Source organism: Pseudomonas sp. AO-1 (assembly GCF_019775695.1).
In the GTDB taxonomy this organism is placed as follows: Bacteria; Pseudomonadota; Gammaproteobacteria; order Pseudomonadales; family Pseudomonadaceae; genus Aquipseudomonas; species Aquipseudomonas parakoreensis.
This window is the reverse complement of record NZ_CP079947.1, coordinates 682,126-739,796: the sequence shown is the minus strand read 5'-3', so window position 1 is coordinate 739,796 and position 57,671 is coordinate 682,126. Positions and strand designations below refer to the sequence as shown.

Sequence of the window (57,671 nt, the reverse complement as noted above, 5' to 3'; positions counted from 1 at the left end):
TTTACGGTTCGATGCCCAATTCGTGTTTGACCAGGCCCAGCAACTTGGCCGTATCAATCGGCTTGAGCAGAAAATCCACCACGCTCAGATGCATCGCGGCAATCGCGTCTTTTACATCGGCATCGCCGGAAACAATGATGATCGGCATCGCTGCCCGCACCGATTCGCGTACCTGGCGGATCAAGTCCAGACCATCGACGTTGCCCATGCGCAGATCCGTGATCACCAGACCAATCGAGGGTTTTTCCGCGAGCATCTTCAGCGCGGTTTCACCGCTGGCGGCGGTCATGCAGTGAATACCGTCCAACGCGAGAATCTCCGACAACAGCTCCCGGGCGTCCTTGTCGTCATCGACGATCAGCACACGCTGCGGCGGCAAGTCGGGTTCGAGCATGACAGCGCTGAGCGCTTCACGCTCGGCGTCGCTCAAAATATCGTGGTCGGACATGGCACTCTCTACGTTTTCAATTCAGTCACCTGGCACAGTCGTCAGACATCGCTAAGCACAGCTTCAATGTGCACTTCGTCGGATTTTTTTCCAAGAGGCTGACGCGAGAATTTCCGACTGTTTTTGTAGGGTTCTTCCCAAATGTGCCGAACGGCAACCCCAACCTAGACTTACGTCCAATGGGCACCCTGCACGCAGGGGCCGACCATGGCTGCAACGATCCGACAACAACAATTCAAAAAAGACTGCGGTAATGGTTATGAGTAAAGCGGACGCCTTCACCCAGGCAGGGAAGACCGCGGTGTTGCAGAACATTCAGGGCACCCTGCAATTCCTCCAGCGCTTCCCGCCTTTCAATCAGATGGAACACGCCCACCTGGCTTTTCTGGTGGAGCAGTGTCAGCTGCGCTTCTATGGCCAGGGCGAAAGCATCATCAAACCTGCCGACGGGCCGGTCGAATATTTCTACATCGTCAAACAAGGCCGCGTGATCGGCGAGCGTCAGCACATCACCCGGCCCGGCACCGAAACCACCTTCGAGATCACCACCGGCGAATGCTTCCCGTTGGCCGCACTGATTGGCGAACGGGCCACCCGTACCGAACACCTGGCTGGCGAAGACACCTTCTGCCTGCAGCTGAACAAACCGGCGTTCATCAAACTGTTCGCCCTGTCCAACAGCTTCCGCGATTTCGCTTTGCGCGGGGTCAGCAGCCTGCTCGATCAGGTCAACCAGCAAGTCCAGCAGAAAGCCGTGGAAACCCTCGGAACCCAGTATTCGCTGAACACCCGCCTCGGCGAATTGGCGATGCGCCATCCGGTGACCTGCAGCCCCGACACGCCACTGCGCGAAGCAGTGAAGCTGATGCACGAGCAACAAGTCGGCAGCATCGTCGCAGTGGATGAACACAAGGCGCCGCTGGGGATCTTCACCCTGCGCGATCTGCGCGAAGTGGTCGCCAATGGCAGCGGTGATTTCAGCGAAGCCATCGAGCGCCACATGACCTGCTCGCCGTTCTTTCTGTCGCCGGATCACAGCGCCTTCGACGCGGCGATCGCCATGACCGAACGGCACATCGCCCACGTCTGTCTGGTCAAGGATCAGCGCTTGTGTGGCGTGGTCTCCGAGCGCGATCTGTTCTCCCTGCAACGGGTCGATCTGGTGCATCTGGCCCGGACCATCCGCAGTGCCCAGCGCATCGAGCAACTGGTGAGTCTGCGCGGCGAGATCGGCCAACTGGTCGAACGCATGTTGGCTCACGGTGCGTCTTCGACGCAGATCACTCACATCATCACCCTGCTCAACGACCACACCGTGTGCCGGGTGATCGAACTGACCCTCGCCGAAAAAGGTGACCCCGGCGTGCCGTTCAGTTGGTTGTGTTTCGGCAGTGAGGGCCGGCGCGAACAGACGCTGCACACCGATCAGGACAACGGCATTCTCTTCGAAGCGAGGGACGCGGCGCAGGCGGCGGAGATTCGCGGCAAGCTGCTGCCGATCGCCCAGCAGATCAACCAGAGTCTGGCGCAGTGCGGCTTCAGCCTGTGCAAGGGCAACATCATGGCCGGCAACCCCGAGCTGTGCCTGTCCCGGGCAGAATGGGCGCGACGCTTTGCAGCGTTCATTCGCGAGGCGACGCCGGAGAACCTGCTCGGTTCGAGTATCTATTTCGACCTGCGGGTGGTCTGGGGTGACGAGAAAGGCTGTGCGCAACTGCGCCGCGGGATTCTCGACCAGGTCGGCGACAACCGTTTGTTCCAGCGCATGATGGCCGAGAACGCCCTGCGCAATCGCCCGCCCGTGGGGCGTTTCCGCGAGTTTGTGCTGGCGCGCAAAAACGGCGAGAAAGCCACCCTAGATCTCAAGGTCCAGGGCCTGACGCCCTTCGTCGATGGCGCGCGCCTGTTGGCGCTGGCGCATGGCATCGAAACCAACAACACCCTCGAACGCTTGCGTCAGCTGGTCGAAAAACAAGTCATCGAACGGCTCGACGGCGCAGCTTATGAAGAGGCTTATCACTTCATCCAACAGACGCGCATGCAGCAGCATCAGATCCAGACCCGTGAAAATCTGCCCTGGTCCAACCGCGTCGACCCGGACAGCCTCAATCATCTGGACCGGCGCATCCTGCGTGAATCGCTGCGCCAGGCGCAGCGCCTGCAAAGCAGCCTGGCCTTGCGGTATCAGTTATGAGCCTGTTTTCGTGGCTGCGGCCGGCCAGCCCACTGCTGTCGGCAGACCTGCAACAGCGCCTGGCAAAACTGCCGACCATTGGCGAACTGAAAGAATGCAGCCTGCGCGAGCAGCGCTGGGTGGTGCTCGATCTGGAAACCACCGGGCTGAACCTGAACAAGGATCGCGTGTTGTCGATCGGTGCAGTGGTCATCGAGGACGGCGCAATCGACTTCAGCCAGCAGTTCGAACGCACCCTGCAATGCCGCGAGCTGAAGCTCAGCCCCAGTGTGTTGATTCATGGCCTGGGGCCGAACGCGGCTGCCGCCGGCAGCGACCCGGCCGAAGCGCTGCTGGAACTCATGGAGTTTATCGGCGACAGCCCGGTGCTGGCGTTTCATGCGCCCTTCGATCAGCACATGCTCGGACGCGCACTGAAGGAACACCTGGGCTACAAGCTGCAGAACGTGTTTCTGGATGTCGCGGACATGGCGCCGCTGTTGTGCCCGCAGGCGAATATTCGCGAGGCCGGGCTGGATGAATGGATCGACTGGTTCAAACTTGAGGTGTTCGAGCGGCACAACGCGAGCGCCGATGCGCTGGCCACAGCGGAGCTGGCGTTGATCCTGTTCTGCCGGGCGCGGCAGCAGCAGATTCATAGTCCATTGAATCTGCAGCAGCGCTTGAGTCAATGGAAACGCCGTCAGCAGGCACCCTCCTTCTAGATTTTCGGCCGAACCACATCCCCTGTAGGAGCTGCCGCAGGCTGCGATCTGTTGATCTTGTTGTTAAAGCAAGATCAACAGATCGCAGCCTGCGGCAGCTCCTACAGGGCTCACCGTTAACTTCACCCGACCAGTGGCCAATTGCTAACCATTCCCACCTCTGCGAGAATCGCGAACAATTCTCGTTGGTTAACATTTCCCAATCGGTGCGTCTGGTGTCGTCAGTCCCAAGCCCTCACAGTGAAATCGTCGGTGCGTTGTATCGCGACCATCGCGGTTGGCTACTGAGCTGGCTGCGGCGCAATGTAGCTTGCCCGCAACGGGCCGAAGACCTGAGCCAAGACACCTTCGTGCGCCTGCTCGGTCGCGATCAACTGCTGACCCCGCGCGAACCCCGGGCGTTTCTGGTGGCGATCGCCAAGGGCCTGTTGTTCGACTACTTCCGTCGCGCCGCGCTGGAACAGGCCTATCTCGCCGAATTGATGCTGATCCCCGAAGGCGAACAACCTTCGGTGGAGGAACAGCAGTTGATCCTGGAAGACCTCAAGGCCATCGACCGTCTGCTCGGCAAACTGTCGACCAAGGCCCGCGCCGCTTTCCTTTATAACCGCCTCGACGGCCTCGGCCACGCCGAAATCGCCGCGAAGCTCGGCGTCTCGGCGCCCCGCGTGCGGCAATACCTCGCGCAAGGCATTCGCCAGTGCTACATCGCCCTCTACGGTGAGCCGACATGAATCCGGCCAGCTCCAAACCGGTCTCGGCCCAGGTGCTGGACGCGGCGATTGCCTGGCAATTGTCGCTGGATTCCGGCAGTCCGCTGGAGCGCGAGGAGTTCGCCAAATGGCATGCGGCCCATGAAGAACACGCCCGCGCCTGGCGCCAACTGGGCATGCTCGATCAGCGCTTCAACGTCGCCAACGGCCCGGCCCGCGCTGCGTTACTGCAATCGCGCGAAGGCATTCGGCGGCGCGTGCGCAAGCTCGGCAGCGGATTGGCCAGCGTGGTGGCGGTGATCGGTCTGGCGCTGTTTGCCGGTGATCGGTATTTGCCGCTGGATTACTGGCTTGCCGATCAACGCACCGCCACCGGCGAACAGCGCACGGTACGCCTGGCCGATGGCACCGTGCTCAATCTCAACACCCACAGCGCGGTGGATGTGCGCTTCGATGCCAGGCAGCGGCTGATCGTATTGCAGGAAGGCGAGATCATGGTCGAGACCGGTCACGGTGATGCGCGGCCGTTCATCGTCGAAACCCGCGAAGGCAGCATGCGCGCATTGGGGACACGGTTTCTGGTCAAGCGTGAAGACCAAGGCACGCGTCTGAGCGTCTTGCAATCGGCGGTGGCGGCGCATCCGCAAAGTCATCCTGACGAGCAGATCCTGCGCGAAGGCCAGCAGGTGTTGATCCGCAATGACGGCCTCGACGCGGTCGCCGCGCTCACGCCCGGCGCCGACGCCTGGACCCGCGGCATGCTGGTGGTGGATAACGCGCGGCTCGAAGATCTGGTGCATGAACTGGGTCGTTATCGCCGAGGGCATCTGGGCGTGGCGCCGGAAGTCGCTGACCTGCGCATCACCGGCAGTTTCCCGCTGCACGACACCGACAAGGCCTTGAGCGCCCTGCTGCCGACCCTGCCGGTGCAGATCGAGCAGCACACGCCGTATTGGGTCACGGTGGCCAAAGCAGATACAAAACCCTGATTTATCTGGTGCCCGAGCGGCCGCCATCGCTGGCAAGCCAGCTCCCACAGAGATCGATGGTGAATACCAATTCTGTGAGCTGCGCTGAACCTGTGGGAGCTGGCTTGCCAGCGATGAGGCCGCCCGCAACTGCACAAAACCAATGTTGCCACGCGAATCGGCTGCCCCACTCCCAGTTAATCGACATTATTTTCATCCAGCCCTATCACTTTTCAATTCTCGTCCGGCACACAGGCAATTGAGAAATATTTCCATTCAGGAGCCTTCGCATGTCCCGTTCGCTAGACACCTTGTTGCGCCCCAGTCTGCTGGCCGTCGCCATTGCCCTCAGCGCGCCGCTGATCAGCAACCCGTTGCTCGCCGCTGAACAGGCGTCCAACGTGCGTACCTACAATCTGCCGGCGGCGCCGCTGTCGACCACGCTGAACCAGATCGCCAGCCAGGGTGGCCTGGCGCTGTCGCTCAATCCGTCGCTGGCGGCGGGCAAGACCTCGGCGCCGGTCAACGGGCAATACGACGCCGCCGGCGCTCTGCGCGCAGCGCTGCAAGGCACCGGTCTGCAACTGGAACAAAGCAGCACGGGCACCTACAGCCTGGTTGCCGTGCCTGAAGGGACACTGGCGCTGCCGGAAACCGCCGTGATCGGCGTGGAAAACCTGGAAACGGCCTGGGGTCCGGTCGAAGGCTACACCGCCACCCGCACCGCCGCCGGCACCAAGACCGACACCGCGCTGGTCGAAGCACCGCGCTCGATCTCGGTCGCCACCCGCCAGCAAATGGACGACCGCAGCGTGCACAGCCTCGATGACGCCGTGCGTTATATGCCGGGCATCACTGCCAGCAGCTACGGCAGTGACACCCGCGCCGACTGGCTGCGCGTGCGTGGCTTCGAGCCGACCCAGTTCCTCGATGGCCTGCCACTGCCAAAAGGCGTGTACGCCAACCCGAAACAGGAAACCTGGAACCTCGATCGCCTCGCCCTGCTGCGCGGCCCGGCCTCCTCCGTCTACGGCCAGACCCCACCGGGCGGCCTGCTGGACATGGTCAGCAGGCGCCCGAGCAGCGACGCCAGCAGCGAAATCCAGCTGCAGTACGGCAGCGACAACCACCGCCAGATCAACTTCGCCAGCACCGGCAAGATCGACGACGCCGGCCAGTTTCTCTACGGCATCAGCGGGGTGGTGCGCGACAGCGACACGCAGATCGATAACATCGAAAACAAGCGCTACAACATCGCGCCAAGCCTGACCTGGAACATCGACGACGACACCAAACTCACCCTGCTGAGCCAGTTCACCCGCGACGATACCGGCATTACCAGCCAGTTCCTGCCGGTGCAGGGCACCAAGATCGACATGCCGTTCGGCAGCGTCTCGCACCACAAAAACCTCGGCGACCCGAATTGGGAATACTACGACCGCACTTACTACGCGCTCGGTTATGCGTTTGAACACCGGCTGAACGATGTCTGGCAGTTCAAGCAGAACCTGCGTTACACCAAGTCGGATCTGTCGTTCCAGGCCTTGACTGTCGGTTCTTACCCGTACACCCAGGTGGACGATCAAGGCAACGTCGGGCGCACCAGCACCAGCGTTGACGAAGACATCAGCCAGTTCGCGGTGGACAACAACTTCCAGGCCGACTTCGCCACCGGTGACATTCGCCACACCGTGCTGTTGGGGCTGGATCACCAGCGCAGCAACACCAACTACCTGTCGATCTACGGTGACGGTCTGAAAACCAACGTGCTGAAGCCGATCTACGGCCAGCCGATCGTTCGTCCGGATCGCTCGACCGCGTATTACGACTACGACCAGAAGACCTACCAGACCGGCCTCTACGTGCAGGACCAGATGGCCCTCGACCAATGGCGCCTGACACTGGGCGGTCGTGAAGACTGGGTCCACACCGGCACCAAATTCTTCAACAAGGCCGACGCGACCAACACCCAGCGCGACAAGAACTTCAGCGGTAACGCAGCCCTCAGCTACGTGTTCGACTCAGGCTTCGTCCCGTACATTTCCTACGCCGAATCCTTCCAGCCCACCACCGGCGCCGACGCCTCCTCCACCGGTTCGCTGAAGCCGACCGAAGGCAAGCAGTGGGAAATGGGCGTCAAGTACCAGCCACCGGGCAGCAAGACCCTGCTGACCGCCGCCGTGTATGACCTGACGCAGAAAAACGTCGCAGTCACCACCACCGTCGGCAACACCCCGATCACCAGCCAAACCGGCGAAGTGAAAGTCAAAGGCCTGGAACTGGAGGCGACCTCGGACGTCACCGATAACCTGAAAGTGATTGCCGCCTACACCCTGGCCAAATCCGAAGTGCAGAAAGGCGACTACAAAGGCAACCGCCTGCAGCTGATGCCGAACCAACAGGCCTCGCTGTGGACCGATTACACCTGGCACAACGGCGTACTCGACGGCTTCGGTATCGGCGGTGGCGTGCGTTACACCGGCAACACCTACGGCGATCAGGGCAACACTTGGCTGGGCAAGGCCAATGCTTACACCGTGTTCGATGCCTCCGTGCATTACGACCTCGGTCGCCTGGACAACAGCCTCAAAGGTGCATCAGTGGCGGTCAATGCCACCAACCTGTTCGACAAGGACTACATCTCCACCTGCGACGGCTTCTATTGCTACTACGGCGACCAGCGCAGCGTCGTCGCCAGCGCCACCTACAAGTGGTAAGCGCGTGAGCTGAAACAGGTCCTGTCACCAGGCCGTCCCCCGTGGACGGCTTCGGTGTTTTTGAAGGTCATGAAATGAAAAGTAAAACAATTCGCCGCTGGTCGTTCATCCACACCTGGACCAGCCTGATCTGCACCGTGTTTTTGCTGCTGTTGGCACTGACCGGTCTGCCGCTGATTTTCCATCACGAGATCGAGCACCTGCTCGGCGATGCCCCGCAAGTGCGCGAAATGCCCGCCGACACCCCGCGCCTGAACCTGGCGCAACTGGTCGAGGCCGCAGAAAAGCATCGCCCCGGCGAAGTGGTGCAGTACTTCGGTTTCGAGGACGACGAGCCCAACGCCGTGCTGACCATCATGGCGAAAACCGCCGGTACCGAGCCGAATTCTTCGCACACGTTCATGCTCGATGCGCGCACCGGTGAAGCGCTGGAAACCCCGTCAGCCAATGGCGGGCTGATGCTGTTCATCCTGCGCCTGCATGTGGACATGTTCGCCGGCCTGCCGGGCAAGTTGCTGCTGGCGTTCATGGGTCTGTTGTTCGTGGTCGCGATCATTTCGGGGACTGTGTTGTACCTGCCGTTCATGCGCCGCTTGCAGTTCGGCACCGTGCGCCAGGACAAGTCCTCCCGGCTGCGCTGGCTCGACCTGCACAACCTGATCGGCGTGGTTACGCTGACCTGGGCGCTGGTGGTCGGTGTCACCGGAGTGATCAGCGCCTGTGCCGATCTGATCATCGCCGCGTGGCGCAATGACTCGCTGACCGCCATGGTCGCGCCCTACCGCGATGCCCCGCCGCTGACCCGACTGGCCCCGGCCACCCGCCTGCTCGACATCGCTCGGGACGTGGCGCCGGGGATGAACCCGGACTTCATCGCCTTCCCCGGTACGCGGTTTTCCAGCGAGCATCATTACGCGGTGTTCATGAAGGGCGGCACGCACCTGACCTCGCACCTGCTGACGCCGGTGCTGATCGACGCCGGCACCCTGCAGGTCACTGCCGTGGCCGAGCGCCCGTGGTACATGGACGCCATGGGCCTGTCGCAGCCATTGCACTTCGGTGACTACGGCGGCATGCCGATGAAAATCCTCTGGGCGACCCTCGACGTGCTGACCATCATCGTCCTTGGCAGTGGCGTGTATCTGTGGGTGGTGCGGCGTAAAGCGGCGAAACCGGTGACGGTGGAGGCGGCCGCATGAAGCCGCGTCAGAGCAATTTCTGGAAGGTCTTCAGCACGCCGCTGGTGATTGCGCTGCTGAGTGCGGCGGGGTTGTTTGCGGCGTTGTTGGGGGATGGGATCTGGGATGCGTTGAGCTGGATCGGGCTGGGCGTTCCGGCGTATCTGGCCATTAGAGGTTTGTTGCAGCGAAACTGAACACCTGTAGGAGCTGCGGCACGCTGCGATCTTTTGCTCGTGATGCTTTTCAAGATCAAGATCAAAAGATCGCAGCGTTCCGCAGCTCCTACGGCTAACCTGCTGTTCTTCGATGACCACCGAGGTTTGCCAATGTCCGCCCCCAGCATGACCCTGTTCCACAACACGCTCTCCCCGTTCGTGCGCAAAGTGATGGTGCTGCTGCATGAGACCGGCCAGCAGGATCGCGTCGCTCTGCAAGACTGCGTGCTCAGCCCGGTCAGCCCGGACGCTGCGCTCAACGCCGACAATCCGCTGGGCAAGATCCCGGCCCTGCGTCTGGCCGACGGCAGCGTCATCCATGACAGCCGCGTGATCCTCGAATACCTCGACCAGCAGCATGTCGGCAACCCGCTGATCCCCCGCGACGGCGCGGCCCGCTGGCGCCGTCTGACCCTGGCCTCGCTGGCCGACGGGATCATGGATGCCTCGGTGATGGTGCGTTACGAACTGGTATTGCGCGCCCCGGAAAAGCACTGGGACGAATGGCTCGATGCCCAGCGCGAGAAGATCCGCCGCGCCCTGGCCTATCTGGAAAGTGACGCCATCGCCGAGCTGACCAGCCATTTCGACGTGGCCGCCATCAGCGTGGCGTGCGCATTGGGTTACATCGATCTGCGTCATCCGGATCTGGACTGGCGCAGCGCCAATCCACAACTGGCCAACTGGTTCTTTGAAATGAGTCAGCGACCGTCCATGGTCGCTACCCTGCCCAAGCCTTAAATCGGCGGAACCTGTTCTGGCCTCATCGCTGGCAAGCCAGCTCCCACAATGGATTTGGGTATGACAGAACCCTCTGTTTCAGCACAAATCCTGTGGGAGCTGGCTTGCCAGCGATGGCACCACCTGGGTTGCGACGGCAGTGCTGCAACAATCAGCGTCACCAAAACCTCCACCTCTCGCTGATCTTCACGCAATCCCAACCCGCTCATTGCATCGCCTCCACATCAAACGCCAGCGGCTTGGCCGGTTTTTGCCCGATCCCGTACCAATCGAGTTTGCGTGTCAGCACCATGAACACCCCGAGCAAGCCGAACAGCAACAGCGAACCCATCAGCAGCGCATAGTCCTCGGCGCTCAGCAGGCCATACAGCAGGCCATACAACGCCGCCAATCCTGCGGAAAAACTCAGGCCGTGGCGCACGCTGTGCAGCACGTGACAGACATAAAATCCGATCAACAACACACAGCCACTGGCCGACAGCAGATAGGCCAAAGCAAAGCCGATGTGCTCCGACAGCGACAGCAACAACAGGTAGAAGAACGCCAGCGCCACCCCGACCAACGCGTATTGCACCGGGTGCACCGCGAGGCTCTTGAGCACTTCGAACAGGAAGAAACCGGCGAAGGTCAGGACAATAAACAACAACGCATATTTGATCGCACGGTCACTCTTCAGGTACTGATCCACCGGGTCGATGAAACTCACGCCAAAACTGCGCCCGTTGAACGCCTCGCAATCATTGCCCATCACACAGCGATTCATCGCTTCTTGCAGGTTGGTGGAGAAAAACGAGGTCTGCCAATCGGCGCTGAAACCCTGATCACTGATCTCGCGTTTGCCCGGCAGGAAGTTGCCGATGAAGCTGGGGTGCGGCCAGTTCGCCGCCAGGCTGACGTGGCTGGTTTTGCCCACCGGCAACACCTGCAGCGAACCGGTGCCCTGCAGGCGCAGGTCGAAACCGAAGGTCAGCTCCGTGGCGTTACGGGTGTCCAGTGTCGGCAACATGACCCGCACGCCTTCGCCGAGCCAGCCCACCTGGGTGCCAGGCACAAAGTCCAGACGCTGGCCGTCGAGTTCCAGTTTCAGCGCGTTTTCAATGCCGCGAATATCACTGATGCCCACCGCCAGAAACGGCGCGTCGAACTGGTAATCGGCAAAGTCTTCTTTGATGCCTAACTGCGCCGGCAAGGAGAAATGCCCGCTGATGCGATTGTCAGCATGGAACAATCGCGCTTGGTAAATGCCCCGGGCGCGCAGCTCGGTCTGCACCTGGCCGTCGAGCTCGAAGCGCTCCGGCAGAAAGTACAAACGACCGCGTTCCTCGCCGAGCTCTTCATAGCGCTGACTGGTTTTCTCGTTGGTCTTCCAGGTGCGTACCACCTTGCGATACGGCACCACCATCACCGGCCCGCTCAGTTGCTGGCTGTAGCTGGAACTGCGGGCGATGTCTTCGAGCACGCCGTCGCGCAGTTGCTGGCGGTCGTCGATGATGCCGTCAATCATCAGCAGCGGGATCAGCAACAGCAGGATCAACAGGGCAATGGCCCCGAGCTTTATGGTCAGATTTTTGTTCATGGGACTCTCCCTGTTTGGATGGGCAGAGTCTGCTGTTGATGTATGAGGGGAATGTGGGGGGAATATGGAGATTGTGTGGAAAGATCAAAAGATCGCAGCCTTCGGCAGCTCCTTGGGATTGCGTTCCCCTGTAGGAGCTGCCGAAGGCTGCGATCTTTTTTACGCTTTCAAGGCAGGCGCAAAATCACTTCCACACCGCTCTCGACATTGCGAATCTGCATCGACCCACCATGCAACTTAACCACCTCTTCAACAAAGTTCAGCCCCAACCCGGTGCTCTTGCGCCCACTGTCCGGACGCGGCAACGAATAAAACCGCTCACTCAAGCGCGGCAAGGCGTAATCGGGAATCGGGGCGGCTTCGTTGAACACGCGCAACTCGACCTGCTCCCCGACACGTTCGGCACTGAAACGCAGCAACCCGGCGATCGGGGTGAAATCCAGTGCATTGTCCAGCAGATTGCCCAGCGCCTGACGCAGCAGAAACGGCTCGCCGATCAGCAGCAAATTCGGCGCAATGGTCTGCTCGACCGTGAGCCGCCGGCCTTCGATCCGCGCTGCCTGCGCGCGCAATAATTCATCGATCAGCGCCGCCAGCGGCACCGCCACGCGCTCCTCGAGACCCTGGCGCTGTTCCACCTGAGCCAGATTCAACAGGCGCTCGATCAACTGCTGCATCCGCGCGCTTTCACTGTCGATGTTGCCGACAAAGCGCAGGCGCTGAATCGCTGGCATTTCATCCTGCAGCAACTCCGCGGCACCGCGAATGGCCGCCAGCGGACTCTTCAATTCATGGGTCAGCGTGTGCACGTAGCGTTCGACGTAAGCCTTGCCTTCCAGTTGGGTGCGCATCTGCTCCACCGCCGTCGCCAGTTGCTCCAGTTCACCGCCACGGTAATGCGGCACCTCCACCCGGCGCCCCTCACTGACCGCTTTGGCGTAACCGGTCAAACGGTGCAGCGCACGGCTCAGCCACCACGACAGCAAGGCACCGAACAGCAGGCCGAGGCCGATCAGCCCGGCCCCGTAAAACAGCAAACGCCGCTCGGTGCGATCGACGTAAGGCTGCAAGGAGCTATTGGGCTTGGCCACGGTGACCACGCCGACGATTTTGCCGTTGTCGCGGATCGGCGCGCCGACGTGCATCACCGACGACGCCGGGTCGTTCGGATCGCTGCGGGTTGAGCGCGCACCGTATGCGCCGCGCAGGGTCAGGTAGACGTCGTTCCAGCGCGAGTAATCCTGCCCGACCGCCACGCCACTGGAATCCAGGACCACGATGCCTTTGGCGTCGGTGACGTAGATGCGATGGTTGACCTGATTTTTCGGCAACCCCCAGATGGTCGCCTGCGGCTGGCGTTCGCCGTAGGCACGCAACAACTCGGGCCAGCGGTTCTCGCTGAGCGTGCCGGCCTTGAAATCATCACGCAAAATCTCCGCCATCAGGTTGGCGGTATCGACCAGGGTTTCTTCGGTGGACTGACGCACACCGGGGCGGATTTCTTCCATCACCGTGTTGAGCACGAAGTAACCGGTCAGGCCGATAAACAGCACATACACCAGAAAAATCCGCAGCCCCAGCGACATCAGCTGTGCCCCGGGCTGTAGCTGTAACCGAGGCCGCGATGGGTCTGGATCGGCTCGGCGTCGGCCCGCACCAGACGCAATTTGGCGCGCACGCTTTTGATGTGGCTGTCGATGCTGCGCTCGTAGCCGGCGTCGGCAGCAACCCCCAGCGCGTCGAGCAGTTGCTCGCGGCTGAACACCCGCTGCGGTTGTTCGAGCAGGCATTGCAACAGGCGAAATTCATGGCGGGTCAGGCTCAACGGCTGTCCCCGATAGACGATCTGTACACGCTCGGCATCGATGCGAAACAGCGTCGAGGACGCTTCAACCGCAGGACGCGGCGCCATGCGCTTGAGAATCGCCCGAACCCGCGCCGCCACCTCACGCGGGCTGAACGGCTTGACCACGTAATCGTCGGCGCCGATCTCCAGCCCCACCACCCGGTCGATCTCGGCGTCCCGGGCGCTGAGGAACAGCACCGGCACTTCACTGAAGCGCCGCAGCTGCTTGCAGGTTTCGAAACCGCTGATGTCCGGCAGGCCGATATCGAGAATGATCAAGTCGGCCGGGGTCTGCCGTTGATGCTCCAGCGCCGCGGCGCCAAGGCTCAGCCACGTGGTCGTGAACCCCTCGCCCTGCAGGGCAAAAATCAGCGTGTCGGCAATCGCCGCTTCGTCTTCGACAATCAGGATATGAGGCATGGCGTCCGAGCCCATGGGTTAAGTGCGCGAACGGTGCCCCAAGCCTGACCTTACGTCAATGAGACCACTTAGCAGTCTGGCTTGTCGGCGGTGAAACGCCGCGCCGGGTTCACTGCGGCGCCAAACTCGCGCAAGGCCTTGGCACCGATCAGCAGCGGGTAGTTGAAGTTGCTGCGGTCGGTCAGGTTGACCTCAACGGTACGCTTGACGTTGCCCAGGCACAGTTCCAGATCGACCACCGGGCGTTTGGCGACTTCAGTGCTGTCGCCCTCGTCCTCTTCGTCCGAGCGGCTCTTGATCTTGCTGATCCGCGCGATCTTGTGCTCGTACACTTTGTTGCTGGCGTCCTTGGTGCCGAGGCGGAAGCGCACCCAGTTTTCACCGTCGCGGGTGAAGGTCTCAATGTCCTTGGCCGACAGCGAGGCGGTCAGCGCGCCGGTGTCCATCTTGGCCTTGAGCACCTCACCACCGATTTCCGGCAGCGCGATGTATTCATAACGCCCGTACAGGGTCGGTTCGGCGGCCATGACCGGCAGGGCGACGAGGGCAAACAGTGCAAGGAGGGATTTCACGTAGAGGGCTTCCTTGGAAAATGAGGGCGTCAGACGCGAGATTTTAGACAGCCATCAAGGAATTCGTTCGCCCTTGATATCGCATCGCTGGCAAGCCAGCTCCCACAGGTTTCTCTGCCATTCACGGAAATCACATGCACTGGAGATCCTTGTGGGAGCTGGCTTGCCAGCGATGGGGCCAGCACAAGCCTCACCAATTGGCTCCAGCATAGCCGCCCAAAAGTGAAACATTCGTCACCGCCGATTTGGCCTGTCGCCCGAAGCCACTTATCATGGCGCGCCCATCCGCCTTCATAGAGTTGCTTATGCGCCGCCTGCTCACCGGCTGTTTCGTCACCCTGCTGCTATTGCTCAACACCCTGATCCTGATCGGGCCGTTGATGGTCTTTGCCCTGCTCAAACTGATTGCGCCAGGGCGCTGGCGCGATTACGCCTCGTGGGCGGTGATGTGGATTGCCGAGACCTGGGCGGAAATCGACAAACTGATCTTTCGTCTGTGCATCCCCACTCAGTGGGACATTCGCGGCGGCGCAGATCTGCGCGGTGACACCTCGTATCTGGTGGTCAGCAACCACCAGTCGTGGGTCGACATTCCGGCGCTGATCCAGACCCTCAACCGGCGCACGCCGTTCTTCAAGTTCTTCCTCAAGAAAGAGCTGATCTGGGTGCCGTTCCTTGGTCTGGCGTGGTGGGCGCTGGATTACCCGTTCATGAAGCGCTACAGCAAGGCGTTTCTGGCGAAGCATCCGGAGCTGGCGGGCAAGGATCTGGAAATCACCAAACAGGCCTGCGAGCTGTTCAAGCGCCAGCCGGTAACGGTCGTGAATTATCTGGAAGGTACTCGCTACACCGCGGCGAAAAGCGCGCAGCAGCAGTCACCGTTCAGGCACCTGCTCAAACCCAAGGCCGGTGGCGTGGCGTTTGTGCTGGCGGCGATGGGGGAGCAGCTGGATGCGCTGCTCGACGTGACCGTGGTTTATCCACAGGAGAACATTCCCGGGTTCTGGGATCTGATCAGCGGCAGCGTGCCGCGGGTGATCGTCGACATCCAGACCCGCGAACTCGACCCGGCGCTGTCGCAGGGCGATTACGAGAACGATCCGCAGTTTCGCCAGCAGGTCCAGAACTGGGTCAACCAGCTCTGGACCGAGAAGGATCAGCGCATCAGCGAACTGCGCGGTGAGCGCGGCTGAATCAGCTGCCGCTGCCGGCGCCCCAGATGTTGCCCAGACTGCTCAACAGCGAACCGCCAACACCCTGTTGACCCAGGTATTGCAGGATCACCGGGGCAAACTGGCCAACCATGCCGCTGTCCATGCCCAGCGCACTGAAAGCGTTGTTCAGGTCGCTGGTGGTCTTGACGTTGCCCAGCGCATTTTCCAACCCGGCTGACTTGCCCGACGAGCCCAGCAACCCGCTCAATGCCGCCAGATTGCCGCTACCGCCCGACAGTTTGTCGATGCCCGGCACTTCTTTGGCCAACTGCGAATAATCGGTGCTGCTCAATTGGTTCTTGGCCAGGCCCAACATCGCACTGGTTCCCCCTACAGCTTGCTGGGGCGTGACGTTCAGCGCACTCAAGGCACTCAGCAATCCAGCGGTTTCCGAAGTCGGTGCAGCGGCGGCAGCCTTTTCACCCCCTTGCATACCCGAGACTGCACCGGCGACATCGTTCAAGCTGAAACCGGCAAACACCGGGCTCGCTGCAAGGGTCATCAGTGAAGCCAAGGCCATACCGCGTGAAATCTTCATTCAGACATCCTCTTGCGCTGTGGTAACCGCCCGCTTATGGGCGGCAAAACTGCCGGTTTGACCGGGTTTGCGCCGGCATGTTCCTCGCTGGCGCATCCATTTTCAGGATAGCCACGTATATAAAACGTGAAACCGTGGATAACCCGAGATGAATGGCACAAGCGCTGTCGCTGAACTAGCCTGTGAACAGCCCGAGCAGCGCCCTCGTCGTCCGCCCATTGCCTGGAGAACCGTCATTTCCACCGCCGACACCGATCAGTTGCGCCAGTTGTTGGCCCAGTGTTCACTGGGCGATCGGCGTGCATTCGAAACCCTCTATCGCAGCGTCGGCCCGCGCTTGCACGGTGTCGCCTTGCGTTTCATGGGCCGGGCAGATCTGGCCGAGGACGTGCTGCAGGAAAGCTTCGTGCGCATCTGGAACAACGCCTCGCGCTACGAAGCCCATTTGTCGGCGCCGCTGACCTGGATGATCAACATCACTCGCCACCAGGCCATCGACCAGTTACGCAAACAGCGTGACCGGCCGCTGACCGACTTCGAACAGGCCACCCTGCCGGACGAAGGCCCTTCGGCCCACGACCTGTTGAACAGCAGCCGCGAAGCCAGCGCGTTGCACCGTTGCCTCGACACCCTCGACGGCATGCAGCGCCAGTCGATCAGCGTCGCCTACTTTCAGGGCCTGTCCTGCTCGGAACTCGCCGAACACCTGGCCGCGCCGCTGGGTTCGGTGAAATCGTGGATTCGCCGTGGCATGGAACGTCTGCGCAGGTGCCTTGAATCATGAACTACCAGACCCCTGCCCTGCGCCGCGCCCTCGCTGCCGATTACGCCATCGGCCTGATGTCGGCGGCGGCGCGTCGGCGCTTTGAACAATTGCTGCTGGACGATGCAGCACTGCGCACAGAACTCGCTCACTGGCAGGAAAGCCTTGCCAGCCTGACCGACGCGGTTCCAGAGCAACCGGTGCCGGATCGGGTGTGGCAAGGCATCACTGCGCGCATCGAACCGCAAGTACTGCACGTCCCGGAAAAACGTCCGTTCTGGAACTGGCTGCGGGTCACTGCCGCGCTGTGTTCGATCGTGGTGCTGGTGTTCCTCGGTTCCCTGTACAACCGCGACGACGCCCGCTACCGCGCCACCCTGCTGAGCGCCGACGCGCAACCGGCGCTGAAGGTCGAGGCGCATGCGGACTATCTGCAGGTCGAACCGCTGACATTGGCGGCAGTCGGGCCAGATCGCAGCCTGGAACTGTGGGCGATACCCGCCGATGGCAAGCCGATTTCGCTGGGGGTGATTCCTGCAGGCGGCAAAGGCAAGGTTGAACTGAGCGCGGCGCAGAAAGCCTTGATCGGCCAGCCGATTGCGCTGGCGGTGAGTCTGGAGCCGAAAGGTGGTTCGCCGAGCGGACAGCCGACCGGGCCGGTGCTTTACCAAGGCGCTTTGGCAGCCCTCTGATTGCAAAAATCAAAAAATCGCAGCCTTCGGCAGCTCCTACATCGATCCCTGTAGGAGCTGGCGAAGGCTGCGATCTTTTAGGCCCGTTGGTTGCGCGTCAGGCTAATCGATATTTCAAAACGATCCATGAACCTGTCAGATCTGACAGTAGGCGTTACTAATCATGCACGCGATCATTGCGGCTCCCATTTATGTAACGGAGTACAAATGATGAAGCTGACAATTGCCACGGGCATCGTAATCAGCCTGGCCATGATGAGCACCGCTTACGCAGCCACTTGCCCGACGGTGTCGATCACTCACTCTCAAGACGCTGAAGATCTCACCTTTACCTCAGCACGCCTTAAAGACAAAGACACAGCCGATTCGGTTGTCATCTGCCGATATGAAGGCAAGAACGATATGGGTGCGTCTTCGGGCCTGCGGCTCGGCGTTCCGGTAAAAGCCACCGGAAGCAATTGGAAAGGTGAAGATTGTGCAACCGCTGACGGCGATGCCAGCAAGTGCGCATTTAAATAGTTTGGTTACTCAAAAAAGGCAACCCATCGGGTTGCCTATTCCTATGCGTAAAACTTACGCCGCACTGAACAACCGATGCGGATCGATCACAAACTTCTTCGGCACACCGGCATCGAACTCGCCGTAACCTTCCGGCGCCTGGTCGAGGCTGATGACTTGCACACCCACCACTTCGGCGATGTTGATGCGGTCCCACATGATCGCCTGCATCAGCTGGCGGTTGTATTTCATCACCGGGGTCTGGCCGGTGTGGAAGCTGTGGGATTTGGCCCAGCCCAGACCGAAGCGGATGCTCAGGCTGCCCATTTTTGCGGCGGCGTCCACGGCACCCGGATCTTCGGTCACGTACAGGCCCGGAATACCGATCTTGCCCGCCACGCGCACCACGCCCATCAGCGAGTTGAGCACGGTGGCCGGCGCTTCGGCTTTCACCCCGTCATGCCCGTGGCCGCGCGCTTCGAAGCCCACGCAGTCCACCGCGCAATCGACTTCCGGTTCGCCCAGCAGTGCGGCGATCTGCTCGTGCAGCGGCGTGTCCTTGGACAGGTCGACCACTTCAAAACCCTGAGCCTTGGCGTGCGCCAGGCGGATGGTGTTGACGTCGCCGATGATCACCACCGCCGCGCCCAGCAAGCGCGCCGAGGCCGCAGCGGCCAGACCGACCGGGCCGGCGCCCGCGATGTACACGGTGCTGCCCGGGCCAACGCCCGCCGTCACCGCACCGTGATAGCCGGTCGGCAGAATGTCGGAGAGACAGGTCAGGTCGCGGATTTTCTCCATGGCCTTGTCGCGATCCGGCAGTTTCAGCAGGTTGAAGTCGGCGTACGGCACCAGCACGTATTCAGCCTGGCCGCCGGTCCAGTCGCCCATGTCGACATAACCGTAAGCACCGCCGGCGCGGGCCGGGTTGACGGTCAGGCAGACGCCGGTGTGTTGCTCCTTGCAGGAACGGCAGCGCCCGCAAGCCACGTTGAACGGTACGGAGACCAGGTCGCCGATTTTCAGGTTCTCGACGTCGGAACCCTTCTCGATCACTTCGCCAGTGATTTCATGGCCCAGCACCAGACCGGTCTGCGCCGTGGTCCGGCCGCGCACCATGTGCTGGTCGGAGCCACAAATGTTGGTGGACACCACACGCAGGATCACCCCGTGCTCGATCTTCCTGCCACGCGGGTCCTGCATTTTCGGATAGTCGATTTTCTGTACTTCGACCTTGCCAGCGCCGAGATACACCACACCACGATTGCCAGACATGCTTTCACCTCGCTGTTGTTTTTATGGAACCGCGTTGCCCAGGCAGGCAGCGCGTTAAGTGCTCGGGTACAGATGCTGATTGTTGTGTTGCCTGTTATGGCCTCATCGCTGGCAAGCCAGCTCCCATAGGTTTCGGGTGGAACTCAAAAATTGTGTACGACACAAATCCCTGTGGGAGCTGGCTTGCCAGCGATGGCGATCTAAAGAACAACGGTTCTGTTGGCGTTCAAAAACACCCTTCTTTCGATGTGATAACCCACGGCCCGGGCCAAAGTCAGGCCCTCGATATCACGCCCCTTGGCGATCAAATCTTCCGGGTAATGACTGTGATCCACCGCCTCGACACCCTGGGCGATGATCGGCCCTTCATCGAGGTCGTTGTTGATGTAGTGCGCCGTGGCGCCGACCAGTTTCACGCCCTTGTTGTAGGCCTGGTGATAGGGTTTGGCACCCTTGAACCCCGGCAGCAACGAGTGATGGATGTTGATCGCCTTGCCATCGAGCTTGCGGCACAACTCCGGTGACAGCACCTGCATGTAGCGGGCGAGGATCACCAGTTCGGCGCCGGACTCTTCGATCACCTGCCACACCTGACGCTCCTGCGACGGCTTGTCGTTGGGGTCGAGGGGGAAATGGTAGTAGGGAATCTGGTGCCAGTCGGCCAGCGGCTTGAGATCCGGGTGGTTGGACACCACCGCCGCCACGTCCATCGACAACTGGCCGATGCGCTGGCGGTAGAGCAAATCGTTGAGGCAGTGATCGGCCTTGGAGACCATGATCACCACTTTCGGCCGGTAGTTCGGCGCGGTCAGCTCGAAGACCATGCCGAATGCCTCTCCGCGCTCGGCGAGGCCGGCGCGGAAGGACTGCTCGTCGAAACCGTCGGGCTGACGGAATTCCACGCGAATGAAGAAACGGCCCGAGAGCCGGTCATCGAACGAATGGTGCTCGGTGACGTAGCAACCCTGCTCGAACAGAAAACGCGTCACCGCGTCCACCGTGCCGAGCACGCTGGGGCAGTCGGCGGTCAGAATCCATGTGTCTGGTGCGCGGCTCATGGTGCGGTGACTCCTGTTTCAACATCTGTGAGCAGAGTGAACTCTGTACTGGGCTGACCTACACTGAACTGCTTTTGTGGTGAGGGGATTTATCCCCGATCGGCTGCGAAGCAGTCGCAAAACCTATGTATACGATCTACCTGATAAACGCGGTGGCTGGTCTGGGGCGGCTTCGCCGCCCATCGGGGATGAATCCCGTCACCACAAAGCAGTCACAACAGGTCAGGCCTGAACGCTCAGGCCGTACTCGGCCGAAGCATCCTGCAACCACAACCACCAGTAATCCGAGAAGCTGCGGCGGATCAGCAGTTCCCAGGTGTCTTCGGCGGTGTGGCGAATCATCAGCTGCGACTTGGCGAACACCGTGCCCACGGCTTTGCCGACCGGGAAGTTGTTCGGGTGCACGTCGTAGCTGGTGGATTTCATCAGCACCTGACGCACGTTCGGCCCGCTCAGTTCGAGCACTTGCTGGCCGCCGCTGACGTTGACGATTGCGATGTGCAGGTCGCCCAGCGCTTCGCGCAGTTTCTGTTCGGCGGCGAATTCTTCACCGCCTGGCACGATCAGCAGCCACTCGTCCGGGCCCATCCATTGCAGGCTGGTTTCGCCTTTGACGATCACGCTCAGGGCGCCGGGCAACTCAATGCCGAGGGCCTTGTGCACGCCGGCGGCGAACGCGGCATCGTGGCCATCGCCACGAATGGTCAGGTGACCGAGGAGTTTCTTTTCACGCACGATGACGCCGGCGTTCTTGCGACCCTTGCCGACCAAGCTGGCGAGGTCGGCATGGTGCAGCGACGACTCGGCACGGGCACCGGTGGTCGGGCGTTGTTGGTACACGTTGGCTGTGGTCATAAAGCACCTATCTCAATTCTGTTGGTCCGGTCCTTGTGGTGGCTGCACTGCCGCCTTCGCGAGCAAGCTCGCTCCCACAGGGGACTGATGCCTGACACAAATTCCATTAACAACCCGAAACCTGTGGGAGCGAGCTTGCTCGCGAAGGCGATATCCGCCACACCACAGGGTTCGAAGCTGTCAGATGTTCTGCCGATCCCCCTTCGGATCGAAGAACACCGAAGAAACGATCTCTGCCTCGATCACGCTGCCATCGGCCAGCGGTGCAAACACCCGCTCGCCCATGCGCTTCAGACCGCCCTTGACCACACCCATGGCAAACGAATAGCCGAGGGAGTTGTGCGCGTAGCTGGAGGTCACGTGGCCGACCATGGTCATCGGGATCGCCTGCTTGGTGTTGAACACCAGTTGCGCACCTTCCGGCAGCCAGACGTTCGGGTCGATCGGCTTCAGACCCACCAGTTGTTTGCGCTGATCACGCACGCAGTCTTCGCGATTCATGCCGCGCTGGCCGATCCACGAGAACGGTTTGGTGCGACCGACGCACCAGCCCATGTTCAGGTCGTCCGGGGTCATCGAGCCGTCGGTGTCCTGACCGACGATGATGAAACCCTTCTCGGCGCGCAGGACGTGCATGGTTTCAGTGCCGTACGGGGTCAGGTTGTACTGTTTGCCGGCCTCGACGATTTTCTCCAGCACGCCCATCGCGTAGTCGGCCTGGACGTTGACTTCGTACGACAGCTCACCGGTGAACGAGATACGGAACACCCGCGCCGGCACACCGCCGACCAGACCCTCTTTCCAGGTCATGAACGGGAACGCTTCGTTGGCCAGGTCGATGTCGGTCACGGCACTGAGCAGCTTGCGGCTGTTCGGGCCGGACAGGGTCATGGTCGCCCAGTGGTCGGTGACCGAGGTGAAGTACACCTTCATCTCCGGCCATTCGGTCTGGTGGTACAGCTCCAGCCATTGCAGCACGCGCGCGGCGCCGCCCGTGGTGGTGGTCATGACGAAATGGTTGTCGGCCAGGCAGGCCGTGACGCCGTCGTCGAAGACCATGCCGTCTTCTTTGCACATCAGGCCGTAACGCGCCTTGCCCACGTCGAGCTTGGTCCAGGCGTTGGTGTACACGCGGTTGAGGAACTCACGGGCATCCGGGCCTTGAATGTCGATCTTGCCGAGGGTCGAAGCGTCGAGCAGGCCGACGCTGTCGCGCACGGCTTTGCATTCGCGCTTCACCGCCGCGTGCATGTCTTCGCCGTTCTTCGGGAAATACCATGGACGCTTCCACTGGCCGACGTCTTCAAACTCGGCGCCGTTTTTCAGGTGCCATTGATGCAGCGCGGTGTAGCGCACCGGCTCGAAGATGTGCCCACAGTGACGACCGGCCACGGCGCCGAAGGTTACCGGCGTGTAGTTGGGGCGGAACATCGTGGTGCCCATCTGCGGGATGGTCACGTTCAGCGAACGGGCGGCGATGGCCAGGCCGTTGACGTTGCCGAGTTTGCCCTGATCGGTGCCGAAGCCCAGCGCGGTGTAGCGTTTGACGTGTTCGACCGACTCGAAACCTTCGCGGGTCGCCAGTTCGATGGCGGCGGCGGTGACGTCGTTCTGCAGGTCGACGAATTGCTTCGGCGCCCGCGAAGTACCCTTCTCGTGCGGCACCTGGAACAGCGCCAGGGTCGCTTCTTCGAGACGGCTCAGCGCTTTTGGCAGCGTGCCTTCGACCACCGCAAAACCGGCTTCACTGGCAGCGCGTGCGCCACCTTCGAAACCATCGGCCAGCGAATCTCCGAGGCCGTAAACACCGTTGATGCCGCCGACACACACACGTTTCTGCGGTGCTTCGCCCGGTACGAAACCGAGGATGTCTTCGCGCCAGATCGGCTTGCCACCGAGGTGCGAAGCCAGGTGCACCACCGGGCTGTAACCGCCGGAACTGGCGATCACGTCGCAGTCGAGCCATTCGCCCGGGCTGGTCACGGTGTGCGCTTTGACGTCAATTGCGGCAACGCGGGCTGCGGTGACGCGCTTGCTGCCACGGGCCTCGATCACGGCGCTGCCGGTGAGGATGCGAATGCCTTTGGCACGGGCTTCTTCTACCAGTGCACCACGCGGATTGCTCCGTGCATCGGCGATGGCCACCACTTGCAGGCTGGCGTCGAGCCAATCCAGCGCAACGCGATAGGCGTGATCGTTGTTGGTGGTCAGCACCAGCTTCTTGCCCGGTGCCACACCGTAACGGCGCACGTAAGTCGAGACCGCACCGGCGAGCATGTTGCCCGGCACGTCGTTGTTGCCGTAGACCAGCGGACGCTCGTGGGCGCCGGTCGCCAGCACCACACGCTTGGCGCGAACCCGGTGGATGCGCTGACGCACCTGACCGATTGGCGCGCGGTCGCCGAGGTGATCGGTGAGGCGTTCGTGAATGGTCAGGAAATTGTGGTCGTGGTAACCGTTGACCGTGGCGCGCGGCAACAGCAGCACGTCCGGAGTGTTTTTCAATTCAGCGATAACGCTGGCCACCCACTCGATCGCCGGTTTGCCATCGAGGCTTTCGCGAGAATCGAGCAGGCTGCCGCCGAACTCTTCCTGCTCATCGGCGAGAATCACCCGCGCCCCACTGCGCGCAGCCGCCAGGGCCGCGGCGAGACCGGCAGGGCCGGCGCCGACGATCAGCACGTCGCAGTGCTGGTTCATGTAGTCGTAGGTGTCCGGATCGACTTCGGTCGGCGAACGGCCAAGCCCTGCAGCCTTGCGAATGTACTTCTCGTAGGTCATCCAGAACGATTGCGGGTACATGAAAGTTTTGTAGTAGAAACCCGGCGGCATCAGCTTGCCGCCGACCTTGCCGAGAATCCCCATCATGTCGTTGTTGACGCTCGGCCAGCCGTTGGTGCTGGTGGCGACCAGGCCTTGATACAGCGCCTGTTGCGTGGCGCGCACGTTGGGAATCTGCGTGGCTTCGGTGGCCCCGATCTGCAGCACCGCGTTCGGCTCTTCGGCACCGGCGGCGAAGATCCCGCGAGGACGCGAATACTTGAAGCTGCGGCCGATGATGTCGACGCCGTTGGCGATCAGTGCCGAGGCCAGGGAGTCGCCCTCGAAGCCTTTGTAGCTCTGACCGTTGAAGGTGAAGCTCAGCACTTTATTGCGGTCGATCCGTCCACCGTTGGACAGGCGATTGGTCTGGCTCATACCTTCTCTCCCAGCGCCGTCGTGGCTGTTTTTGCCGTATCAGCCTTGTCGGTGAATTGCGGCTTGGTGCCGATCTTGTAGGTTTCGAGAATCTCGTAGGTCACGGTGTCGCGGGTGACGTTGAAGTACTGGCGGCAGCCGGCGACGTGATCCCACAGCTCGTGGTGCAGACCACGCGGGTTGTCGCGGAAGAACATGTAGTCGCCCCACTCTTCATCGGTGCAGGCGTTCGGATCCAGCGGACGCGGGATGTGCGCCTGACCGGATGCATGGAATTCCTCTTCGGAGCGCAGTTCGCCGCAGTGAGGACAGAAGATATGCAACATGGGAATTTCTCCTGTTAGTGGGCGACGGCAGCAGCGCCGTGTTCGTCGATGAGTGCGCCGTTGTGGAAACGGTCGATGGAGAACGGTGCCGCCAACGGGTGCATTTCACCCTTGGCCAGACTCGCGGCAAACACGTTGCCCGAGCCAGGTGTGGCTTTGAAGCCGCCGGTGCCCCAACCGCAGTTGAAGAACATGTTCGGTACCGGGGTTTTCGAAATGATCGGGCAAGCGTCCGGCGTGGTGTCGACGATGCCGCCCCACTGGCGGTTCATGCGCACCCGCGACAGCACCGGGAACATCTCGACGATCGCCTGGATGGTGTGCTCGATCACCGGGTACGAACCGCGCTGGCCATAGCCGTTGTAGCCGTCGATACCGGCGCCGATCACCAGGTCGCCCTTGTCGGACTGGCTGATGTAACCGTGCACGGCGTTGGACATGATCACGCTGTCGATAATCGGTTTGATCGGCTCGGACACCAGCGCTTGCAGCGGGTGAGATTCGATCGGCAGACGGAAACCGGCGAGCTTGGCCATGTGTCCGGAGTTACCGGCGGTGACCACGCCGACGCGTTTGGCGCCGATGAAACCCTTATTGGTTTCAACGCCGATGCACACGCCGTTTTCCTTGCGGAAACCGATCACTTCAGTCTGCTGGATCAAGTCCACGCCCAAGGCGTCGGCGGCACGGGCAAAGCCCCAGGCCACGGCGTCGTGACGAGCGACGCCACCACGACGCTGCACGGTCGCGCCCATCACCGGGTAGCGGGTGTTTTTCGAGCAGTCGAGGTACGGGATCTCGTCCGCCACCTGCTTGGCGTTGAGCAGTTCGCCGTCGACGCCATTGAGGCGGTTGGCGCTGACCCGACGCTCGGAATCACGGATGTCCTGCAGGGTGTGGCACAGGTTGTAGACGCCACGCTGGGAGAACATCACGTTGTAGTTCAGATCCTGCGACAGACCTTCCCACAATTTCATCGCGTGTTCGTACAGGTGTGCCGACTCGTCCCACAGGTAGTTGGAACGCACGATGGTGGTGTTGCGCGCGGTGTTGCCGCCGCCCAGCCAGCCCTTCTCGACCACGGCCACGTTGGTGATGCCGTGCTCTTTCGCCAGGTAGTAGGCGGTCGCCAGACCGTGCCCGCCACCGCCGACGATGACCACGTCGTAGACCTTCTTCGGCGTCGGCGTGCGCCACATGCGCTGCCAGTTCTCGTGGTGGCTGAGGGAGTGTTTGAAGAGGCCGAAGCCCGAATAGCGTTGCATAGTCATTTACTCCAAACCGCTCAGCGATAAACCGGGTAGTCGGCGCACAGTGCCGCGACGTTCTTGGCCACATTCGCTTCAACGTCGGCGTCACCGAGGTTGTCGAGGATGTCGCAGATCCAGCCGGCCAGCGCTTCGCACTGGGCGACCTTGAAGCCACGCGTGGTGACGGCCGGGGTGCCGATGCGCAGGCCCGAGGTCACGAACGGCGACTGTGGGTCGTTCGGTACGGCGTTCTTGTTGACGGTGATGTGCGCGCGGCCAAGGGCGGCGTCAGCATCTTTGCCGGTCAGGCCCTGACGGATCAGGCTGACCAGGAACAGGTGGTTGTCGGTACCGCCGGACACTACATCGTAGCCACGTTTGATAAACACGCTGGCCATGGCCTTGGCGTTATCAATCACTTGTTGCTGATAGGCCTTGAAGCCGGGCTCCAGCGCTTCCTTGAAGCACACCGCTTTACCGGCGATGACGTGCATCAGCGGGCCGCCCTGGGCGCCGGGGAATACCGCGGCGTTGAGCTTTTTCTCGATTTCTTCGTTGGACTTGGCCAGGATCAGACCGCCACGTGGACCGCGCAGGGTCTTGTGGGTAGTGGTGGTGACCACGTCGGCGTACGGCAGCGGGTTCGGGTACAGGCCAGCAGCGACCAGACCGGCGACGTGGGCCATGTCGACGAACAGCAGCGCACCGACCTTGTCGGCGATCTGGCGGAAGCGCGGGAAGTCCAGCGTCTTCGAATAAGCAGAGAAACCGGCAACGATCATCTTCGGCTTGCACTCGACGGCCAGACGCTCGACTTCGTCGTAATCGATCAGCCCGGTGTCGGTGTTGATCCCGTACTGCACCGCGTTGTACAGCTTGCCCGAGGACGAGACTTTCGCGCCGTGGGTCAGGTGACCGCCATGAGCGAGGCTCATACCGAGAATGGTGTCGCCCGGCTGGATCAGTGCCAGATACACGGCGCTGTTGGCCGAGGAACCGGAGTGCGGCTGGACGTTGGCGTAATCGGCACCGAACAGTTGCTTGGCGCGTTCGATGGCCAGCGCTTCGACTTTATCCACATGCTCGCAGCCACCGTAGTAGCGCTTGCCCGGATAACCTTCGGCGTATTTGTTGGTCAGGCCGCTGCCCTGCGCTTGCATCACGCGTTTGCTGGTGTAGTTCTCCGACGCGATCAGCTCGATGTGATCTTCCTGACGTTGCTCCTCGGCATTCATCGCCGCCAGCAGTGCATCGTCGTAACCCTGGATCTGGTCTTGCTTGCTGAACATCGCGTCTCTCCCAGCGGCGTCGGTGCGCCATTTCGTCTTGGTCAGGCACGCGGCTTGCGGAGGTGCCCTTTGATGCGATGGTATGGCCGGCGCAGACAGCCCAGATGCCTACGGACGCCACACAAAGGTGCGTTTACGACATGACTCGAAATGGTCTTGCCAGACTCGATCTCGAAAACACTGAAGAACCCTGTGGGAGCTGGCTTGCCAGCGATGGCGATAGCACATCTGGTATTGATGACGGCTGACCCACCGCTATCGCTGGCAAGCCAGCTCCCACACGGTTATGCGGCGACTTCGCGGATAAGTAGCAGCAAGAGGAAATGTGCAGGATAGAGGGCGTAGCCCCAGCGCCGCATCGGTGGCGGCTGGAGATGTCGCGCGTGTCGCAACAGGAACACCCCGAGCATTGGCGCAAACAGACACGCCGCGATACCAAACACCGCCACGTAGTTGCCGAACTCCGCCGCCTCATACAGCACCCGCCACTGATTGCCCGCCAGACACACCAGCCCCGGCAGCAGGCCGAAATACCACGGGCGACGGATCACCCACAGCAGCGCCAGCGGCAACAGCACGCCAAACACGCCGAACATCAGCCACTGCGAAAACAGCGCCGCCAGCAGCAAGGCGCCCACGCCCAAAAGCCGCGACAACGACGTACGATCCTGCCAGCCCCGCGCCACCAGCAACCCCAGCGCCAGGGTGGGCATCACGTTCAAGGTGTCGGGATCAGGAATGTACAAACGATAAGGAATTTCACTGACCACGCTGAACAGCAGCAACCAGCCCAGATAGCGCCACTCGGTCTTCTGCGCACCGGCACGGGCCAGGTTCGCCGCCATCGCCAGACAGAACCACGGGAATGCCATGCGCCCCGGCACATACAGCCAATCGGCGCTGATCCCGACATATCGCAGGTGATCGAGCAGCATGCTCAGCAGCGCCAGCCACTTGAGCAGATCGAGTGCGCCGTCGCGTTTAGTCACGTGCATAATCGGGTAACAAACTGGTAATTTCCTGACAGTGACATCCCGTGTGCTCCCCGGAAGATCTTCGGTAAAGTGCGCACCCTCATTGACCACGAGCCTTCACAAGAGTCTCGACCACGGAAGCCGGCCATGACCGACAAGAGCCAACAATTCGCCAGCGACAACTACTCCGGTATCTGCCCCGAAGCTTGGGCCGCCATGGAACAGGCCAACCACGGCCACCAACGCGCTTATGGCGACGATGAATGGACCGCACGCGCGGCCGACCATTTCCGCAAGCTGTTCGAAACCGACTGCGAGGTGTTCTTCGCGTTCAACGGCACCGCCGCCAACTCGCTGGCGCTGTCGTCGCTGTGCCAGAGTTACCACAGCGTGATCTGCTCGGAAACCGCCCACGTCGAAACCGATGAATGCGGCGCCCCGGAATTCTTCTCCAACGGCTCGAAACTGCTGATCGCCGGCACCGAAAACGGCAAGATCACCCCGCAGTCGATCCGCGAAGTCGCGCTCAAGCGCCAGGACATCCACTACCCGAAACCACGGGTCGTGACCCTGACCCAGGCCACTGAAGTCGGCAGCGTCTATACCCCGGAAGAAGTCCGCGCCATCAGCGCCACCTGCAAGGAACTGGGCCTGCACCTGCACATGGACGGCGCGCGCTTCTCCAACGCCTGCGCGTTCCTCGGCTGCTCGCCAGCCGACCTGACCTGGAAAGCCGGCGTCGATGTGTTGTGCTTCGGCGGCACCAAAAACGGCATGGCGGTGGGTGAGGCAATCCTGTTCTTCAACCACAAACTGGCCGAAGACTTCGATTACCGCTGCAAACAGGCCGGGCAACTGGCGTCGAAAATGCGCTTCCTGTCGGCACCGTGGGTCGGCATCCTCGAAAACGATGCGTGGCTCAAATACGCCCGCCACGCCAACCACTGCGCGCAACTGCTGGCCGAGCTGGTCAGCGACATCCCGGGTGTGGAACTGATGTTCCCGGTGCAGGCCAACGGCGTGTTCCTGCAACTCTCGGAACCGGCCATCGCCGCGCTGACCGCCAAGAACTGGCGCTTCTACACCTTCATCGGCAAGGGCGGCGCGCGTTTCATGTGCTCGTGGGACACCGAAGAAGAACGCGTGCGCGAACTGGCGCGCGACATCCGCGAAGTCATGTCCGCCTGATTTCTTGGCAAATGATCTTCTGGGTGAGGGGATCTCCGGTAATGAGTTGATCCCCTGTGGCGAGGGGATTCATCCCCGATCGGCTGCGCAGCAGTCGTGAATCCTGAGATAGCGGTCTTACTGGTAGATCGCGTTCATAGGTTTTGGGGCTGCTGCGCAACCCATCGGGGATGAATCCCCTCACCACAAGTCATCACCGCCCATCCCTATCGCGACAGCTGCTTGGTCTACATTGTCTGTCGAGCCCTCCGCTCACATAACAACAAGCAGGAGCATCGGCATGTCGCTACAAGGCAAAACCCTGTTCATCACCGGCGCCAGCCGTGGCATCGGGCGTGAGATTGCGCTGCGGGCCGCGAAGGACGGGGCCAATATCGTGATTGCGGCCAAGAGCGCCGAAGCCCATCCGAAATTGCCGGGCACCATCCACAGCGTCGCCGCAGAAGTCGAAGCGGCCGGCGGCAACGCCTTGGCGCTGCAACTGGACGTCCGCGATGAAGATGCGGTGCGCCGTGCACTGGCCCAGGCCAACGCGCATTTCGGTGGCATCGATGCGCTGGTGAACAATGCCGGGGCGATCAAATTGACCGGTGTGCAACACATCGAACTCAAGCGATTCGACCTGATGCACCAGATCAACACCCGTGCGGTGCTGCTATGCAGCCAGGCCGCCCTGCCCTATCTGAAGAAATCCGCCGGACACATCCTCAACCTGTCGCCGCCGCTGAACCTGGCGAGCAAATGGTTCGCCCAGTACAGCCCCTACACCGTGACCAAATACGGCATGAGCATGCTGACGGTGGGCATGAGCGAGGAATTCGCCAGTTACGGCATCAGCGTCAATTCGCTGTGGCCGCAGACGATGATTGCCACGGCGGCGATCGAGTTTCAGCTGGGGAACCGCGAGTCGTTCAAGCATGCGCGCCTGCCTTCGATCATGGCGGATGCGGCGCATGTGATTCTGAATAGCAGCCAGCGGCAGATCACTGGACGACTGCTGATTGATGAGGAGATTTTGCGCGAGAACGGCGTGACCGAATTCGATCACTACCGATTTGATCCGGACAGTAATGCAACCCTGATGCCTGACTTGTTCGTGGATTGAATCCCCCCTGTAGGAGCTGCCGAAGGCTGCGATCTTTTGATCTTGCTTTTAAGATCAAAAGATCGCAGCCTTCGGCAGCTCCTACAGGGATCCGGCTCAGAATTCGATTCTGACGTCGCCTTTAGGCACGCTGCAGCACGACAGAATGTACCCTTCCGCCTCGTCGTCCTCGGTAATCCCGCCGTTGTGCTCCATCTCCACTTCGCCGCCCAGTTTCATCACCTTGCACGTGCCGCAAATGCCCATGCCGCAAGCTTTCGGAATCATCAGGCCCAGCTTGGCCGCCGCCGCATGCACGGTTTCGCCCGGGGCCACGCGAATGCTCTTGCCGGAAGCCGTGAACTCGACCTGATGCAGATCCGCCGCATCGATTTCCGGTGCCTCGGCGGCCTGTTCGGCTTGCTCCACCGCGTCGGCGCGAGCTTCCGGTGGCGTGGCGCCGAAGGATTCCTCGTGATAACGCGACATGTCGTAGCCGGCGGCTTCGAGCAGGCGCTTGACGGCGGTCATGTACGGCGTCGGGCCGCAGCAGAACACTTCGCGCTCAAGGAAGTCGGGAACCATCAGCTCCAGCATCTTGTGATTGAGGTAGCCGCGATAGCCGGCCCACGGCTCGCCCAGCCCGTGTTTCTCGCAGATCAGGTGCAAGCTGAAGTTGTCGATCCGCGACGCCATGTGCTCCAGCTCGCGGTGGTAAATGATGTCTTTCGGCGAACGGGCGCTGTGGATAAAGGTCATGTCGACATTGGCGTTGGTGTCGTAGAACCAGCGCGCCATCGACATGCACGGGGTGATCCCCACGCCGCCGCTGAGATACAGCACTTTCGGGCTCGGGAAGTCGATGGCATTGAACAGCCCGACCGGCCCGTGCACCGCCAGCTCCTGACCTTCATGCAGGGTGTCGTGCAACCAGTTGGAAACCTTGCCGCCCGGCACGCGCTTGATGGTCACCGAGAAGCTGTACGGCACCGACGGCGAACTGGAAATGGTGTACGAACGCATGATCGGCTGACCGTCGATTTCCAGCTCCAGGGTTACAAACTGCCCAGGCTTGAAGAAGAACAGGATCGGCTGGTCGGCCATGAAGCAGAAGGTGCGTACGTCCCAGGTTTCCTGGATGACTTTGACGCAACGGACGATGTGTCGGCCATTGGCCCAGGTCTGGGTGGTGACCGGATTCAGGAAGCTGTTGGACATGCTGTTCTCCACGGCCGACTGTCGGCCTTCATGTGGCGATTCTGCGTATAGCGTGAACCGCCCGTTTACCTATCCGCGACATCGGCATACTTATCGCGACCAGCCCCCAACCGCCGGGGGTTGCGCGTCGGGAACAGATTGCACCATGTCGCCCATGGATAAGGTTCCGGGCAGCGCCGGCCCCACACTCGCCACACACCAAGACGAATTCTTTACACCTTGCGTAGCAACCCTGATCAGCCACTTTCGCGGCCACGCAGATGGCCTTGAGGAATACATCGATGGACGTCACCGCAAAAATCAGCCTGGGCGATCCGCTGGAACCCGCACGCAAGGCCACCGCACAGATGCTGCAGGAGCGCGAACGCACGTTCTCGCTGCCACAACCGTTCTACAGCGACGAGCGCCTGTTCGATATCGATATGCAGGAGATCTTCCAGAAAGAATGGTTGATCGCCGGCATGACTTGCGAGATCCCGGCCAAGGGCAACTACATCACCCTGCAGATCGGCAAGAACCCGATCATCGTCATTCGTGGCGCCGAGGGTGTGGTGCATGCGTTCCACAACGTCTGTCGCCACCGAGGCTCGCGCCTGTGCACCAGCGACAAGGGCAAGGTTGCCAAACTGGTCTGCCACTACCACCAATGGACCTACGAGCTGGACGGTCGCCTGCTGTTCGCCGGTACCGAGATGGGCGCCGACTTCGACATGAAGCAGTACGGCCTCAAACCGGTGAACGTGAAGACGGCCGGCGGCTACATCTTCATCAGCCTGGCGGAAAACCCGCCGGCCATCGATGACTTCCTGTCGACGCTGAACCACTACATGGAACCGTACGACATGGAGAACACCAAGGTGGCGGTACAAACCACCTTGATGGAAAAGGCCAACTGGAAACTGGTGCTGGAAAACAACCGCGAGTGCTACCACTGCGGCGGCTCGCACCCTGAATTGCTGAAAACCCTGCTGGAATGGGACGACGTCACCGACCCGCGCGCCGATCAGGCGTTCAAGGATCACGTTGCCGCGTCTGCTGCTGCCTGGGAAGCCGAGAAAATCCCTTACGCCCACGCCAGTTTCGGCCTGCGCAACCGCATCGTGCGCATGCCGCTGCTCAAGGGCACCGTGTCGATGACCCTGGACGGCAAACAGGGCTGCGCCAAGCTGATGGGCCGGATCAAGAATCCGGACCTGGGTTCGATGCGCATTCTGCACCTGCCGCACTCGTGGAACCACTGCATGGGCGACCACATCATCGTGTTCACCGTGTGGCCGATCAGCGCCCAGGAAACCATGGTCACCACCAAATGGCTGGTGCACAAGGACGCCGTCGAAGGCGTGGATTACGACGTCGAACGCATGCGCCAGGTGTGGGACGCGACCAACGACCAGGACCGGCGTCTGGCCGAAGAAAACCAGCGCGGGATCAACTCCACGGCTTATCAGCCGGGGCCGTACTCGAAGACCTATGAGTTTGGCGTGGTCAACTTCGTGGACTGGTACAGCGAGCGGATGCTGAACAACCTCGGGGCCGAGCCGGCGCCGTACCTCAAAGGCGTGCCTGTCCAGGGCTAAAAGCATCGCTGGCAAGCCAGCTCCCACAGTGGTCGATGGTGTTTACAGATACCGTGTACACCGCAAAACCTGTGGGAGCTGGCTTGCCAGCGATAGCGTCATCACTGTCATCGCATCACTTCGATGACCACCTCAAACTGCCATCCTCCCCAATAAACTCCTCAAAAATCTCCTCCCCCACCAGCCGGATTTTCGCGTACCCATTCAGCACCCGCAGCGGATAGTCCGGATCGTTCGCGTCCTGCGTCTCCGAAAACAGCACCCGCGAATGGCCGTTCAGCTCGCTGGTGGTGCCATAGGGAATGGCTCCGTGGCCGGCACAACGCGCATGCAGTCCGCCCTGGGCGGCGTAAACGATGCCGTTGTGCAGATGCCCCCAATACCAGTAATCCGGCTCGCGCCCCAGCGCATCGCACACCGGTTGATACAGCGCGGTCTTGTGGTGCCCGGTGATGTCGAAGCCCTGATGGTGGCTGAGCACCATGAGTTTCTTGCGTTTCGGCAAGCCCTTCATCCACTCGATCTGCGGTTTGTTGAGGGTGCCGTCCATGTACAGGTTCATGACATCCGAAGCGTACGCGGTGTCCAGCCCGACAATCAGCCAGTCGTCGTTGATCAGGGCAAAGTAGCTGGTGCCCTGCTGCCCCGGAAAACGCGCGGCCAGTTCCTTGAAGTAACCGTGGGCGCCGCTGTACATCTCGTGGTTGGAATTGAGGGTGAACGAGCCGTGGGTGCCCATCGGCCAGCCGGCCATGTCGGTGTCTTCCTGGGAGTGGCTGCCGGCGTAATAAACGTCCCCCAAATGAATGGTGAAATCAGCGTTCGCCAGTTGCATCTGATTGGCCACCGACACCGCCGGCGCGTGGCTGTTGAACGGCCCGGTGCCCCAGTCACCGGCAATCGCCAGCGTCACTTCGCGATCCATGGTCACCATCGCCGGGTCAGTGCCGAAGGTCGCGTGATGGCGCAGGTTTTCGATCCACTTGAGCAGCGCCTCGCTCCACAGCAGATCCAGCAGTTCCCATTTGCGACATCCCAGCAGCGTGCCGTCCTTGAGCACCTTGGTCTGCAATTGATCGGGCGATTGCGGCAACGGCGTGGCATTGCCGATGCGCAGGATCGACAGACCATGGGACAACTCCCACGGCACCGCCGGTTCGTCGTCCGGCAGCTCGCCATTTTTCAGCACGTATTGCGCCTGATCGTGGCCGCGCTGGAGCAACTTGATGATGGCCTGGAACTCCTCGGGTTCCAGTTCGCTGATGAGCTTCATCCAGGCCATTTCCACTCGCGTGAACAGGCCGTGCAGACGCACCTTTACCTTGTCGTATTCATGCTTCAGATGACCGACCGCTGACATGGCGTAATCCTCTATCCGTAAGGGTTCACAGGGTTTTCATGAATTCGATCAACGCACGCTTGTCGGCGTCCGACAGCGTGGTGCCATACAGGTGACCGCTGTTGTGGTTGCCCTCCAGGCGGGTGTCGTATTTGAAATCCGCCGAGGCTTTGGCCTGGGCACCCGTGGTGACGAAACCGACGTTGACCGGGTCGTAGACGTCGGAACCGGTGATGAACACCACCGGGCGTTTTTCCGGCGGTTGCAGCAGGTCCCACAGGGTTGGCACCGAACCGTTGTGCAGGTACGGCGCGCGCAGCCAGATGCCGTCGGTCGGCGTGTTGCTGTAGCTCTGGGTCTTGCGATACGCGCCGAAGTCGAACGGCGGTTTCTTGAAGGTGTGGAACGCCGTCACCAGACCGGTGGTGAACGAGTCCAGCCGATGTGGATCGGTGCCAAGCTGATCGATGTTGGTGGTCACTTGCCCGGTGTCGGCGCGACCGAAGTCGTGGCACGCGGCGCAATTGGCGTCCCAGATGGGTTTGCCCTGGGCGACCTTGGCCTGATCCAGTGCCCAAGGCCACGCCGGCGCCTTGTGCCCGAGCAGCCAGTTGGTCACCCGGTTGAAGCTCGGCGGCAGCACCGATTCCGGGGTCGCGCCCACGGCCATTGCCGCGGCGTAGTTGCGCTCGTGGATCTTGTTGTTATTGCCGTCCCAGTGCAGGTACATCGATTCCCGCGGCTTCTGGTTCCAGACTTGCGGCAGATCGACGGTGCCGATGGTCGAGTCATCCGGGAAGCCGAACACCACCATTTTCGTCGGGTTGAAGGTGTCGGTGCGGCCCGGGCCCTGTTGCGGACGCAGCTTTTGCCAGGCGTAGGCCTGCTTCTGTTTGAGCAAAGCGCTTTTCGCCATCGGGATGATCAGGTAGCGGTTGTAGAGCTTCTCGAAAAAGCCCAGCTGGAATTTGCTGTTGATCGCCGCCATCACCGCGTCGGTGGTGAATGTCGGATCGCTGGCGCAATCGTAGGCGAACCACTGGAAGGCCTGCAGTTGCAGGGTGTTGGCCGGCGCGCTGGGCACGTTGACCGCGACGTCGCTGGCATTGGCCCGATAGGATCCTGTGTGACACAGCGCGCAGTTCGGTTCCACGGTCGGGTAGCCGATCTGCCGTTTGGCCATGCCGATCGGCAGGTCCTTGCCGTTCTCATAGAGAAAGCCGAAGACCTCCCAGCCGCCGGGCTTGGGCAGTTTTTCCGGGCACATCTGCGGCAGTACGGCGAACAGGTAATACGGGATCCGCGCTTCGATACCCAGGCCAATCGCGGCGTATTTGTAGTGATCTTCGTCGGAGGCGTATTCCTGCTCCGGCACAACCCGCAGCATCTGGTACCAGGTCTCGTAACCGATAAACCCCAATACCGCGACAACCACCAGCGTGCCGACCTTGAAGGCGTGGCTCTGCCATTGCCGCGCCCAGGCAGCACGCCACTCGCGACAGCCATCGCACAGCAGCGCCCATGGCCGGTTCGCGGGCGTGGTGCCGAGGTACAGCAGAATGCCGAGGATCAGGAAAAAGCTCAGATCGCCCAGCAGCATCGGCACGAACACCGAGCCTTGGCTGCTGGTGTTGATCAGGTAAATCCAGAACACCACGGCGATCAGCCGCGTCAGCACGCACAGCCAGGAATGCACCACATAGCGCGGCGCGTTGAAGCCCGACGGCATGTAAAACACGCTGATGCCCACCAGCAGCATCCCGGCGTTTTCCAGCCACGGGTCGGAGAGTTGCGGCGGCAGACCGACCACCGATGTCAGCAACCCCGGCGCGAACAGCGCGGGGATCGCGAACACCATGTTCATCGCAATGCCGAGCCAGATGAAGCGTTGAAACCAGCGGATGTAGCTGTCCATATCATCCATTTCCTTCTGACCACCAACCTGCAATGTCCCTTGTGGTGAGGGGATTTATCCCCGAAGGGTCGCGAAGCGGCCCCAAACCCTGCCAGCGCGGTTTGTCAGGATCACCGCGCGCTCAGGTTTTACGGCTGCTGCGCAGCCGATCGGGGATGAATCCCCTCGCCACAGAGAATCTCCTCCACACAGAAATCAGTAATCGATCTCAACCGAGGGCAGTTTTCTCCAGGTGCTCAAGGATGAGCGGGTACACATCCACCACCGCGTTCTTGCCGAACATGCAGTCGATGTGGCCGTAACCCGGCACCACATGCCGGCTGTAGCGCTCCGGCCCGTGGACTGCGCAGACGCGCTGGTAGGTCTTGAGGGTGCTTTCCGGCAGATAACACTGGTTCTCCGCGCCGCTGATAAAGCAGATCGGCATCGTCAGCCGCTCGAAGTGCGGCATGTACACATCGTTGCCCTTGAAATCCACCAAATGCCCTTTGCGCACGATCAGCGCCAAATGCTCGAAGGTCTCGATGTTCGACTCGCCGAACAGTTCATGCAGGTTGTCGTGCAGGGTTTCGTTAAGGGTGTCGTGGCGGTACAGCGAGGCGTACATGAAGGTGATGCGGTGGCACACCGGGTTGGTGCAATAACCCTGCGCTTCGATCCGCGCGTAGCCGTTGAGGGCTTTGTCGTAGAGGCGGTTGAACCAGTTCTCCTTGCTGTCGGCGTAAGCGGTCATCGATTTGATACCGATGGCGTCGAGCATCCCCGGCAAGTGCAGGCCGGCCTTCAACCCGGTGGCCGTGGCGACCACGGTGTCAGCGGCAATCTGCGAGCAGACCACCGAACGCACTCCTTGCAACCCCGCCAACAGCGACATGAAGAACGTCGTCGCACCGTAGCAATGCACCACGCATTGCACGTCTTTGGCCTGGGTCTCTTGCTGAATTTGCGCAATGGCAGCCTTGAAGTCGTACTCGGCGATCTGGTCGCCATTCCACTCTTTCTTGCTCGCCGGCAGCAGAATGCTCACCCGGAAATCCAGCAGCCACACGTCATAGTCGTGCTTGCACAGGTACTCCAGCAGGTTGGTCTGGATGGTGTCGGTGGAAAAGATATTCGAGCCGACGCCCAAGCCATGCACCAGCATCACCGGGCCTTTGTTGCCGGCCTGATAACGGGTCAGGCGCAGTTCGACGCCGTCCTCGGTGGGGAAGAAATGCACCGCCGGGGTTGGCGCATCCAGCGGCCGTTTCAAGCGTGGCGGCGCGTCGGGGTTGAAGTATTTGTCACCGGCAAACACCCCGCCGTAACTCTCCCAGAGAATCCCGGCGAAGAACTTGCCGAAGCGCGCCAGGCCTTCGATGCGCTCACGCTCGTTACGCGCGTTGAGCACTTTCATGGTGGTCATCTGCTTGGCGAAATCGGTCGGATGAATGTGCATCACCCCGGAGCCGATCACCTCGCCCGACTTGTCCGACCCGCGGTACAGCGTCACGTACAGGGTGCTGGTGTCGTGCCAGATGTTCAGCACGCCGTTGTCTTCCGGTACGGTTTTGAAGGCGCTGAAGTAATAGTCGGTGCCGTCCTCGGCGGTCAGTTTCATGTCGTATTTCATGTGCCGCGTGTCGACCTGCTGCTCGAATTGCTCGAACAGGTTGAACACGCCATTGCTGGCGGTCAGCGGTTGCGGCGACAGCGCCGGGGCGTTGACCGTGCCGACGATGGTCGCGGCATGTTGCGGCTCCTTGATCATCCGGTTGAGGTCGTTGGCGGTGATGGTCAGGGTGAAGTCGATGGGCGAGTTGTCCGCCTCGCCGCGTTTGGCCGCCGCTTCGTAGACTTTCAGATCGGTGCTTTGTGCGGCGGTGAAAGCGCGGGAGAAATAGCCCTTCATGGTTTCGGTGAACTGCACGCCGAGGGTCGGCGGGGCCACCTGTTTGCGCGGTGCCGAGGGCAGTGTGTAGTCGATGTGCCAACCCCGGTCAGCGGCGAGCAGGCCCATGTTGCGCTCGCTCACGGCGGAGATGGTCAGCAGCGGATTGACCGCCAGCGAGGTCGGGATCACCGCGCCGTCCGTCACGTAAAGACTGGCGTAGACATCGGTGCCGGCCGCGCCGCTGAACACCTGGCCCTTGTGATTGACCACGCCTTGCGCCGCGTCTTCACCCATCACGCAACCGCCCAGCGGATGCACCGAGACGATGCTGTGCTTGAGCAGCTGGGTCCAGATCGGATTCTCGACCCAGACCCCACCCAGTGCCTTGGTGCTCTGGTACAGCCGTTCGTTGCCGAGCTTGAAGTTTTCCTGCTCGCCGACGCCCGGCCAGTCGATGCGCAACTGGTCCTTGTTGTCGAGCAGCATCCGGCCCTGGCCACTGTCGTGGCTCATGATCAGGTAGGTCTGCATGTTATGCAGCGCGCCGTAATACGGGCCGCGCAGAAAGCTTTCGGCCTCGCGCTCCTTGTAGCCAAGCTTGCCACTGAAACTGTCGTCGGTGGCCTTGCCGATCATCTCGGCAAACCCGGCCATCGCCGGCACCATTGGCCGGCCTAGCGCGCCGGGGATTGAACCTTCCTCGATGACCATGCGGCTGCGCCAGTCACCTTCGGTGCGCATGTCGATGACCGAGGTGATGCACGGGCCAACCGGTTGCAGCTCCTTGGCCGAATGCGCGCCGAAACCGATGCCGTTGATGGTCTGCTCGCAGTTGTGGCCGAAACCGAGGATGTCACCGTTGCCGCTCATGTTCTCGCCGAGCTGACCGGACATCACCAGGCCCTTGTCCCGTGAGCGCAACAGGATCTCGGTAGAACCGAGAGTGCCGGCGGAGACCACGACGATATCGGCCTTCACGAACAGCGTCGGCGCGTCGAATTTCTCGCGACCGCTGTCGAGGTACTGGAAGTGCACGATCCAGCCATCGCCGTCGCGCTCCAGATGGCGCACCTCAGCCTGGCAGAAAATCTCCGCGCCGTGGTTCCAGGCATCCGGCAGATAGTTCATCAGCGTGGTGTTCTTGGCCTTGTTGTTACAGCCCGATACACAGTCGCCGCACTGGTTGCACGGCAGTTGTTCGACGCCGACGTGGTTGAGATTGTTCGGCAGTTTGTCGAAGGTCACGTTGATCGGTGGCTTGTAGAAGTGCGCGCCTTGCTTGAGGTAGTCCGCCGACTTTTTGTTGGCGTCGAGCTTGGGCAAGTTCGGTGCGCTGTTCGGGTACGGATTCGGTTTGAGCATTTCCCGGGCGCGGGCGTAACCGTCCTTGAGCAAGGTATCGCGGTGTTCGCGTACCGCTTGCGGCCAGCGCGGGTCGTCGAACACCCCGGGCTCTGGCTCCAGTGCCACGTTGGCGTTGATCAACGACGTACCGCCGAGGCCACAACCGACCACCACATTCTGCTGGGCATTCACGTGCAGATCGAACAGGCCGGTGCGCGAGCCAATGTGGCCGTCCGGGTCGTGGATCTGCAACTCTTCAGTCGCGGCAATCATGGTGTTGGGGTATTCACCGGGCTGAATTTCCCGCCCGCGTTCAAGCAGGCACACCTGCTTGCCGGCCCGGGACAGCCGCGACGCAGCAATGCCGCCGCCATAGCCGGAGCCGATAACGATCACGTCATAGTGTTCCTTGATTTCACTGATGGGCGTTGCGATGCGTGTCATGAGGGTGTTCCTCTCTCAGGCAGATGGGGGGCAACTCTGCGGTTGCCTGCAATCAATGGGCGAACGGGCACCTGGCCTCCGGGGCGAGCCCGGCGACAGCACAACGGTTGGAGCAGCAGGTCGCTACAGGCGAGCGTGTTGATAGGCCGCACGACGTAACGTGCGCTTGCGGGGCGTGGGGGGATGGCGGTGTGGGCGGCTATCCATCATGCGTTCTCCCAGAACCTGATGTGGATAAGTGACGGCTGTCCTTGTGCCATTGCAGTGAAGACAGCGCAGGAATCGAAGTCAAGGCAACGATTTAGAACTGTATGAAATCTGATCAATTGCGGTTTGGACTAAGCCGGCCGGGGCCTGTGCAGTTCAGCGAACAAGTTATCCACATAGCCATGCACAGCAAATGGGGGTAACTGTGGATGAATGGAAAAATAACTGCCTGATTTGTGAAGAAAAATCGTGACTTATCCAGAAGGATAGTTTGCAGGAGTGATTGACTATTTTTTGATCAAATATCTACACGTCACGTTTCACATGGGCTGCAGAGGATGGCAAACACGTTATCCACAGAAGCGCCAACAGAGTTCGGGGGTAACTTTGTGGCTGCTGTGGAAAAGTGCTGAGGGCTGTGGGAAATCGGGCGTTGCGCAGGGATTATCAGCCTGAAACGCTTAATCGATCATTTATTGATCAAATCCCTGAAAGCCACGGTTTATATACCTTGCAGCGGACAGCGAACATCTTGTCCACAGAAGCGCCAACAGAGATTGGGGGCAACTCTTGAAGTTATTCAGGAGAAAAAGCCCGGTAAAACCGTGACTTAGGCTGGTTGTTTTTTGAGCTGGGGCCTGGAGGGCTTGATTGGCGTGGGGTACAGGGATGGGCGAACACGTTATCCACAGATCCGCCAACAGGGATTGTGGGTAAACAATACCATATTGGCGATCTGCAAACTCCTGTAGGAGCTGCGGCACGCTGCGATCTTTTGATCTTGATCTTAGAGATCAAAAGATCGCAGCCTCGTTTCACTCGACAGCTCCTACAGGGGTCAGCGGACGACGCCTTCTTCGATCAGGAGTTTGAGGATCGCTTCAGCGCCGGCCTGCGCGGTGACGCCTTTGAGCACTTGCCCCCCACCGCCACTGGCCTTGGCCGTCGCCGCTTTCATCCGGTCCGCCCCGCTCTTGGCCTTGATCACCTTCAGACGTTTCGGCCGTGGCTTGGCCGGTTGCAACGTAGCAACCGCCAGCAGTTCATCGTCCAGCACTTCCACGTCTTCGGCATTGAGCACACCGCGCCGCGCCGGGCCGTAGGCGCTCTGCCGTGGCTTGGGTGCGGCGTTATCCACAGTCGCCAGAAACGGCAGCTTCACCTTCAACCGCCGTCGCTGCCCACGGGGCAAGGCTTGCAGCACCAGCGCCGAGCCGTCGCTGATCGATTCGACCTGCGCCAGTCCTACCACCAGCGGCCAGCCCAGTCCTTCGGCGAGCAGGAACGGCAACATGCCCGAGCCTTCGCCGGTTTCCGCCTGCGTACCGGTCAGCACCACCTGGGCGCCGGCATCGCGCAGATACGCAGTCAGCGCCGGCAAGGCGTCGGCGCCAGCGGGTTGCTCCAGCACGTGCATCTGCGCGAGTCCCATGCCCAGATAGGCGCGCAGCGCCGGTTCGGCAACGTCCCCGGCGTGCAGCACTTGCAGGTTATCCCCAGCCAGCTGCAGGCCCAGTTCCACGGCGCGCGCGTCCTGTTCGGCACGGCGTGGCCGGCCCGAGGTCGGGTGGGCGCCGATGGAGACCAGGCTGATGACATTGGTGTTCATAACTGTGTCCTTCCCTTAAGCCGCATCGCGCTTGGCGTCGTTGCGGTAAGCCGCTACCGCCGCGATCAAGGCTTGAAGAATCTCCGCGCTCTCGCCGATCACCGACAGGTCGGCGCGTTTGATCATGTCGCATCCCGGGTCGAGGTTGATCGCCACCACCTTGTCGCAGGCACCGATACCCTGCAGGTGCTGGATCGCCCCGGAGATACCCACAGCCACATAAACCCGTGCAGTGACCCAGGTACCGGACGCGCCGACCTGCCGGTCACGGGCCATGAAGCCGTCGTCCACCGCCACCCGCGAGGCGCCTTCGGTGGCGCCGAGCGCCGCCGCCGTCTCGTGAAACAGCGCCCAGTCCTTGACCCCGTTGCCGCCGGAGAAAATGAACTCGGCTTCGGCCATCGGAATGGCCGCCGGGTCCACCGCCACCGCGCCCAGATCTTCGATCCGCGACAGGCTGCGCGCCACAGGTGTGGATAACTCCACCGGCAGCGCTTCGTGACGGGTTTCGCTGACCGGTTCCGCGCATTCGGCTGCGGCCAGAATCAAGCGTGCGACCGGTCGCGCCAGGTCTTGCAGGCCTGCGCCAGCGCGACCGATACACTCCTGATCCTTGACCTGCCAGACCCGCGTTGCCGGGCGTTCGCCCAGTGCCGCGGCAAAACGCCGACCGAGTTCACCACCACCACTGCGGCTGTCCGGCAGCAGCCAGTGGCGCGGATTGAACTGGTTATCCACAGCCCGCAGGCCCTGAATTCGTTGTTCCGGTGCATAACCGCTGAATTGGTCGCCCTCCAGTACCAGCAAGCGATCGACGCCGGCCGTGGCGAAGGCGCTCTCTTTGTGTTCGCCAAACACCACCGCCAGCACCGCACCGTCGTTGCCGGCCAGTTGATGAGCCAGGCCCAACAGGTCACGGTCGTGGCTGCTCAGGCGGCCGCCGACCATGTCCGGCACCACGCTGATATAGAACGCCGGGGCTGGCACCTGATGCAGCGGCAATTGCACTTCAACCGTGGCCGAGCGCTTGACCGCCCCGCCCTGTTGCGCGCCGCTGCGGTCGATACGCTTGATGCCGTTGGGGCCGATGAAACCGATGCCGTGCAGGTTCTTGCGGATGATCCCGTTGGGGCCCATCCAGCTGTGTTGCGCCGGTTGCATGGCCGCGTGCAGCGGGTGCAAACGGTTACGCGCAATCCATTCGGCGCGTGGGTCGCGGCGGATAATGTCGCTCATCAGTGGGCCTCCGCAGGTTCACGTTTGGCCGGCGTGGCAGGCTTGTCTGGCGCGGCATCTTCAAGCAGCGCGTCGGCCACCAGTTCAGCGATGTCCTTGATCAGCGGACGCGGTTCGACCACGCCTTCGAGCATCGCCGTGCACTGTGGACAACCCACGGCCACCAGCTCGGCGCCGGTCTCGCGGATGTCTTCCATGCGCATGTCAGGAATCCGCTGCTTGCCCGGAATGTCAGTGATCGGCGCACCGCCACCACCGCCGCAGCAGCGCGAGCGGAAGCCGGAACGTTGCATCTCTTTGACCTCAATGCCGAGGGCGCGCAGCACTTCACGCGGCGCCTCGTATTCGCCGTTGTAGCGACCGAGGTAGCACGGGTCGTGGTAGGTCACGCTGTTGCCTTTGTGCTGACCGAGGCTCAGCGCACCGGCCTGAATGATTTCCGCCATGTAGGTGCTGTGGTGCTGCACCAGGTAGTTGCCGTCGAACGCGCCGTACTCGTTTTTCAGCACATGGAAACTGTGCGGATCGCAGGTGACGATGCGGTTGAAGCGGTATTTGGCCAGGGTCTGGATATTGCGTTTGGCGAGCAACTGGAACGTCGCTTCGTCACCGAGACGTCGGGCCACGTCGCCGCTGTCGCGCTCTTCGAGGCCGAGCACTGCGAAGTCGATTTTCGCGGCTTTCAGCACTTTGACGAACGCGCGCAAGGTGCGCTGGTTGCGCATGTCGAAGGCACCGTCGCCGACCCAGAACAGCACGTCGGTGGACTTCTTCTCGCTGAGCAGAGTGAGGTTCAGATCCGCCGCCCAGTTCATCCGCCCGCCCGGGGCGAAACCGCCGGGGTTGTCGGTGGCGATCAGGTTTTCCAGGACTTCGGCGCCCTTGTTCGGGGTCGCGCCTTTTTCCAGCGTCAGGTGGCGGCGCATGTCGACGATGGCGTCGACGTGCTCGATCATCATCGGGCACTCCTCGACGCAGGCGCGGCAGGTGGTGCACGACCACAAGGTTTCGGCATCGACCAGACCGTTGACGATCGGTTGATGCGGATTGCCGCTGTGTTCACCGATTGGCTTGCCCGGATAAGGGCTACCGGCAAACTTCGCGTCAGTGCCGCCAGCCAGGCCGACGACCATATCCTGAATCAGCTTTTTCGGGTTCAGCGGCTGGCCGGCAGCGAAGGCCGGGCACGCCGCTTCACACTTGCCGCACTGCACGCAGGCGTCAAAACCGAGCAACTGGTTCCAAGTGAAATCCTTGGGCTTTTCCACGCCGAGCGGCGCGCTTGGATCATTCAGATCCAGCGGTTTCAAACCAGTGGACCGACCGCCGCCAAAGCGCTCGGCGCGGCGGTGCCAGGCCAGGTGCAGGGCGCCGGCGAAGGCGTGCTTCATCGGCCCGCCCCAGGTCATGCCGAAGAACAATTCCGACACGCCCCACAAAACGCCGATCCCGAGAATCGCCGCCAGCAGCCAGCCGCCGAAGTTCTCCGGGAGGATCCCGGCCACCGGCAAGGTCACCAGAAAGAACGACGCCGAGAACGCCAGCAGACTTTTCGGCAGACGCATCCACGGGCCTTTCGACAGCCGCGACGGCGGGTTGAGCCGACGCCGATAAACGAAGATTGCCCCGACGAACATCACTGCCGTCATCAACAGCAGCGCATAGCCGAGGATGCGGTTATGCAGGCCGAAACCGTGCACCAGAATCGCCAGCACGATTGACGCCACCGCACCACCGGCCGTGGCCACGTGGGTGTTGGCGATGTATTTGTCCCGCGCCACCACGTGGTGCAGGTCGACCATGTAACGCTTGGGCATGGCGAACAGGCCGCCGATCAGATCGACCTTCGAGGCCCGGCCCCGACGCCACATGGCCACCCGCCGCAAAGCACCCAGCACCGCAAGGGCCAGGGCTGCGAACAACAGGATTGGAAGAAGGGTGTTCAACATGGTGAAGCTCCCACCAGTACAGCCTGGAGAAACACGGTCTATGTGTAGGAGCTGCCGCAGGCTGCGATCTTTTGATCTTGCTTTGAACAACAAAAGTCAAAAGATCGCAGCCTTCGGCAGCTCCTACAGGGTCATGTGCAAGCCCTTAGAAGTCTTTGCACAACCGCAACGCGTCGTAGATCGCAGCGTGGGTATTACGCTGCGCCACGCAGTCGCCGATGCGGAACAGCAAGTAGCCGTCACCGGTGCTGCTCAGCGAAGGTTGTGGCTGGATCGCGAACAACGCTTCGACGTCAATCTGACCCTTGTTGCGCGAGCCTTCCTTGAGCGCGTAGTAGATTTCCTCATCCGGCCGCACGCCGTTCTCCACCACCACCTGATCGACCACCCGCTCCTCTTTGGCGCCGGTGTATTCGTTCTCCAGCACCGCCACCAGCTTGTCGCCTTCGCGGTAGACCTTTTCCAGCATCATGTCGCCGGTCATGATCACTTCTTTCGGGTACATGCTGCGGTAGTAGGTCGGGAACGACGTACCGCCGATGGCCACGCCCGGTTTGATGTCGTCGGTGACGATCTCGACCTGGCTGCCCTTGTCGGCGAGGAAGTCGGCGACCGACATGCCGGTAAACTCGCAAATGGTGTCGTAGACCAGCACGTTCTTGCCCGGCGCAACCTTGCCGTCGAGCACGTCCCAGCTGCTGACCACCAAGCCTTCGGCGGCCCCCCAGTGTTCGTTCTGCTCAAGGTATGGATGACCACCGACGGCCAGCACCACGATGTCCGGACGCAGATCCATGAGGGTGTCGGCATCCGCCGCCGTACCCAGACGCAGGTCGACTTTCAATCGCGCCAGTTCCAGTTGGAACCAGCGGGTGATCCCGGCGATCTGGTCACGCTGCGGCGCTTTCGACGCCGTGGTGATCTGCCCGCCGATGAATTCTTTCTTCTCGAACAGGGTCACGTCGTGGCCACGTTCGGCCGCCACACGCGCAGCTTCCATCCCGGCTGGGCCGGCACCGACGATGACCACCTTGCGTTTCGGCCCGGTGGACTTCTCGATGATGTGCGGCACGCCCATGTATTCACGGGACGTCGCGGCGTTCTGGATGCACAGCACGTCCAGACCCTGGTACTGACGGTCGATGCAGTAGTTGGCGCCGACGCACTGTTTGATCTGGTCGATCTGGCCCATCTTGATCTTGGCGATCAGGTGCGGATCGGCGATGTGCGCGCGGGTCATGCCGACCATGTCGACGTAACCGCCTTCAAGGATGCGCGTGGCCTGGTTCGGGTCCTTGATGTTCTGCGCATGCAGCACCGGAACCTTGACCACTTCCTTGATTCCGGCCGCCAGGTGCAGGAACGGCTCCGGCGGATAGCTCATGTTCGGAATCACGTTGGCCAGGGTGTTGTGGGTGTCGCAACCCGAGCCGACGACGCCGATGAAATCGAGCATGCCGGTATCGTCGTAATACTTGGCGATCTGCTTCATGTCTTCGTGGGACAGACCGTCCGGGTGGAACTCGTCACCACAGATGCGCATGCCGACGCAGAAATCGTCACCGACCTCGGCGCGCACGGCTTTCAACACTTCCAGACCGAACTTCATCCGGCCTTCGAAGCTGCCACCCCATTCATCGGTACGCTTGTTGACGCGCGGGCTCCAGAACTGGTCGATCATGTGCTGGTGCACGGCCGACAGTTCGACACCGTCCAGACCACCGGCCTTGGCGCGGCGCGCGGCTTGCGCGTAGTTGCCGATCACCCGCCAGATTTCTTCCGGCTCAATGGTCTTGCAGGTCGCACGGTGCACCGGTTCACGGATGCCCGACGGCGACATCAGGGTCGGCCAGTGAAAACCGTCCCAACGGGAGCGACGGCCCATGTGGGTAATCTGGATCATGATCTTGGCGCCGTGCTTGTGCATGGCGTCGGCCAGATTCTGGAAGTGCGGAATGATCCGGTCGGTGGACAGGTTCACCGAACTCCACCATTGCTGCGGGCTGTCGATGGCGACCACCGACGAACCGCCGCAGATCGCCAGGCCAATGCCGCCCTTGGCTTTCTCTTCGTAGTATTTGACGTAGCGCTCGGTGGTCATGCCACCGTCAGTCGCGTAGACCTCGGCGTGCGCGGTGCTGAGCACGCGGTTGCGGATGGTCAGTTTGCCAATTTGAATTGGCTGGAACATTGCTTCGAAAGCCATGGCGGGTTCCTCGACTTACAACGGCTTGACGGTGAACAGGCCGTCGTCGTGGCCTTCTTCGGAGCCACCGTAGACTTGCTCGGCAACCGTACGAATCTTGCTGCCGCGTGCGGCGAGGATCTGGTCCATGGCGCCGGCAAACCAGCCGGTGAACATGTAGTCGACCTTGCGCCCGACCTTGCCGTAGACGTAGACGAACGCCGAGTGTTCGAGCTTGACGCTGGCGGTGCCTTTGTCGAGGTCGATGTCCTGAATCTTGAACAGGCCCCAGCCGCGTTGCGACAGGCGCTTCATGTAGTGCTCGAACACTGCGACGCCTTCCAGGCCGTGGCATTCAGCTTCTTTTTCGCACCAGTGCCAGGCGGACTTGTAGCCAGCCTTGTAGAGGATTTCGGCATAGGCGTCGGCGCCCAGCACTTCCTCGATGCCCATGTGGTTATTGACGAAAAAGTGGCGTGGCACGTAGAGCATCGGCAGGGCGTCGGAGGTCCAGACACCGGTTTCGCTGTCGACTTCGATTGGCAATTGCGGGGCGATCTTGGCCATGGAAACTTAACTCCAGAAAATTCGGTTTGTTGCCCCCGGCGCGGACGACCGGGGGAAAGGATTCAGAAGTGCGGCGGCTTATTCGCCCCAGACATCCTTGAGAACGTTGACCCAGTTCTCGCCCATGATCTTGCGCACGACGCGCTCGGAGTGGCCGCGCTTGAGCAGGGTTTCGGTCAGGTTCGGGAACTCGCCGACGGTGCGGATGCCCAGCGGGTTGATGATCTTGCCGAAGCTGGTCAGACGACGGGCGTAGCCCTTGTCGTGGGTCAGGTATTCGAAGAAGTCCTGGCCGTGACCCTGGGTGAAGTCGGTGCCGATGCCGATGGCGTCTTCGCCGACGATGTTCATGGTGTATTCGATGGCTTCGGCGTAATCGTCGATGGTCGAATCGATGCCCTTGGCAAGGAACGGCGCAAACATGGTCACGCCGACAAAACCGCCGTGGTCAGCGATGAACTTCAGTTCAGCATCGGACTTGTTGCGCGGGTGATCTTTCAGACCCGACGGCAGGCAGTGGGAATAGCAGACCGGTTTTTTCGATTCGAGGATGACTTCCTCGGACGTCTTGGAACCGACGTGGGACAGGTCGCACATGACGCCGACGCGGTTCATCTCGGCGACGATTTCGCGGCCGAAGCCCGACAGGCCGCCGTCACGCTCGTAACAACCGGTGCCGACCAGGTTCTGGGTGTTGTAGCACATCTGCACGATGCCGACGCCAAGTTGCTTGAACACCTCGACATAGCCGATCTGGTCTTCGAAGGCGTGGGCATTCTGGAAGCCGAAGAGGATGCCGGTCTTGCCCTGCTCCTTGGCGCGACGGATGTCGGCGGTGGTGCGCACCGGCATTACCAGATCGCTGTTTTCGCGGATCAGCTTCTGGCTGGCGGCGATATTGTTCACAGTCGCCTGAAAGCCTTCCCACACCGACACGGTGCAGTTGGCCGCCGTCAGACCGCCCTTGCGCATGTCTTCGAACAGCTCGCGGTTCCATTTGGCAATGATCAGACCGTCGATAACGATGCTGTCGGCGTGTAATTCGGCTGGGCTCATCAGGCGTCCCCTTATTGGCGATTCATGCGCCGAATCGTCTGCCGGCGCTTTGGGGCCAGCATATGCCTCGGTGCCGGGGCGACCGGGTGCAAAAACGACAGGGGAATTGCCGAAAGCGTCAATCCGCGACAAAGGGTCGCCAGGCGCTCCGATCAGCTACCTGTTCAAGCCCGCCAGCTTGAGCCAGAATCTGGCGCATCTTGGATACACCACTGGATTAGAGCGGCGACAACCATGAAATCGATCTTCCTGGCCTTGGCACTGATTGCGACCGGCGTACACGCCGCCGAAGAGACCGACAACAACCCGTGCGACGCGGTGGAAAACGACGTCCAGACCCTGGAATGCTCGACCTACAGCCGCAGCACCGCCGAAGACCTGCTCAAAGACAACTACGCCAGCCTCAACGAGCGCATGCAGGCCACCTACGGCAAAAACGCCGCGCAACTGGCCGACATCACCGCCAAACTGAAAACCGCCCAGCAACAATGGCTGAAAACCCGCGACGCCGATTGCGCCGTGGAAGCGTTCCCCGCCACCGAAGGCAGCAAGGCGTTCAAGATTGCGCAGAATGACTGTGTGGCACGGATGAGTGATGAGCGGTCGGAGTTTTTGGAGTCGATTGGGCAGGAGTGAGGAGCTGCGCTGTAAGCTGCACCTCATATAGCCAATCAAGGGACACTCATGAACATCTGCGGCATCGAAATCAAAGGCAGCGAAGCGATCATCGCCGTGGCCTCCCTTGACGGGGCAACGCTGAGCCACGTGGCGCTCAACACCAAGAAAATCGCCCTCGACGATGATGACGAGGCGGCCAACGTCAAACGCTTCGCGACGCAGGTTGCCTCGTTTGTGCGCGAACACTCGATTGAACGGATTGCGATCAAGAAGCGCAGCAAGAAAGGTGAATTTGCCGGTGGGCCGACCACGTTCAAGATCGAAGGTGTGTTTCAGTTGCTCGATGGGTGTGAGGTGACGCTTTTGTCGCCGCAGACGATCAATGCGCAAGCCAAGAAGCATAATTTCGAGCTGCCGGGGACGTTGAACAAGTATCAGCATGAGGCTTATAAAGCGGCGTGTTCGGCGTTGGTGAAGAAGTAAGATCAAAGGATCGCAGCCTTCGGCAGCTCCTACAGGGAAATGAATTCCAATGTAGGAGCTGCCGAAGGCTGCGATCTTTTGATTTCAGGCCTGAGCGGTACGCCGGTCTTCCCGGGGGCAACGGGCGAAGCGTGCGCGGTAGCTGCGGGTGAAATACGACGGCGACTCAAACCCGCAGGCGATGCTGACTTCGAGCACGCTCATATCAGTCTGGCGCAACAGCTGCCGGGCTTTTTCCAATCGCAGGCGCAGATAGAAATTGCTCGGTGTGTCGTTCAGATGCAGCCGAAACAGGCGCTCCAGCTGCCGCCGCGTGACTTTGATCGATTCCGCCAGTTGCAGCGTGGTCAGCGGTGGTTCGCTGTGCTGCTCCATCTCACCAATCACCTGCACCAGCTTTTTGTTGCTGATGCCGTAGCGCGTGGCGACTTCCATGCGCTGGTGGTCTTTGCGCGGACGAATCCGCCCCAGCACGAACTGCTCGCTGACCTGAATCGCCAGTTGCGGGCCGTGGGCCTGGGCGATCAGATCGAGCATCAGGTCGATAGACGCGGTGCCGCCCGCCGAGGTGATGCGCCGCCGGTCAATCTCGAACAGCTCCTGGGTCACGCTCAGCTGTGGATAAGATTCCTTGAACGCATCGATCGCCTCCCAGTGCAGGGTCAAGCGATGGCCGTCGAGCAGGCCGGCTTCAGCGAGAACGAAACTGCCGGTATCGATGGCGCCGAGGGTCACGCCTTCGTTGTCCAGCCGGCGCAGCCAATGCTCAAGGGTTGGCGTGGCGAACTTCAGCGGTTCGAACCCGGCCACCACCAGCAGCGTCGCGCCTTTCTTCAACGGCTCCAGCGCCGCGTCGGCGTTGACCGACATGCCATTGCTCGCCAGCACCGCCCCGCCATCGGCGCTGAGCACGTGCCAGCGGTACAACTCGCCGCGAAAGCGGTTGGCCACCCGCAGCGGTTCGATCGCCGAGATGAAACCGATGGCGGAAAAACCGGGCATCAGCAGAAAGTAGAAATCCTGGGACATGTGCGCACTCGGTTAGCGGGTAGCGTGGATCGTTGATACGCCGATTGTCGTCAGCGTTCAAGAGCACAGGTCGCTACAGTGCAAGAGCCAGTCGCCGCAGTGCGCTTTCAAAGGCCTACAGCTGCGTAACTTTGCATCACCGGCACGCCAGATGCCGGAACTCACAATAAACGACCTGCCGAGGAACCCGACATGAAACGACTGATCAGCAGCTGTGTTCTTGCACTCAGCGGTACCGCTTTCTTGAGCGCCAGCGTCATGGCGGCCGAACCTGCGTCGTGCCAGAACGTGCGCATGGGCGTCGTCAACTGGACTGACGTGATCGCCACCAGTGCCATGACCCAAGTGCTGCTCGACGGCCTCGGCTACAGCACCAAACAAACCAGCGCGTCCCAGCAGATCATCTTCGCCGGGATTCGTGATCAGCGGCTGGATCTGTTCCTCGGCTACTGGAACCCGCTGATGACCCAGACCATCACCCCGTTCGTCGACGCCAACCAGGTCAAAGTCCTGGAAGCACCAAGCCTGAAAGACGCCCGCGCGACCCTCGCCGTGCCGACTTATCTGGCGGACAAGGGCCTGAAAACCTTCGCCGACATCGCCAAATTCGAGAAGGAACTGGGCGGCAAGATCTACGGCATCGAACCGGGCTCGGGCGCCAATACGCAGATCAAGGCAATGATCGCCAAGAACCAGTTCGGCCTCGGCAAATTCCAGCTGGTCGAATCCAGCGAAGCCGGGATGCTCGCCGCCGTGGACCGCGCCGTACGCCGCAAGGAAGCCGTGGTGTTCTTCGGCTGGGCGCCGCACCCGATGAACGTGAACGTCAAGATGACTTACCTGACCGGCAGCGAGGACGCCCTCGGTCCGAACGAAGGCATGGCCACGGTATGGACGGTCACCGCGCCGAAATACGCCGAGCAGTGCCCGAACATCGGTCGCCTGCTGAGCAACCTGACATTCACCGCCGAAGACGAGAGCCGGATGATGCAGCCGCTGCTCGATCACAAGGACGCGTTCGAATCGGCCAGGCAATGGCTCAAGGATCACCCCGAAGACAAGCAGCGCTGGCTGGAAGGTGTAACCACCTTCGATGGCAAACCGGCCGCTGAAAACCTGCAACTGACCAGCAAATAAATCACCGGAAATCAACGCTTCGCAGCCCCGAACAGGGCTGCGAACAGACCCATTACGCCTGAAGGAAACCGCACCATGAACCACGACGTCATCATCACCTGCGCACTCACCGGTGCTGGCGACACGACCGCCAAGAGCCCGCATGTGCCGGTCACCCCGAAACAGATCGCCGCTGCCGCAGTAGAGGCGGCCAAGGCCGGCGCCACGGTGGTGCACTGCCATGTGCGCGACCCACAGACCGGCAAGTTCAGCCGTGACGTGGCGCTGTACCGCGAAGTGATGGAGCGCATCCGCGAGGCTGACGTCGACATCATCGTCAACCTCACCGCCGGCATGGGCGGTGACCTCGAAATCGGTGCTGGCGAGCACCCGATGGAGTTCGGCCCGAACACCGATCTGGTCGGCCCGCTGACCCGTCTGGCCCACGTTGAAGAACTGCTGCCGGAAATCTGCACCCTCGATTGCGGCACGCTGAACTTCGGCGACGGCGACACCATTTACGTCTCGACGCCAGCGCAACTGCGCGCCGGCGCCAAGCGCATCACCGAGCTGGGGGTGAAGGCCGAACTGGAAATTTTCGACACCGGCCACCTGTGGTTCGCCAAACAGATGATCAAGGAAGGCCTGCTCGACAACCCGTTGTTCCAGCTGTGCCTGGGCATCCCGTGGGGCGCTCCGGCGGACACCACCACCATGAAAGCCATGGTCGACAACCTGCCGGCGGACGCGGTGTGGGCCGGGTTCGGCATCGGCCGCATGCAGATGCCGATGGCCGCGCAAGCGGTGCTGCTCGGCGGCAACGTGCGGGTCGGCCTGGAAGACAACCTGTGGCTGGACAAGGGTGTGCTGGCCACCAACGGCCAACTGGTCGAACGCGCCACCGAGATCCTCAGCCGCCTCGGCGCCCGGGTGCTGACCCCGGCTGAGGGGCGCAAGAAGATGGGCCTGACCCAGCGCGGCTGACCCAACCACCCATTTCCCTCTGTGAAATGAATTCTGTGGTGAGGGGATTTATCCCCGATGGGTGGCGAAGCCGCCCCAAGACCTGACAACCCGGGGCATCAGATAGACCGAGAGTGCTGGTTTTACGACTGCTTCGCAGTTGATCGGGGCGGTGCGACGTTTCGCTAAATCCCCTCGCCACAAGACAGAGTTTCCACAGGACCACCGAACTCTCTCAGGAAATCACCATGAGCTTTATCACCGACATCAAAACCTTCGCCGCCCTCGGCAGCGGTGTCATCGGCAGCGGCTGGGTCGCGCGTGCCCTCGCCCACGGCCTCGACGTGGTGGCCTGGGACCCGGCGCCCGGCGCTGAAGCTGCGCTGCGCAAACGCGTGGCGAATGCCTGGGGTGCGCTGGAGAAAAACGGTCTGGCACCCGGCGCCTCGCAGGATCGTTTGCGCTTTGTCGCGACCATCGAGGAATGCGTGCGCGATGCTGATTTCATTCAGGAAAGTGCCCCGGAACGCCTCGAGCTGAAACTCGATCTGCATAGCAAAATCAGCGCGGCGGCCAAGCCCAATGCCTTGATCGGATCGAGCACTTCCGGCCTGTTGCCGAGCGAGTTCTACGAGAGCTCGACCCGCCCTGAACGCTGCGTGGTCGGTCACCCGTTCAATCCGGTTTACCTGCTGCCGCTGGTGGAAGTGGTCGGTGGCAAGCACACCGCGCCCGAGGCCGTGCAAGCCGCGATGAAGGTTTACGAATCCCTCGGCATGCGCCCGCTGCATGTGCGCAAGGAAGTGCCAGGGTTCATCGCCGACCGTTTGCTCGAAGCGCTGTGGCGTGAGGCGCTGCACCTGGTCAACGACGGCGTGGCGACGACTGGCGAGATCGACGACGCGATCCGTTTTGGCGCCGGTCTGCGCTGGTCGTTCATGGGCACGTTCCTGACCTACACGCTGGCCGGTGGCGACGCGGGGATGCGTCACTTCATGTCGCAGTTCGGCCCGGCGTTGCAGTTGCCGTGGACGTATCTGCCGGCACCGGAGCTGACTGACAAGCTGATTGACGATGTGGTCGGTGGCACCAGTGATCAGCTCGGCCGCCACAGCATTTCAGCGCTGGAGCGCTATCGTGATGACTGCCTGCTGGCGGTGCTGGAGGCGGTGAAGACCACCAAGGAAAAGCACGGGATGAGTTTCAGCGAGTAATCGCCTTCCCCTGTGGCGAGGGAGCTTGCTCCCGCTCGGCCGCGAAGCGGTCGTAAAACCAGCGAATGCTGTCTGACCGACGCACCGCGATCAGAGGTTTTGGGGCTGATGCGCAGCCCAGCGGGAGCAAGCTCCCTCGCCACAATGTGTATTGCGCCAGCGATCTATGGAGTTCAACCATGCCCACCCTCACCACCTACCAAACCACCATCATCCCCGACTGGGTCGACTACAACGGCCATCTGCGCGACGCCTTCTACTTGCTGATCTTCAGCTACGCCACCGACGCCCTGATGGACCGTCTCGGCATGGACAGCAACAACCGCGAGGCCAGCGGCCACTCACTGTTTACTCTCGAACTGCACCTGAATTATCTGCACGAAGTGAAGCTCGGCGCCGAGGTCGAGGTGCGCACGCAAATCATCGGCCACGACAGCAAACGCCTGCACCTCTATCACAGCCTGCACCTGGCCGGCGACGACAAGGAACTGGCCGGTAACGAGCAGATGCTGTTGCACGTCGATCTCGCCGGCCCACGTTCCGCGCCGTTCACCCCGGACACCTTGAGCCGCCTGCAAGCCATCGCCGCCGAGCAAGTCGATCTGCCCGCCCCGGCTTACATCGGCCGTGTCATCGCTCTGCCACCCGCCCGTTAATCCCTCCCACGCAAGGAGCCGCCATGCACACCGCTGCCGCTGTTGCCGATTTCCGTACTTATCCGTTGATCAGCGCGCTGAGCGGCGTGCAGAACCTGGCGGATCGCGTTTCGCTTGCCTGGGCCGACGGCCGCGTCAGCCCGTTCCATCACGTCTGGTTGCGAGATAACTGCCCGTGCGAGCAGTGCGTCTACAACGTCACCCGTGAGCAGGTATTCGAGATCGTCGATGCCGCGCCGGATCTGGCTCCCGTCAACGCGCACATCGACAGCGACGGCTGTCTGCAGATCGACTGGCAGGACGGCCACCACAGTCGCTTCGATCCGGGCTGGCTGCGCGCCCACGCCTATGACGACGAGTCCCGCGCCGAACGTCTGGCGGCTAAACCCCAGCCCTATCTGTGGCGCAGCAATTTGCAGCTACCGGCATTCGACTATTCAGCGCTGATGAACGATAACGGTGCGCTGCTGCAATGGTTGATCGCGGTGCGCGACATCGGCCTGACTCAGGTGCGCGGCGTGCCCACCGAACCGGGTTCACTGAAGCTGATCGCCCAGCGCATTTCGTTCATCCGCGAGAGCAATTTCGGCGTGCTGTTCAACGTGCAATCGAAGGCCGATGCCGACAGCAACGCCTACACCGCTTTCAACCTGCCGTTGCACACCGATTTGCCGACCCGGGAGTTGCAACCGGGCCTGCAGTTTCTGCATTGCCTGGTGAATGACGCCGAAGGTGGCGAGAGTATTTTTGTCGACGGTTATGCGATTGCCGACGCGTTGCGTCAGGAAGCACCGGAGCTGTTTCAGGCACTGTGCGAAATCCCCGTGGAGTTTCGCAACAAGGACCGCCACAGCGACTATCGTTGCCTGGCGCCGATCATTGCGCTGGATGCGCTGGGCCGGGTCGCGGAGGTGCGCATGGCGAACTTTCTGCGCGGAGCGTTCGATACGTCGGTGGAGCAGATGCCGCTGCTGTATCGCGCCTATCGGCGCTTGATTGCGATGACCCGCGAGCCACGATTTCGGCTGATGCAGCGACTCAATCCGGGGGAGCTGTGGTGTTTCGATAATCGCCGTACGCTGCATGCGCGCAATGCGTTTGACCCGGCCACCGGGGCGCGGCATTTCCAGGGTTGCTACATCGATCGGGATGAGTTGTTGTCGCGGATTCTGGTGTTGCAACGCTAGACCGCTAAAAGCAAAAGATCGCAGCCTCCGGCAGCTCCTACAGGAGATCGCATTTCAACTGTAGGAGCTGCCGGAGGCTGCGATCTTTTGACTTTCATAAAATTAAAAAAAACCCCGATACAAGCCGTGACAGGATCGGGGCAGAGGGTACTGTTGAGGAGCTGCCAGTCGAGGGTGACCAAACCGTCTGTAGCGAGCTGAGGCCAGTGTGCCCACTCCCCTTGGCACTGAGTTAGCCGAAAACGACCTGTTCATAGCCGTCGCGGCCACTGCGACAAATCACCCTTGCCGTGCCTGCGCATGCCCACCAGAATCGAGCCACGACCTCCATTGCCGAAGAAGGAAGCGCGCCATGATGTATGCCGATTTGATCGATCAGGAAGACTTGTTGGGCCAGCTCAAGGCATTGGGGTTTCAGGTGCCGAGCGGCTCCACAGCGGAGCAGGCCTGCGAGTGTGCGGTGCGTGGTCTGGACAATGTTCGCGCGTTTGAATTGCGCAAGATGGTCAAGGACATGTACACCAGCGGCGCCAGTATCCAGCCTGCGGTGCGCCAGGCGATCGACAAGCAGTTGTTGCCGGCATTGGCGGATTACCAGCAAAGCCATAGCGCCTGACAGAAGATCAAAAGATCGCAGCCTGCGGCAGCTCCTACAGTTGAAATGCGATCCCCTGTAGGAGCTGCCGCAGGCTGCGATCTTTTGCTTTACAGCCTTACGCTGGCAAACGTCGACTCATTACGCGCCTGACTCAATGCCGACATCGGCCCCGACAGCGGCGACATCACGATGGCCTGCGGCAGCGGCAGCATCGCCACTTGCTGCGTGGTGTTGGAGCCTACGCGTTCGTCACGCGGCGGAATGCCGAAGTATTCGCGGTAGCATTTGGAGAAGTGCGGCGTCGACACGAAACCGCACACCGAGGCCACTTCGATGATCGACATCGGCGTTTGCTTGAGCAACTGCCGCGCGCGGATCAGGCGCAGCTTCAAGTAGTAACGCGACGGAGAGCAGTGCAGGTATTTCTGGAACAGGCGCTCCAGCTGTCGACGCGACACGGCGACGTACACCGCCAGTTCGTCGAGGTCGATCGGCTCTTCGAGGTTGGCCTCCATCAGCGCGACAATTTCCTGCAGCTTCGGCTGGTTGGTGCCGAGCATGTGCTTGAGCGGCACGCGCTGGTGATCCTGCTCGTTGCGGATGCGCTCGTAGACGAACATTTCCGAGATCGCAGCAGACAGTTCGCGACCGTGATCGCGGCTGATCAGGTGCAGCATCATGTCCAGTGGCGCGGTACCACCGGAACTGGTGAAACGGTTACGGTCGAGGGTGAACAAGCGAGTGCTCATGGCCACACGCGGGAAAGCTTCCTGCATCGCTGCCAGACATTC

At 61.3% G+C, this 57,671-nt stretch carries 49 protein-coding genes (1 of these 49 running past the window's edge); 23 read left to right on the top strand and 26 right to left on the bottom strand.

Annotated elements, in window-relative coordinates:
* Position 1: 1 nt before the first annotated feature.
* Positions 2–448, bottom strand: coding sequence for a response regulator (locus KVQ82_RS03430; protein WP_041069952.1), 447 nt, complete (start codon positions 446–448; stop codon positions 2–4).
* 259 nt (positions 449–707) lie between these two features.
* On the opposite strand from KVQ82_RS03430, the gene KVQ82_RS03425 reads away from it, so the two are divergent.
* The 8 genes from KVQ82_RS03425 to KVQ82_RS03390 all read left to right on the top strand — a co-directional run bounded on the left by KVQ82_RS03425 (position 708) and on the right by KVQ82_RS03390 (position 9,881).
* The gene (locus tag KVQ82_RS03425; RefSeq protein WP_313902818.1) at positions 708–2,642 is read left to right on the top strand and encodes a putative nucleotidyltransferase substrate binding domain-containing protein; all 1,935 of its coding nucleotides are present in this window, start codon (positions 708–710) and stop codon (positions 2,640–2,642) included.
* Positions 2,639–3,346 (top strand): PolC-type DNA polymerase III, encoded by a 708-nt coding sequence (locus KVQ82_RS03420; protein WP_222018024.1) that lies wholly within the window; start codon positions 2,639–2,641, stop codon positions 3,344–3,346. Before KVQ82_RS03425 ends, KVQ82_RS03420 begins: the two co-directional genes overlap by 4 nt.
* 215 nt (positions 3,347–3,561) lie before the next feature.
* Entirely contained in the window at positions 3,562–4,080 is a 519-nt protein-coding gene (locus KVQ82_RS03415; protein WP_222018023.1) for an RNA polymerase sigma factor, read from the top strand.
* Complete coding sequence (locus tag KVQ82_RS03410; RefSeq protein ID WP_222018022.1) at positions 4,077–5,048, top strand: FecR domain-containing protein; 972 nt, start codon at positions 4,077–4,079, stop codon at positions 5,046–5,048. The genes KVQ82_RS03415 and KVQ82_RS03410 overlap by 4 nt, the downstream gene beginning before the upstream one ends.
* Positions 5,049–5,317: 269 nt before the next feature.
* Entirely contained in the window at positions 5,318–7,744 is a 2,427-nt protein-coding gene (locus KVQ82_RS03405) for a TonB-dependent siderophore receptor (RefSeq protein WP_222018020.1), read from the top strand.
* Positions 7,745–7,818: 74 nt separating this feature from the next.
* The gene (locus KVQ82_RS03400; RefSeq protein ID WP_145593532.1) at positions 7,819–8,943 is read left to right on the top strand and encodes a PepSY domain-containing protein; all 1,125 of its coding nucleotides are present in this window, start codon (positions 7,819–7,821) and stop codon (positions 8,941–8,943) included.
* Positions 8,940–9,119 carry a hypothetical protein gene (locus tag KVQ82_RS03395; RefSeq protein ID WP_222018018.1) on the top strand — a complete coding sequence of 60 codons (180 nt, stop codon included), beginning with the start codon at positions 8,940–8,942 and terminating at the stop codon, positions 9,117–9,119. Before KVQ82_RS03400 ends, KVQ82_RS03395 begins: the two co-directional genes overlap by 4 nt.
* Positions 9,120–9,251: 132 nt before the next feature.
* Entirely contained in the window at positions 9,252–9,881 is a 630-nt protein-coding gene (locus tag KVQ82_RS03390; RefSeq protein ID WP_222018016.1) for a glutathione S-transferase, read from the top strand.
* A gap of 205 nt (positions 9,882–10,086) precedes the next feature.
* Here the strand turns inward: KVQ82_RS03390 and creD are convergent, their stop codons facing one another.
* The 4 genes from creD to KVQ82_RS03370 form a co-directional block, all read right to left on the bottom strand.
* On the bottom strand, positions 10,087–11,457 hold the full coding sequence (gene creD, locus KVQ82_RS03385; RefSeq protein ID WP_222018014.1) for a cell envelope integrity protein CreD: 1,371 nt from the start codon (positions 11,455–11,457) through the stop codon (positions 10,087–10,089).
* A 167-nt stretch (positions 11,458–11,624) separates the two neighbouring features.
* On the bottom strand, positions 11,625–13,043 hold the full coding sequence (creC, locus tag KVQ82_RS03380) for a two-component system sensor histidine kinase CreC (RefSeq protein ID WP_222018012.1): 1,419 nt from the start codon (positions 13,041–13,043) through the stop codon (positions 11,625–11,627).
* Positions 13,043–13,723 (bottom strand): two-component system response regulator CreB, encoded by a 681-nt coding sequence (creB, locus tag KVQ82_RS03375; RefSeq protein ID WP_041070160.1) that lies wholly within the window; start codon positions 13,721–13,723, stop codon positions 13,043–13,045. The genes creC and creB overlap by 1 nt, the downstream gene beginning before the upstream one ends.
* A 68-nt stretch (positions 13,724–13,791) precedes the next feature.
* Complete coding sequence (locus KVQ82_RS03370) at positions 13,792–14,295, bottom strand: ATP-dependent zinc protease (protein WP_041069928.1); 504 nt, start codon at positions 14,293–14,295, stop codon at positions 13,792–13,794.
* Positions 14,296–14,600: 305 nt separating this feature from the next.
* On the opposite strand from KVQ82_RS03370, the gene KVQ82_RS03365 reads away from it, so the two are divergent.
* Positions 14,601–15,488, top strand: coding sequence for an acyltransferase (locus KVQ82_RS03365; RefSeq protein WP_041069925.1), 888 nt, complete (start codon positions 14,601–14,603; stop codon positions 15,486–15,488).
* A gap of 1 nt (position 15,489) precedes the next feature.
* Here the strand turns inward: KVQ82_RS03365 and KVQ82_RS03360 are convergent, their stop codons facing one another.
* A complete protein-coding gene (locus KVQ82_RS03360; protein WP_222018010.1) occupies positions 15,490–16,047 on the bottom strand; it encodes a DUF2780 domain-containing protein in 558 nt (185 codons plus the stop codon).
* 148 nt (positions 16,048–16,195) lie between these two features.
* On the opposite strand from KVQ82_RS03360, the gene KVQ82_RS03355 reads away from it, so the two are divergent.
* The 3 genes from KVQ82_RS03355 (at position 16,196) to KVQ82_RS03345 (ending at position 18,021) form a co-directional block, all read left to right on the top strand.
* Positions 16,196–16,831: an RNA polymerase sigma factor gene (locus KVQ82_RS03355; protein ID WP_198759145.1), complete on the top strand. Its 636-nt coding sequence runs from the start codon at positions 16,196–16,198 to the stop codon at positions 16,829–16,831.
* Positions 16,828–17,502, top strand: a complete 675-nt coding sequence (locus tag KVQ82_RS03350) for an anti-sigma factor (protein WP_222018009.1) — start codon at positions 16,828–16,830, stop codon at positions 17,500–17,502. Before KVQ82_RS03355 ends, KVQ82_RS03350 begins: the two co-directional genes overlap by 4 nt.
* Positions 17,503–17,709: 207 nt before the next feature.
* The gene (locus KVQ82_RS03345) at positions 17,710–18,021 is read left to right on the top strand and encodes a hypothetical protein (protein WP_108184023.1); all 312 of its coding nucleotides are present in this window, start codon (positions 17,710–17,712) and stop codon (positions 18,019–18,021) included.
* A 54-nt stretch (positions 18,022–18,075) separates the two neighbouring features.
* On the opposite strand, the gene fdhA is transcribed toward KVQ82_RS03345, so the two are convergent.
* The 8 genes from fdhA to KVQ82_RS03305 form a co-directional block, all read right to left on the bottom strand.
* Positions 18,076–19,275 carry a formaldehyde dehydrogenase, glutathione-independent gene (fdhA, locus tag KVQ82_RS03340; protein WP_027610665.1) on the bottom strand — a complete coding sequence of 400 codons (1,200 nt, stop codon included), beginning with the start codon at positions 19,273–19,275 and terminating at the stop codon, positions 18,076–18,078.
* Positions 19,276–19,475: 200 nt separating this feature from the next.
* The gene (gene purU / locus KVQ82_RS03335) at positions 19,476–20,333 is read right to left on the bottom strand and encodes a formyltetrahydrofolate deformylase (RefSeq protein ID WP_097089069.1); all 858 of its coding nucleotides are present in this window, start codon (positions 20,331–20,333) and stop codon (positions 19,476–19,478) included.
* A 222-nt stretch (positions 20,334–20,555) separates the two neighbouring features.
* Complete coding sequence (locus KVQ82_RS03330; RefSeq protein ID WP_222018007.1) at positions 20,556–21,188, bottom strand: sarcosine oxidase subunit gamma; 633 nt, start codon at positions 21,186–21,188, stop codon at positions 20,556–20,558.
* 180 nt (positions 21,189–21,368) lie between these two features.
* Positions 21,369–24,386, bottom strand: a complete 3,018-nt coding sequence (locus KVQ82_RS03325) for a sarcosine oxidase subunit alpha (RefSeq protein WP_222018005.1) — start codon at positions 24,384–24,386, stop codon at positions 21,369–21,371.
* A complete protein-coding gene (locus tag KVQ82_RS03320) occupies positions 24,383–24,712 on the bottom strand; it encodes a sarcosine oxidase subunit delta (RefSeq protein WP_003228964.1) in 330 nt (109 codons plus the stop codon). The genes KVQ82_RS03325 and KVQ82_RS03320 overlap by 4 nt, the downstream gene beginning before the upstream one ends.
* A 14-nt stretch (positions 24,713–24,726) precedes the next feature.
* Positions 24,727–25,977: a sarcosine oxidase subunit beta gene (locus KVQ82_RS03315; protein WP_003206307.1), complete on the bottom strand. Its 1,251-nt coding sequence runs from the start codon at positions 25,975–25,977 to the stop codon at positions 24,727–24,729.
* A 20-nt stretch (positions 25,978–25,997) separates the two neighbouring features.
* Positions 25,998–27,251: a serine hydroxymethyltransferase gene (gene glyA, locus KVQ82_RS03310; protein WP_041069902.1), complete on the bottom strand. Its 1,254-nt coding sequence runs from the start codon at positions 27,249–27,251 to the stop codon at positions 25,998–26,000.
* A gap of 284 nt (positions 27,252–27,535) precedes the next feature.
* Entirely contained in the window at positions 27,536–28,246 is a 711-nt protein-coding gene (locus KVQ82_RS03305) for a TraX family protein (RefSeq protein ID WP_222018003.1), read from the bottom strand.
* A gap of 126 nt (positions 28,247–28,372) precedes the next feature.
* Here KVQ82_RS03305 and KVQ82_RS03300 point away from each other — a divergent pair, with 126 nt between their 5' ends.
* Positions 28,373–29,413: a low specificity L-threonine aldolase gene (locus KVQ82_RS03300; RefSeq protein WP_016772826.1), complete on the top strand. Its 1,041-nt coding sequence runs from the start codon at positions 28,373–28,375 to the stop codon at positions 29,411–29,413.
* A gap of 280 nt (positions 29,414–29,693) precedes the next feature.
* Positions 29,694–30,518, top strand: a complete 825-nt coding sequence (locus tag KVQ82_RS03295) for an NAD(P)-dependent oxidoreductase (protein ID WP_222018001.1) — start codon at positions 29,694–29,696, stop codon at positions 30,516–30,518.
* A 96-nt stretch (positions 30,519–30,614) separates the two neighbouring features.
* Here the strand turns inward: KVQ82_RS03295 and gbcB are convergent, their stop codons facing one another.
* On the bottom strand, positions 30,615–31,715 hold the full coding sequence (gene gbcB / locus KVQ82_RS03290; RefSeq protein WP_041069889.1) for a glycine-betaine demethylase subunit GbcB: 1,101 nt from the start codon (positions 31,713–31,715) through the stop codon (positions 30,615–30,617).
* A gap of 281 nt (positions 31,716–31,996) precedes the next feature.
* Here gbcB and gbcA point away from each other — a divergent pair, with 281 nt between their 5' ends.
* Positions 31,997–33,292, top strand: a complete 1,296-nt coding sequence (gene gbcA / locus KVQ82_RS03285) for a glycine-betaine demethylase subunit GbcA (protein WP_222017998.1) — start codon at positions 31,997–31,999, stop codon at positions 33,290–33,292.
* 115 nt (positions 33,293–33,407) lie between these two features.
* Here the strand turns inward: gbcA and KVQ82_RS03280 are convergent, their stop codons facing one another.
* The 9 genes from KVQ82_RS03280 to KVQ82_RS03240 form a co-directional block, all read right to left on the bottom strand.
* Complete coding sequence (locus KVQ82_RS03280) at positions 33,408–34,652, bottom strand: metallophosphoesterase (RefSeq protein WP_108184029.1); 1,245 nt, start codon at positions 34,650–34,652, stop codon at positions 33,408–33,410.
* Between the two features lie 25 nt (positions 34,653–34,677).
* Entirely contained in the window at positions 34,678–36,546 is a 1,869-nt protein-coding gene (locus tag KVQ82_RS03275) for a hypothetical protein (RefSeq protein WP_222017996.1), read from the bottom strand.
* A gap of 208 nt (positions 36,547–36,754) precedes the next feature.
* The gene (locus KVQ82_RS03270; RefSeq protein ID WP_222017994.1) at positions 36,755–40,207 is read right to left on the bottom strand and encodes a GMC oxidoreductase; all 3,453 of its coding nucleotides are present in this window, start codon (positions 40,205–40,207) and stop codon (positions 36,755–36,757) included.
* A 1,045-nt stretch (positions 40,208–41,252) separates the two neighbouring features.
* Positions 41,253–42,023 carry an electron transfer flavoprotein subunit beta gene (locus tag KVQ82_RS03265; RefSeq protein WP_041063331.1) on the bottom strand — a complete coding sequence of 257 codons (771 nt, stop codon included), beginning with the start codon at positions 42,021–42,023 and terminating at the stop codon, positions 41,253–41,255.
* A gap of 15 nt (positions 42,024–42,038) precedes the next feature.
* Positions 42,039–43,259, bottom strand: a complete 1,221-nt coding sequence (locus KVQ82_RS03260) for an electron transfer flavoprotein subunit alpha/FixB family protein (protein WP_222017993.1) — start codon at positions 43,257–43,259, stop codon at positions 42,039–42,041.
* Positions 43,259–45,208, bottom strand: coding sequence for a dimethylglycine demethylation protein DgcB (dgcB, locus tag KVQ82_RS03255; RefSeq protein WP_222017991.1), 1,950 nt, complete (start codon positions 45,206–45,208; stop codon positions 43,259–43,261). The genes KVQ82_RS03260 and dgcB overlap by 1 nt, the downstream gene beginning before the upstream one ends.
* Positions 45,209–45,353: 145 nt before the next feature.
* A complete protein-coding gene (gene dgcA, locus KVQ82_RS03250; protein WP_222017988.1) occupies positions 45,354–47,414 on the bottom strand; it encodes a dimethylglycine demethylation protein DgcA in 2,061 nt (686 codons plus the stop codon).
* Positions 47,415–47,429: 15 nt separating this feature from the next.
* Positions 47,430–47,960, bottom strand: a complete 531-nt coding sequence (locus KVQ82_RS03245) for a DUF5943 domain-containing protein (protein WP_007926354.1) — start codon at positions 47,958–47,960, stop codon at positions 47,430–47,432.
* A gap of 78 nt (positions 47,961–48,038) precedes the next feature.
* Positions 48,039–49,016, bottom strand: coding sequence for a dipeptidase (locus KVQ82_RS03240; RefSeq protein WP_222017986.1), 978 nt, complete (start codon positions 49,014–49,016; stop codon positions 48,039–48,041).
* 234 nt (positions 49,017–49,250) lie between these two features.
* Between KVQ82_RS03240 and KVQ82_RS03235 the strand changes: the two genes are divergently transcribed.
* A complete protein-coding gene (locus tag KVQ82_RS03235; protein ID WP_098968461.1) occupies positions 49,251–49,652 on the top strand; it encodes a lysozyme inhibitor LprI family protein in 402 nt (133 codons plus the stop codon).
* Between the two features lie 48 nt (positions 49,653–49,700).
* On the top strand, positions 49,701–50,117 hold the full coding sequence (locus KVQ82_RS03230; protein WP_222017984.1) for a DUF3010 family protein: 417 nt from the start codon (positions 49,701–49,703) through the stop codon (positions 50,115–50,117).
* Positions 50,118–50,201: 84 nt separating this feature from the next.
* On the opposite strand, the gene KVQ82_RS03225 is transcribed toward KVQ82_RS03230, so the two are convergent.
* On the bottom strand, positions 50,202–51,146 hold the full coding sequence (locus KVQ82_RS03225) for a GlxA family transcriptional regulator (RefSeq protein WP_095121415.1): 945 nt from the start codon (positions 51,144–51,146) through the stop codon (positions 50,202–50,204).
* 192 nt (positions 51,147–51,338) lie between these two features.
* Between KVQ82_RS03225 and KVQ82_RS03220 the strand changes: the two genes are divergently transcribed.
* From KVQ82_RS03220 to KVQ82_RS03195, 6 genes are all read left to right on the top strand, one after another.
* On the top strand, positions 51,339–52,283 hold the full coding sequence (locus KVQ82_RS03220; RefSeq protein ID WP_222017982.1) for a choline ABC transporter substrate-binding protein: 945 nt from the start codon (positions 51,339–51,341) through the stop codon (positions 52,281–52,283).
* Positions 52,284–52,358: 75 nt separating this feature from the next.
* Positions 52,359–53,246: a 3-keto-5-aminohexanoate cleavage protein gene (locus KVQ82_RS03215; protein WP_007962632.1), complete on the top strand. Its 888-nt coding sequence runs from the start codon at positions 52,359–52,361 to the stop codon at positions 53,244–53,246.
* Positions 53,247–53,473: 227 nt separating this feature from the next.
* Entirely contained in the window at positions 53,474–54,439 is a 966-nt protein-coding gene (locus tag KVQ82_RS03210) for an L-carnitine dehydrogenase (RefSeq protein ID WP_222017980.1), read from the top strand.
* Positions 54,440–54,618: 179 nt separating this feature from the next.
* Complete coding sequence (locus tag KVQ82_RS03205) at positions 54,619–55,095, top strand: thioesterase family protein (protein ID WP_097089043.1); 477 nt, start codon at positions 54,619–54,621, stop codon at positions 55,093–55,095.
* A 23-nt stretch (positions 55,096–55,118) separates the two neighbouring features.
* The gene (locus KVQ82_RS03200) at positions 55,119–56,282 is read left to right on the top strand and encodes a gamma-butyrobetaine dioxygenase (RefSeq protein ID WP_222017978.1); all 1,164 of its coding nucleotides are present in this window, start codon (positions 55,119–55,121) and stop codon (positions 56,280–56,282) included.
* A gap of 352 nt (positions 56,283–56,634) precedes the next feature.
* The gene (locus KVQ82_RS03195; protein ID WP_007962640.1) at positions 56,635–56,898 is read left to right on the top strand and encodes a hypothetical protein; all 264 of its coding nucleotides are present in this window, start codon (positions 56,635–56,637) and stop codon (positions 56,896–56,898) included.
* An 89-nt stretch (positions 56,899–56,987) separates the two neighbouring features.
* On the opposite strand, the gene KVQ82_RS03190 is transcribed toward KVQ82_RS03195, so the two are convergent.
* On the bottom strand, positions 56,988–57,671 hold the 3' portion of the coding sequence (locus tag KVQ82_RS03190; protein WP_007949927.1) for a GlxA family transcriptional regulator. Its footprint extends 420 nt past the window's final position; 684 of the gene's 1,104 nt are visible here — the last part of the coding sequence; its start codon lies beyond the right edge, outside the window — the gene reads right to left on this strand; it ends in the stop codon at positions 56,988–56,990.

Bases quoted from the DNA above. Each gene is read 5' to 3' on its own strand.
- KVQ82_RS03430 (WP_041069952.1), bottom strand. From the start codon at position 448: ATGTCCGACCACGATATTTTGAGCGACGCCGAGCGTGAAGCGCTCAGC.
- KVQ82_RS03425 (WP_313902818.1), top strand. From the start codon at position 708: ATGAGTAAAGCGGACGCCTTCACCCAGGCAGGGAAGACCGCGGTGTTG.
- KVQ82_RS03420 (WP_222018024.1), top strand. From the start codon at position 2,639: ATGAGCCTGTTTTCGTGGCTGCGGCCGGCCAGCCCACTGCTGTCGGCA.
- KVQ82_RS03410 (WP_222018022.1), top strand. From the start codon at position 4,077: ATGAATCCGGCCAGCTCCAAACCGGTCTCGGCCCAGGTGCTGGACGCG.
- KVQ82_RS03405 (WP_222018020.1), top strand. From the start codon at position 5,318: ATGTCCCGTTCGCTAGACACCTTGTTGCGCCCCAGTCTGCTGGCCGTC.
- KVQ82_RS03400 (WP_145593532.1), top strand. From the start codon at position 7,819: ATGAAAAGTAAAACAATTCGCCGCTGGTCGTTCATCCACACCTGGACC.
- KVQ82_RS03395 (WP_222018018.1), top strand. From the start codon at position 8,940: ATGAAGCCGCGTCAGAGCAATTTCTGGAAGGTCTTCAGCACGCCGCTG.
- KVQ82_RS03390 (WP_222018016.1), top strand. From the start codon at position 9,252: ATGTCCGCCCCCAGCATGACCCTGTTCCACAACACGCTCTCCCCGTTC.
- creD (WP_222018014.1), bottom strand. From the start codon at position 11,457: ATGAACAAAAATCTGACCATAAAGCTCGGGGCCATTGCCCTGTTGATC.
- creC (WP_222018012.1), bottom strand. From the start codon at position 13,043: ATGTCGCTGGGGCTGCGGATTTTTCTGGTGTATGTGCTGTTTATCGGC.
- creB (WP_041070160.1), bottom strand. From the start codon at position 13,723: ATGCCTCATATCCTGATTGTCGAAGACGAAGCGGCGATTGCCGACACG.
- KVQ82_RS03365 (WP_041069925.1), top strand. From the start codon at position 14,601: ATGCGCCGCCTGCTCACCGGCTGTTTCGTCACCCTGCTGCTATTGCTC.
- KVQ82_RS03360 (WP_222018010.1), bottom strand. From the start codon at position 16,047: ATGAAGATTTCACGCGGTATGGCCTTGGCTTCACTGATGACCCTTGCA.
- KVQ82_RS03355 (WP_198759145.1), top strand. From the start codon at position 16,196: ATGAATGGCACAAGCGCTGTCGCTGAACTAGCCTGTGAACAGCCCGAG.
- KVQ82_RS03350 (WP_222018009.1), top strand. From the start codon at position 16,828: ATGAACTACCAGACCCCTGCCCTGCGCCGCGCCCTCGCTGCCGATTAC.
- KVQ82_RS03345 (WP_108184023.1), top strand. From the start codon at position 17,710: ATGATGAAGCTGACAATTGCCACGGGCATCGTAATCAGCCTGGCCATG.
- fdhA (WP_027610665.1), bottom strand. From the start codon at position 19,275: ATGTCTGGCAATCGTGGTGTGGTGTATCTCGGCGCTGGCAAGGTCGAA.
- purU (WP_097089069.1), bottom strand. From the start codon at position 20,333: ATGAGCCGCGCACCAGACACATGGATTCTGACCGCCGACTGCCCCAGC.
- KVQ82_RS03330 (WP_222018007.1), bottom strand. From the start codon at position 21,188: ATGACCACAGCCAACGTGTACCAACAACGCCCGACCACCGGTGCCCGT.
- KVQ82_RS03325 (WP_222018005.1), bottom strand. From the start codon at position 24,386: ATGAGCCAGACCAATCGCCTGTCCAACGGTGGACGGATCGACCGCAAT.
- KVQ82_RS03320 (WP_003228964.1), bottom strand. From the start codon at position 24,712: ATGTTGCATATCTTCTGTCCTCACTGCGGCGAACTGCGCTCCGAAGAG.
- KVQ82_RS03315 (WP_003206307.1), bottom strand. From the start codon at position 25,977: ATGCAACGCTATTCGGGCTTCGGCCTCTTCAAACACTCCCTCAGCCAC.
- glyA (WP_041069902.1), bottom strand. From the start codon at position 27,251: ATGTTCAGCAAGCAAGACCAGATCCAGGGTTACGACGATGCACTGCTG.
- KVQ82_RS03305 (WP_222018003.1), bottom strand. From the start codon at position 28,246: ATGCACGTGACTAAACGCGACGGCGCACTCGATCTGCTCAAGTGGCTG.
- KVQ82_RS03300 (WP_016772826.1), top strand. From the start codon at position 28,373: ATGACCGACAAGAGCCAACAATTCGCCAGCGACAACTACTCCGGTATC.
- KVQ82_RS03295 (WP_222018001.1), top strand. From the start codon at position 29,694: ATGTCGCTACAAGGCAAAACCCTGTTCATCACCGGCGCCAGCCGTGGC.
- gbcB (WP_041069889.1), bottom strand. From the start codon at position 31,715: ATGTCCAACAGCTTCCTGAATCCGGTCACCACCCAGACCTGGGCCAAT.
- gbcA (WP_222017998.1), top strand. From the start codon at position 31,997: ATGGACGTCACCGCAAAAATCAGCCTGGGCGATCCGCTGGAACCCGCA.
- KVQ82_RS03280 (WP_108184029.1), bottom strand. From the start codon at position 34,652: ATGTCAGCGGTCGGTCATCTGAAGCATGAATACGACAAGGTAAAGGTG.
- KVQ82_RS03275 (WP_222017996.1), bottom strand. From the start codon at position 36,546: ATGGACAGCTACATCCGCTGGTTTCAACGCTTCATCTGGCTCGGCATT.
- KVQ82_RS03270 (WP_222017994.1), bottom strand. From the start codon at position 40,207: ATGACACGCATCGCAACGCCCATCAGTGAAATCAAGGAACACTATGAC.
- KVQ82_RS03265 (WP_041063331.1), bottom strand. From the start codon at position 42,023: ATGAACACCAATGTCATCAGCCTGGTCTCCATCGGCGCCCACCCGACC.
- KVQ82_RS03260 (WP_222017993.1), bottom strand. From the start codon at position 43,259: ATGAGCGACATTATCCGCCGCGACCCACGCGCCGAATGGATTGCGCGT.
- dgcB (WP_222017991.1), bottom strand. From the start codon at position 45,208: ATGTTGAACACCCTTCTTCCAATCCTGTTGTTCGCAGCCCTGGCCCTT.
- dgcA (WP_222017988.1), bottom strand. From the start codon at position 47,414: ATGGCTTTCGAAGCAATGTTCCAGCCAATTCAAATTGGCAAACTGACC.
- KVQ82_RS03245 (WP_007926354.1), bottom strand. From the start codon at position 47,960: ATGGCCAAGATCGCCCCGCAATTGCCAATCGAAGTCGACAGCGAAACC.
- KVQ82_RS03240 (WP_222017986.1), bottom strand. From the start codon at position 49,016: ATGAGCCCAGCCGAATTACACGCCGACAGCATCGTTATCGACGGTCTG.
- KVQ82_RS03235 (WP_098968461.1), top strand. From the start codon at position 49,251: ATGAAATCGATCTTCCTGGCCTTGGCACTGATTGCGACCGGCGTACAC.
- KVQ82_RS03230 (WP_222017984.1), top strand. From the start codon at position 49,701: ATGAACATCTGCGGCATCGAAATCAAAGGCAGCGAAGCGATCATCGCC.
- KVQ82_RS03225 (WP_095121415.1), bottom strand. From the start codon at position 51,146: ATGTCCCAGGATTTCTACTTTCTGCTGATGCCCGGTTTTTCCGCCATC.
- KVQ82_RS03220 (WP_222017982.1), top strand. From the start codon at position 51,339: ATGAAACGACTGATCAGCAGCTGTGTTCTTGCACTCAGCGGTACCGCT.
- KVQ82_RS03215 (WP_007962632.1), top strand. From the start codon at position 52,359: ATGAACCACGACGTCATCATCACCTGCGCACTCACCGGTGCTGGCGAC.
- KVQ82_RS03210 (WP_222017980.1), top strand. From the start codon at position 53,474: ATGAGCTTTATCACCGACATCAAAACCTTCGCCGCCCTCGGCAGCGGT.
- KVQ82_RS03205 (WP_097089043.1), top strand. From the start codon at position 54,619: ATGCCCACCCTCACCACCTACCAAACCACCATCATCCCCGACTGGGTC.
- KVQ82_RS03200 (WP_222017978.1), top strand. From the start codon at position 55,119: ATGCACACCGCTGCCGCTGTTGCCGATTTCCGTACTTATCCGTTGATC.
- KVQ82_RS03195 (WP_007962640.1), top strand. From the start codon at position 56,635: ATGATGTATGCCGATTTGATCGATCAGGAAGACTTGTTGGGCCAGCTC.